Source organism: Citrobacter sp. Igbk 17 (assembly GCF_028069775.1).
Classification (GTDB): domain Bacteria; phylum Pseudomonadota; class Gammaproteobacteria; order Enterobacterales; family Enterobacteriaceae; genus Citrobacter.
In genome coordinates this window covers 1-57,671 of the sequence record NZ_JANEWI010000003.1, presented here as the reverse complement: position 1 = coordinate 57,671, position 57,671 = coordinate 1, and the positions used below count along the sequence as shown (strand labels likewise).

At 52.1% G+C, this 57,671-nt stretch carries 49 protein-coding genes (1 of these 49 running past the window's edge); 34 read left to right on the top strand and 15 right to left on the bottom strand.

The window, feature by feature from the left end; all coding sequences use genetic code 11:
* The 4 genes from NNO08_RS02535 to queF form a co-directional block, all read right to left on the bottom strand.
* Positions 1 to 1,233, bottom strand: partial view of an L-serine ammonia-lyase gene (locus tag NNO08_RS02535; RefSeq protein WP_271441049.1) — the 5' portion only. Its footprint begins 135 nt before the window's first position; the window shows 1,233 of its 1,368 coding nt (coding positions 1-1,233); the start codon lies at positions 1,231 to 1,233; its stop codon lies off the left edge, out of view.
* Between the two features lie 53 nt (positions 1,234 to 1,286).
* Positions 1,287 to 2,576, bottom strand: coding sequence for an HAAAP family serine/threonine permease (locus NNO08_RS02530; protein ID WP_003034073.1), 1,290 nt, complete (start codon positions 2,574 to 2,576; stop codon positions 1,287 to 1,289).
* Between the two features lie 560 nt (positions 2,577 to 3,136).
* Positions 3,137 to 4,501: a nucleotide 5'-monophosphate nucleosidase PpnN gene (gene ppnN / locus NNO08_RS02525; protein ID WP_005130941.1), complete on the bottom strand. Its 1,365-nt coding sequence runs from the start codon at positions 4,499 to 4,501 to the stop codon at positions 3,137 to 3,139.
* A gap of 113 nt (positions 4,502 to 4,614) precedes the next feature.
* Entirely contained in the window at positions 4,615 to 5,463 is an 849-nt protein-coding gene (gene queF / locus NNO08_RS02520) for an NADPH-dependent 7-cyano-7-deazaguanine reductase QueF (protein ID WP_271456122.1), read from the bottom strand.
* Between the two features lie 68 nt (positions 5,464 to 5,531).
* On the opposite strand from queF, the gene syd reads away from it, so the two are divergent.
* From syd to NNO08_RS02480, 8 genes are all read left to right on the top strand, one after another.
* Positions 5,532 to 6,077: a SecY-interacting protein gene (gene syd / locus NNO08_RS02515; RefSeq protein WP_271441047.1), complete on the top strand. Its 546-nt coding sequence runs from the start codon at positions 5,532 to 5,534 to the stop codon at positions 6,075 to 6,077.
* Between the two features lie 634 nt (positions 6,078 to 6,711).
* The gene (locus NNO08_RS02510; RefSeq protein WP_149692202.1) at positions 6,712 to 7,041 is read left to right on the top strand and encodes a YqcC family protein; all 330 of its coding nucleotides are present in this window, start codon (positions 6,712 to 6,714) and stop codon (positions 7,039 to 7,041) included.
* Positions 7,041 to 7,823, top strand: a complete 783-nt coding sequence (gene truC, locus NNO08_RS02505; RefSeq protein WP_271441046.1) for a tRNA pseudouridine(65) synthase TruC — start codon at positions 7,041 to 7,043, stop codon at positions 7,821 to 7,823. Before NNO08_RS02510 ends, truC begins: the two co-directional genes overlap by 1 nt.
* Before the next feature lie 19 nt (positions 7,824 to 7,842).
* Positions 7,843 to 8,292: a flavodoxin gene (locus NNO08_RS02500; protein WP_271449522.1), complete on the top strand. Its 450-nt coding sequence runs from the start codon at positions 7,843 to 7,845 to the stop codon at positions 8,290 to 8,292.
* Between the two features lie 342 nt (positions 8,293 to 8,634).
* Positions 8,635 to 9,987 (top strand): galactarate/glucarate/glycerate transporter GudP, encoded by a 1,353-nt coding sequence (gene gudP / locus NNO08_RS02495; RefSeq protein WP_271441044.1) that lies wholly within the window; start codon positions 8,635 to 8,637, stop codon positions 9,985 to 9,987.
* A 2-nt stretch (positions 9,988 to 9,989) separates the two neighbouring features.
* Entirely contained in the window at positions 9,990 to 11,330 is a 1,341-nt protein-coding gene (locus tag NNO08_RS02490) for an enolase C-terminal domain-like protein (RefSeq protein ID WP_271456121.1), read from the top strand.
* A 20-nt stretch (positions 11,331 to 11,350) separates the two neighbouring features.
* Complete coding sequence (gene gudD / locus NNO08_RS02485; protein WP_202037889.1) at positions 11,351 to 12,691, top strand: glucarate dehydratase; 1,341 nt, start codon at positions 11,351 to 11,353, stop codon at positions 12,689 to 12,691.
* Between the two features lie 78 nt (positions 12,692 to 12,769).
* Entirely contained in the window at positions 12,770 to 13,912 is a 1,143-nt protein-coding gene (locus tag NNO08_RS02480) for a glycerate kinase (protein ID WP_271449523.1), read from the top strand.
* Positions 13,913 to 14,551: 639 nt separating this feature from the next.
* On the opposite strand, the gene barA is transcribed toward NNO08_RS02480, so the two are convergent.
* Complete coding sequence (gene barA, locus NNO08_RS02475) at positions 14,552 to 17,308, bottom strand: two-component sensor histidine kinase BarA (protein ID WP_271455640.1); 2,757 nt, start codon at positions 17,306 to 17,308, stop codon at positions 14,552 to 14,554.
* Between the two features lie 57 nt (positions 17,309 to 17,365).
* Between barA and rlmD the strand changes: the two genes are divergently transcribed.
* The 5 genes from rlmD (at position 17,366) to eno (ending at position 25,109) form a co-directional block, all read left to right on the top strand.
* Positions 17,366 to 18,664 (top strand): 23S rRNA (uracil(1939)-C(5))-methyltransferase RlmD, encoded by a 1,299-nt coding sequence (gene rlmD / locus NNO08_RS02470; RefSeq protein ID WP_271456120.1) that lies wholly within the window; start codon positions 17,366 to 17,368, stop codon positions 18,662 to 18,664.
* A 100-nt stretch (positions 18,665 to 18,764) separates the two neighbouring features.
* Complete coding sequence (gene relA, locus NNO08_RS02465; protein ID WP_137382740.1) at positions 18,765 to 20,999, top strand: GTP diphosphokinase; 2,235 nt, start codon at positions 18,765 to 18,767, stop codon at positions 20,997 to 20,999.
* 71 nt (positions 21,000 to 21,070) lie between these two features.
* Entirely contained in the window at positions 21,071 to 21,862 is a 792-nt protein-coding gene (gene mazG, locus NNO08_RS02460) for a nucleoside triphosphate pyrophosphohydrolase (protein WP_271441039.1), read from the top strand.
* Positions 21,863 to 22,086: 224 nt separating this feature from the next.
* On the top strand, positions 22,087 to 23,724 hold the full coding sequence (pyrG, locus tag NNO08_RS02455) for a glutamine hydrolyzing CTP synthase (protein ID WP_005130912.1): 1,638 nt from the start codon (positions 22,087 to 22,089) through the stop codon (positions 23,722 to 23,724).
* Between the two features lie 86 nt (positions 23,725 to 23,810).
* Positions 23,811 to 25,109, top strand: a complete 1,299-nt coding sequence (gene eno, locus NNO08_RS02450) for a phosphopyruvate hydratase (RefSeq protein WP_202037895.1) — start codon at positions 23,811 to 23,813, stop codon at positions 25,107 to 25,109.
* A 69-nt stretch (positions 25,110 to 25,178) separates the two neighbouring features.
* Here eno and NNO08_RS02445 read toward each other — a convergent pair whose 3' ends face one another.
* Entirely contained in the window at positions 25,179 to 26,288 is a 1,110-nt protein-coding gene (locus tag NNO08_RS02445; protein ID WP_271456119.1) for an SDR family oxidoreductase, read from the bottom strand.
* A gap of 429 nt (positions 26,289 to 26,717) precedes the next feature.
* Here NNO08_RS02445 and queE point away from each other — a divergent pair, with 429 nt between their 5' ends.
* The gene (gene queE, locus NNO08_RS02440; RefSeq protein ID WP_040232204.1) at positions 26,718 to 27,389 is read left to right on the top strand and encodes a 7-carboxy-7-deazaguanine synthase QueE; all 672 of its coding nucleotides are present in this window, start codon (positions 26,718 to 26,720) and stop codon (positions 27,387 to 27,389) included.
* A 97-nt stretch (positions 27,390 to 27,486) separates the two neighbouring features.
* Here the strand turns inward: queE and queD are convergent, their stop codons facing one another.
* The gene (gene queD / locus NNO08_RS02435) at positions 27,487 to 27,849 is read right to left on the bottom strand and encodes a 6-carboxytetrahydropterin synthase QueD (RefSeq protein ID WP_041686189.1); all 363 of its coding nucleotides are present in this window, start codon (positions 27,847 to 27,849) and stop codon (positions 27,487 to 27,489) included.
* A 304-nt stretch (positions 27,850 to 28,153) separates the two neighbouring features.
* Here queD and cysJ point away from each other — a divergent pair, with 304 nt between their 5' ends.
* The 3 genes from cysJ to cysH all read left to right on the top strand — a co-directional run bounded on the left by cysJ (position 28,154) and on the right by cysH (position 32,501).
* Positions 28,154 to 29,953: an NADPH-dependent assimilatory sulfite reductase flavoprotein subunit gene (gene cysJ, locus NNO08_RS02430; protein WP_271456118.1), complete on the top strand. Its 1,800-nt coding sequence runs from the start codon at positions 28,154 to 28,156 to the stop codon at positions 29,951 to 29,953.
* Positions 29,953 to 31,665, top strand: a complete 1,713-nt coding sequence (gene cysI, locus NNO08_RS02425) for an assimilatory sulfite reductase (NADPH) hemoprotein subunit (protein WP_271456117.1) — start codon at positions 29,953 to 29,955, stop codon at positions 31,663 to 31,665. Before cysJ ends, cysI begins: the two co-directional genes overlap by 1 nt.
* 101 nt (positions 31,666 to 31,766) lie before the next feature.
* On the top strand, positions 31,767 to 32,501 hold the full coding sequence (cysH, locus tag NNO08_RS02420) for a phosphoadenosine phosphosulfate reductase (RefSeq protein ID WP_271456116.1): 735 nt from the start codon (positions 31,767 to 31,769) through the stop codon (positions 32,499 to 32,501).
* Between the two features lie 45 nt (positions 32,502 to 32,546).
* Here cysH and NNO08_RS02415 read toward each other — a convergent pair whose 3' ends face one another.
* On the bottom strand, positions 32,547 to 33,590 hold the full coding sequence (locus NNO08_RS02415) for an aminopeptidase (protein WP_271456115.1): 1,044 nt from the start codon (positions 33,588 to 33,590) through the stop codon (positions 32,547 to 32,549).
* Positions 33,591 to 33,844: 254 nt separating this feature from the next.
* Here NNO08_RS02415 and cysD point away from each other — a divergent pair, with 254 nt between their 5' ends.
* The 12 genes from cysD (at position 33,845) to rpoS (ending at position 43,719) form a co-directional block, all read left to right on the top strand.
* The gene (gene cysD, locus NNO08_RS02410; RefSeq protein ID WP_137382749.1) at positions 33,845 to 34,753 is read left to right on the top strand and encodes a sulfate adenylyltransferase subunit CysD; all 909 of its coding nucleotides are present in this window, start codon (positions 33,845 to 33,847) and stop codon (positions 34,751 to 34,753) included.
* 9 nt (positions 34,754 to 34,762) lie between these two features.
* A complete protein-coding gene (gene cysN, locus NNO08_RS02405; RefSeq protein WP_271456114.1) occupies positions 34,763 to 36,190 on the top strand; it encodes a sulfate adenylyltransferase subunit CysN in 1,428 nt (475 codons plus the stop codon).
* Entirely contained in the window at positions 36,190 to 36,795 is a 606-nt protein-coding gene (gene cysC / locus NNO08_RS02400; RefSeq protein WP_271442473.1) for an adenylyl-sulfate kinase, read from the top strand. Before cysN ends, cysC begins: the two co-directional genes overlap by 1 nt.
* Positions 36,796 to 36,862: 67 nt before the next feature.
* On the top strand, positions 36,863 to 37,186 hold the full coding sequence (locus tag NNO08_RS02395) for a DUF3561 family protein (protein ID WP_271442474.1): 324 nt from the start codon (positions 36,863 to 36,865) through the stop codon (positions 37,184 to 37,186).
* Positions 37,187 to 37,401: 215 nt separating this feature from the next.
* Complete coding sequence (ftsB, locus tag NNO08_RS02390; RefSeq protein WP_003034163.1) at positions 37,402 to 37,713, top strand: cell division protein FtsB; 312 nt, start codon at positions 37,402 to 37,404, stop codon at positions 37,711 to 37,713.
* Between the two features lie 18 nt (positions 37,714 to 37,731).
* A complete protein-coding gene (gene ispD / locus NNO08_RS02385; protein ID WP_271442475.1) occupies positions 37,732 to 38,445 on the top strand; it encodes a 2-C-methyl-D-erythritol 4-phosphate cytidylyltransferase in 714 nt (237 codons plus the stop codon).
* A 63-nt stretch (positions 38,446 to 38,508) separates the two neighbouring features.
* Positions 38,509 to 38,988: a 2-C-methyl-D-erythritol 2,4-cyclodiphosphate synthase gene (gene ispF / locus NNO08_RS02380; RefSeq protein WP_005130881.1), complete on the top strand. Its 480-nt coding sequence runs from the start codon at positions 38,509 to 38,511 to the stop codon at positions 38,986 to 38,988.
* Positions 38,985 to 40,034 carry a tRNA pseudouridine(13) synthase TruD gene (gene truD, locus NNO08_RS02375; protein ID WP_271456113.1) on the top strand — a complete coding sequence of 350 codons (1,050 nt, stop codon included), beginning with the start codon at positions 38,985 to 38,987 and terminating at the stop codon, positions 40,032 to 40,034. The genes ispF and truD overlap by 4 nt, the downstream gene beginning before the upstream one ends.
* Entirely contained in the window at positions 40,015 to 40,776 is a 762-nt protein-coding gene (gene surE, locus NNO08_RS02370) for a 5'/3'-nucleotidase SurE (protein ID WP_202037906.1), read from the top strand. The genes truD and surE overlap by 20 nt, the downstream gene beginning before the upstream one ends.
* On the top strand, positions 40,770 to 41,396 hold the full coding sequence (locus tag NNO08_RS02365) for a protein-L-isoaspartate(D-aspartate) O-methyltransferase (RefSeq protein ID WP_061068474.1): 627 nt from the start codon (positions 40,770 to 40,772) through the stop codon (positions 41,394 to 41,396). The genes surE and NNO08_RS02365 overlap by 7 nt, the downstream gene beginning before the upstream one ends.
* Before the next feature lie 186 nt (positions 41,397 to 41,582).
* Complete coding sequence (gene nlpD / locus NNO08_RS02360; RefSeq protein WP_249357549.1) at positions 41,583 to 42,665, top strand: murein hydrolase activator NlpD; 1,083 nt, start codon at positions 41,583 to 41,585, stop codon at positions 42,663 to 42,665.
* Positions 42,666 to 42,726: 61 nt separating this feature from the next.
* The gene (rpoS, locus tag NNO08_RS02355; protein ID WP_000081498.1) at positions 42,727 to 43,719 is read left to right on the top strand and encodes an RNA polymerase sigma factor RpoS; all 993 of its coding nucleotides are present in this window, start codon (positions 42,727 to 42,729) and stop codon (positions 43,717 to 43,719) included.
* Between the two features lie 96 nt (positions 43,720 to 43,815).
* Here rpoS and NNO08_RS02350 read toward each other — a convergent pair whose 3' ends face one another.
* Positions 43,816 to 44,220: a MarR family winged helix-turn-helix transcriptional regulator gene (locus NNO08_RS02350; protein WP_271442477.1), complete on the bottom strand. Its 405-nt coding sequence runs from the start codon at positions 44,218 to 44,220 to the stop codon at positions 43,816 to 43,818.
* A gap of 159 nt (positions 44,221 to 44,379) precedes the next feature.
* Here NNO08_RS02350 and NNO08_RS02345 point away from each other — a divergent pair, with 159 nt between their 5' ends.
* The 4 genes from NNO08_RS02345 (at position 44,380) to NNO08_RS02330 (ending at position 47,139) form a co-directional block, all read left to right on the top strand.
* Positions 44,380 to 44,973, top strand: a complete 594-nt coding sequence (locus tag NNO08_RS02345; RefSeq protein WP_271456112.1) for a non-oxidative hydroxyarylic acid decarboxylases subunit B — start codon at positions 44,380 to 44,382, stop codon at positions 44,971 to 44,973.
* Entirely contained in the window at positions 44,973 to 46,400 is a 1,428-nt protein-coding gene (locus NNO08_RS02340; protein ID WP_271449533.1) for a non-oxidative hydroxyarylic acid decarboxylases subunit C, read from the top strand. Before NNO08_RS02345 ends, NNO08_RS02340 begins: the two co-directional genes overlap by 1 nt.
* Positions 46,401 to 46,410: 10 nt before the next feature.
* Positions 46,411 to 46,647 carry a non-oxidative hydroxyarylic acid decarboxylases subunit D gene (locus tag NNO08_RS02335; protein WP_271456111.1) on the top strand — a complete coding sequence of 79 codons (237 nt, stop codon included), beginning with the start codon at positions 46,411 to 46,413 and terminating at the stop codon, positions 46,645 to 46,647.
* A gap of 339 nt (positions 46,648 to 46,986) precedes the next feature.
* Positions 46,987 to 47,139, top strand: a complete 153-nt coding sequence (locus NNO08_RS02330; RefSeq protein WP_043017378.1) for a Hok/Gef family protein — start codon at positions 46,987 to 46,989, stop codon at positions 47,137 to 47,139.
* Positions 47,140 to 47,259: 120 nt separating this feature from the next.
* On the opposite strand, the gene mutS is transcribed toward NNO08_RS02330, so the two are convergent.
* From mutS to NNO08_RS02315, 3 genes are all read right to left on the bottom strand, one after another.
* Positions 47,260 to 49,827, bottom strand: a complete 2,568-nt coding sequence (gene mutS, locus NNO08_RS02325) for a DNA mismatch repair protein MutS (protein ID WP_271456110.1) — start codon at positions 49,825 to 49,827, stop codon at positions 47,260 to 47,262.
* A 206-nt stretch (positions 49,828 to 50,033) separates the two neighbouring features.
* Positions 50,034 to 50,552 carry a hypothetical protein gene (locus NNO08_RS02320; protein WP_271456109.1) on the bottom strand — a complete coding sequence of 173 codons (519 nt, stop codon included), beginning with the start codon at positions 50,550 to 50,552 and terminating at the stop codon, positions 50,034 to 50,036.
* Positions 50,552 to 51,355 (bottom strand): winged helix-turn-helix domain-containing protein, encoded by an 804-nt coding sequence (locus NNO08_RS02315; RefSeq protein WP_271449535.1) that lies wholly within the window; start codon positions 51,353 to 51,355, stop codon positions 50,552 to 50,554. The genes NNO08_RS02320 and NNO08_RS02315 overlap by 1 nt, the downstream gene beginning before the upstream one ends.
* Before the next feature lie 435 nt (positions 51,356 to 51,790).
* On the opposite strand from NNO08_RS02315, the gene NNO08_RS02310 reads away from it, so the two are divergent.
* The gene (locus NNO08_RS02310) at positions 51,791 to 52,396 is read left to right on the top strand and encodes a helix-turn-helix domain-containing protein (protein WP_271449536.1); all 606 of its coding nucleotides are present in this window, start codon (positions 51,791 to 51,793) and stop codon (positions 52,394 to 52,396) included.
* Between the two features lie 41 nt (positions 52,397 to 52,437).
* On the opposite strand, the gene NNO08_RS02305 is transcribed toward NNO08_RS02310, so the two are convergent.
* From NNO08_RS02305 to NNO08_RS02295, 3 genes are all read right to left on the bottom strand, one after another.
* Positions 52,438 to 53,811: an HlyD family type I secretion periplasmic adaptor subunit gene (locus NNO08_RS02305; RefSeq protein WP_271456108.1), complete on the bottom strand. Its 1,374-nt coding sequence runs from the start codon at positions 53,809 to 53,811 to the stop codon at positions 52,438 to 52,440.
* Positions 53,798 to 55,990, bottom strand: a complete 2,193-nt coding sequence (locus NNO08_RS02300) for a type I secretion system permease/ATPase (protein ID WP_271456107.1) — start codon at positions 55,988 to 55,990, stop codon at positions 53,798 to 53,800. Before NNO08_RS02300 ends, NNO08_RS02305 begins: the two co-directional genes overlap by 14 nt.
* An 88-nt stretch (positions 55,991 to 56,078) precedes the next feature.
* Positions 56,079 to 57,422, bottom strand: coding sequence for a TolC family outer membrane protein (locus NNO08_RS02295; RefSeq protein ID WP_271442799.1), 1,344 nt, complete (start codon positions 57,420 to 57,422; stop codon positions 56,079 to 56,081).
* Positions 57,423 to 57,671: the final 249 nt, after the last annotated feature.

The window sequence follows — 57,671 nt, the reverse complement described above, 5'->3', positions numbered from 1 at the left end:
CAGTGCCATACGAGCAGCGTTCACCGCTTTCACCGAGGCAATGGCGTTACGCTCAATGCACGGAACCTGAACTTGTCCGGCAACCGGGTCGCAGGTCAGACCCAGGTTGTGTTCCATACCGATTTCTGCGGCGATACATACCTGCGTCGGGCTACCGCCCAGCAGTTCTGCCAGACCCGCTGCCGCCATAGAACACGCTACACCGACTTCACCCTGACAGCCGACTTCAGCACCCGAAATTGAGGCATTCATCTTGTACAGGGAACCGATAGCGCTCGCGACCAGCATATAGCGTGCCAGTGAGTTAGCGTTCACTTCGCGGATAAACTTGTCATAGTACGCCAGCACCGCAGGAACAATCCCGCATGCGCCGTTCGTCGGGGCGGTAACGACACGTCCACCGGCAGCGTTCTCTTCGTTCACGGCCAGCGCAAACATGTTGATCCAATCTACAACTGCCATCGGGTCAGTCGTGGTTTTGTCACTGCTAACCAGCATACGACGCAGTGCTGCCGCACGACGCGGAACGCGCAGTTTGCCCGGCAGAACACCTTCGGTGGTGATACCGCGTTCAATTCCACTACGCATCACTTCCCAGACGTTTGCAAAGTGCTGTTCCAGCTCTTCTTTGCTGTGCAGAGCTAGCTCGTTCTGCATCATCAGGCCGGAAAGTGACAGGCCGGTTTCCTGACAGTGTCGTTGCAAATCGGCTGCGGATTTATACGGATACGGCACGCTTACCGGATTGTTATTCGGCAAACCAAAGTGTTCTTCATCAACGATAAATCCACCGCCGATGGAATAGTACGTCTGGCTGTAAATGGCTTTTTCGCCCGCCAGCGCGGTAATGCGCATCCCGTTTTCGTGCAGGGACAGATTGTCCGTATGGAAATTCATGCACTTATCAACCGGGAATTCGACCTCATGTTGACCGTCTGCCAGCAACAAGCGTCCATGGGTATTCACATCCTGGATAAAGGACGGGATAGCATCAATGTCTACGGTATCCGGCAGATTACCCGCCAGGCCCATAATAATCGCGATGTCGGTATGGTGACCTTTCCCGGTCAGGGACAGAGAGCCATAGACATCAACCACTACGCGGGTTACGTCAGTGAGAATTCCGCGTGCAATCAGGTCATCCGTGAATTGTTTGCCTGCTTTCATCGGGCCAACAGTATGGGAGCTGGAAGGGCCAATGCCGATTTTGAAAATATCGAATACGCTAATCATGAGGCGTCCATTGTGTATCGAGGTGCGCCGCCCCGAAGAGCGGCGCAGGGGAATTAACTGAACAGAGAGTAGAAAATAGCGGAGATAGCGATCAGGCCCATAATCACAACGAACACGTTGCTGATATGGCCGCTGTATTTACGCATTGCCGGTACTTTCTGAATCGCATACATCGGCATCAGGAACAGAATCATCGCGATGATCGGGCCACCCAGGGTCTCAATCATGCCGAGGATGCTCGGGTTCAGCGTCGCCACAATCCAGGTGGTTACCAGCATGAACAGTGCAGTGATTTTGTTCAGTTTATTGATTTCGATGGACTTGCCTTTGCCACGCAGAGACTTAATTACCATACCGTTGAAACCTTCACGCGCACCCAGGTAGTGGCCGAGGAAGGACTTGGTGATAGCAATAATCGCGATGATCGGTGCCATCCAGGCAATAATCGGTGCGTTAAAGTGGTTCGCCAGGTAAGACAGGATAGAGATGTTCTGCTCTTTAGCTGCAGCCAGATCCGCCGGAGTCAGGCTGAATACGCAGCTGAAGACGAAGAACATAACGGTCAGTACCATCATGATGTGAGCGAATGCCAGAATCTTGGAGCATTTCTTCTCTGCTTCATCACCGTACTCTTCACGCTTCGCCACGGCGAAGGAGGAGATGATCGGGGAGTGGTTGAAGGAGAACACCATTACCGGAATTGCCAGCCACAGGGTCAGCAGCAGGCCGTTGCCGGTGGTTGCCGCAGAGTCAAAAGACATGGTTTCCAGAATCGCACCGCTCCACTGAGGGATCAGGTACAGTGCCAGCAGCATCAGTGCCGCAACAAACGGGAATACCAGGATGCTCATCGCCTTCACGATCATCTGCTCACCGAAGCGCACGATGGTCATCATGCCGACAATCAGAATCAGAGAGAGGATTGCACGCGGCGGCGGCGTAATCGCCAACTGGTGAGTCAGGAAGCTTTCAACGGTGTTGGTGATTGCAACGCTGTAAACCAGCAGAATGGGGTAGATAGCGAAGAAGTAGAGCAGAGTAATCAGTTTACCTGCGCCAACGCCAAAGTGCTCTTCTACAACTTCAGTGATGTCTTCACCCGGATTTTTACCGGACAACACGAAGCGGGTCAGACCACGGTGAGCAAAGAAGGTCATTGGGAAGGCAAGAATGGCCATGATGATCAGCGGGATCATACCGCCAACGCCTGCGTTAATTGGCAGGAATAATACACCCGCGCCAATCGCCGTGCCGTAAAGGCCCAGCATCCACATGGTGTCTGTCTTGCGCCATGCGCTGCGGGTCTGGCCCGTAACGATAGTGCTGGTTTGAGTGTTTTCCATCTGTTTCTCCTGGAGGAAGCTTAAAAAGTCGGGTTTGGGTTCAATCCAATGAAAAAATACCCGACTGTAAAACGAAATTCGTTTAGCGATTTTTATATAATTTTTCGCCGTAATAATTTTCGGGCGGAAAGATACATTTAAGTAATGAATGTATCAGTGATCGCGATCTCAAATGCAATAATCCACCTTTTATGTGGATAAATTTGGACCATTAATCTGTTAAAAAATAGTCAAAGCGAATTTACGGGCGTGAAGGCTAACATTAACGACATATGGCATGAAAGACAGGGCGCGAAGATACGAGGGTTGCGCTATAAAAACTGTTATTTTTAGTGAATTCTGACGACTAATTATAATTTGCGGTGATAAATCACGGTTTCCTTTGGAAGGTAATCGTTTGCGTTTCGGAGCTTGTCAGACGAAGGATAATTGATGTTTATGTTATTGCGTGAGCTATGTGACTGGTATCACTAAAAAAGCCGGTTGGCTGATGCGCCAAATCCGGCTTTGATATGGACAAAACTGTCACCGAGGTAGCATCAGCTACCCGGTGTTGAAGGTTATGCGCAGATTTCGTAGCAAGGGATATACGCAGTGCCCGGCAACTTCATACGATGTTGTGCAACAAAGCCCTGCAGGAGATCGTCCATGCGGCGCATCATCTCAGGGTCGCCGTGGATTTTGTACGGGCCAAATTCTTCAATGGCGCGAATGCCGACTTCTTTCACGTTCCCCGCGACAATACCGGAGAATGCGCGACGCAGGTCTGCAGCCAGCACTTCAACAGGCTGGTCTGGATACAGTTTCAGATTCGCCATGTTTTCGTGGGACGGTTCGAACGGCATCTGCAAATCAGGCGCGATACGAATTGACCAGTTAAAGCTGTAGGCATCACCGGTGTCCCTGCGGTTCTCTTTCACCAGCGGCATCGCTTTTTTCATTAGACGAGCGACTTCCGCTGCATCGTCAATGATAATTCGATAGTGACGGCGCGCCTCTTCTCCCAGCGTGTGCACGATAAACTCATCCAGTACGCGGAAGTAATCTGCGCTCTCTTTTGGCCCGGTCAGGATCAATGGCAGAACCTGATCTTTGTTCGCCGGATTCATCAGGATACCCAGTAGGTACAGCAGCTCTTCAGCCGTTCCTACGCCGCCGGGGAAGATGATAATGCCGTGAGCGATACGGACGAACGCTTCCAGACGTTTTTCAATGTCCGGCATGATGATGAGTTCGTTAACCAGCGGGTTTGGTGGTTCCGCAGCGATAATTGACGGCTCGGTCATACCGATAAAGCGGCTGTCTTTGTAGCGCTGCTGAGCGTGGCCGACCGCGGCACCTTTCATTGGTGCTTCCATCGCGCCCGGACCACACCCGGTGCAGATGTTCAGTTCACGCAGGCCTAACTGAGTGCCCACGCGGCGCGCATACAAGTACTCGTTCTCGTTGATTGAGTGACCGCCCCAGCAGACGACCATGTTCGGCGCTTCACCGACGTGAAGTGCCCGGGCATTACGCAGAATGGAGAACACCAGGTTGGTGATGTGAACCGAGCTTTCGAGATCCAGATGCTGAAAACGACCCGCGTTATGGATCTGGCCATTGACGAAAAGAATGTCGCGCAGGACGGCAAACAGGTTGGCCTGCAGCGCGCGAATGATGCGCCCATCGACAAACGCGTCTTCAGGTGGGTTGATCAGTTCCAGCTTCACACCGCGTTCACGGCGCAGCACGTTAATGTCGAAACTTTCGAAACGAGACAGCAGCTCTTTGCTGTTGTCGGTCAAACTGCCGGAGTTCAGAACGGCAAGCGAACAGTTACGAAACAGTTGATACAGGTCGCTGCTGGCCGTGCGTTTAAGCATATCGACTTCCAGCTGCGACAACATGTCCATTGAGCCAAGCGGGCTAATATGTGTAATCAAGTAAACTCCTTACGGGACGAGAGATATCATCCTCTACTGATTACAATAGCCCTGGCTTATGACCTTTCACAACCTTGCGCGCGGAATCCGACACGCAAAATTGAGAAAAAAGATTACTGACGCACCAGTCTGCCTGTTGCGGGGGTGAAATCTGTGTTGGTGCGCCATGGGTTGATATCGAGGCCGCCGCGTCGCGTGTAGCGTGCATATACGCTCAGTTTCTCCGGCTGACAGAAACGCAGAAGGTCATTGAAAATACGTTCCACACACTGCTCGTGAAATTCATTATGGTGGCGGAAGGAGACCAGATAGCGCAGCAACTTTTCCCTGTCGATTTTGCGTCCACGATACTGAATTTGTATGGAACCCCAGTCAGGCTGATGGGTGATCAGACAGTTGGATTTCAGCAGATGGCTGACCAGCGTCTCTTCTACTGCTTTGTCGCCGCTCACGGCGTTTTCCAGATAGTCGGTGCTGAACTGGTAGTTATCAATGACGATATCCTGATTGTCGATACAGGTGCCATTGAAGTGGGCTATCGGCTGCCCTTCTTGTTCGTCAAGACGATAGATCGCCACGCTGACATCACCCTGCGCGCAGGCGCGTAGATCGTGTTCCAGAGTTTGGCGGACGTGTTCCCATGAGTCAAAACGCGTCTGATTAAAACTGTTCAGATACAGCTTAAAACTTTTTGATTCAATCAGATTAACGCTGGTGTAATCCAGCTCTACATGGCCGACCGCAACCTGCGGTAAGCCGTTGGCATTCAGCCATGACAGTTCATACAGCGTCCAGATATCCGCGCCGTGAAAAGGCAGATTATCGGCTTTTAGATCCAGCGGGTCGCGGTTCAGGCTGCGCGGAACACCCTGCAGCAGGCTGGCGTCGTAAATATCTCGGTAATCCGTTGATTTTCCGAGAGTCAGGCCGTCAAGCGCCCGATGATTTTCATAAGAAGACATGTTTCACCGTCATAAACCAGATACACTATGCGACAAGTGTATCCTGGCTTTTGTGAAGAGAGAAATCAGTGGACGAATTGACCGCACAGGCGTTGACAGCCTTTACGACGCGTTATTGCGATGCATGGCATGAAAAAAACAGCAGCTGGCCGCTGAGTGAAGAGCTGTATGGCGTACCGTCTCCGTGCATCATCTCCTCCACGAACGATGCGGTGTACTGGCAACCGCAGCCTTTTGTAGGCGAGCCGAATGTAAACGCGGTTGAACGTGCCTTTGATATTGTGGTACAACCCGCTGTTCATGCGTTTTATACCACCCAGTTTGCCGGGGACATGCACGCACAATTTGCGGACGAAAAACTTACTCTTCTGCAAACCTGGTCTGAAGATGACTTCAGACGCGTACAGGAAAACCTGATCGGCCACCTGGTTACGCAAAAACGCCTTAAGCTCTCTCCTACGCTTTTTATTGCCACACTGGACAATGAACTTGATGTTATTTCAGTGTGCAACTTGTCTGGGGAAGTCTGCAAGGAAACGCTGGGAACCCGTAAACGAACGGTTCTGGCGGCCTCACTTGCGGAATTTCTTACTCAACTTAAGCCTGTTCTGTAATCCAGTTTGCCCTAGGGCGTGTGAGAGATCTCTTACAAACCCTGTAGGAGATTGCCAGGTGATCAGTAAAGACTTCATTGGCCGATATAATATTAAATATTTATAATTCAATCGGTTAATGTTTTATTGTCAACTTTCATACGAAAATAATCATTAGGGTATGTCTGTAAGTGTCTTGTAAGACAATGCGAAACAGGCGATTCTATCTCCGTCGACAAGGAGTCGCACAACGAAGTGAACATCAGGATGATGACACTTCGGCAGGACACACCAGGACGGTGCTGCAAGGACAGGTTTCAGGATGAAGCAAAGAGGAAAACGCGGGAAGCGTTAAAGGACACCTCCAGGATGGAGAATGAGAGCCGGTCAGGATGTTCGGCGGGTCAGGATGGCCAGGGACACTTCAGGATGAAGTTTTCACATCGGGGCGGTGTGAGCAGGATGCAAATGTTCAGGATGAACGAGGTCGCAAGACCACAGGAAAAGTTGTCACGGATGAGCAGGGAGCACCAAAAGTAGCTGGAATGCTGCGAAACGAACCGGGAGCACTGTTTTTACAGTGCTCCCTTTTTTTTATTTCCCTTCTACTAGTGCTATTCTTCGCGCCAGATTTTTCATCATTGGGGTTAATTTCATGACGACTCATGACCGTGTGCGCGAGCAGTTGCATGCGCTTGAAGCACTGCTGCGTGAACATAATCACTGGCGGATGGATGAGCCAGAAGCGCATCTGTTTTCCAGCACGCAGCCTTTTTGTATGGATACCATGGAGCCAGTTGAATGGCTGCAGTGGGTGTTGATTCCCCGTATGCATGCGCTGCTTGATAATGCGCAGCCACTTCCGGAAGCGTTCGCTATTGCGCCATATTATGAAATGGCGCTGGCAGCCGATCATCCGCAGCGCGATGTGATCCTGATTGCATTGCAGGACCTGGATGCGCTATTTACCCGTGATGACGCCTGATGCTGGAAATTCTCTATCAAGATCAATGGCTGGTTGCAGTCAACAAACCTTCGGGCTGGCTGGTTCATCGTAGCTGGCTCGACCGCGATGAGAAAGTGGTGGTAATGCAAACCGTGCGTGACCAGATTGGCCAGCACGTTTTTACCGCCCACCGACTCGACAGACCAACATCCGGTGTGCTGTTGATGGGGCTGTCCAGCGAGGCCGGACGACGGCTGGCACAGCAATTTGAGCAGCATCAAATCCAAAAACGCTACCATGCCATTGTGCGCGGCTGGCTGATGGACGACGCCGTGCTGGATTATCCGTTGGTGGAAGAGCTGGACAAGATTGCCGATAAATTTGCCCGTGACGACAAAGGCCCACAGCCTGCGGTAACCCACTATCGCGGGCTGGCTACGGTAGAAATGCCCGTGGCAACCGGTCGCTATCCAACCACCCGTTACGGGCTGGTGGAGCTGGATCCTAAAACTGGCCGTAAACATCAGCTCAGACGTCACCTGGCGCATTTGCGTCATCCGATTATTGGCGATAGTAAGCACGGTGATTTGCGACAAAACCGCAGCGCCGCAGAGCATTTTGGCTGCCAGCGCCTGATGCTGCATGCCAGCCAGCTTGAACTTACGCACCCCTTCACCGGTGAACCACTGGTTATTCGTGCCGGGTTGGATAACGTCTGGATGCAAGCGCTATCACAGTTTGGCTGGTGTGGGCTTCTCCCTGAGAATGAAAGGGTTGAGTTCAGCGGGTTGTCAGGTCAGGATGAGCAGACAGATTCTTAAGTCCTTGGAGATAAAGGTTATGGCGGAAATTGGTATTTTTGTCGGCACAATGTATGGAAACGCGCTGCTGGTTGCCGAAGAGGCCGAAGCTATCCTCGCAAATCAGGGGCATAAAGCCACGGTTTATGAAGATCCTGAACTGGCTGACTGGGAAAAATACAAAGACAAGTACATCCTGGTCGTAACGTCGACGACGGGACAAGGTGATCTGCCGGACAGCATCGTGCCGCTGTTTCAGGGAATTAAAGACCAACTGGGTTACCAGCCTGACGTTCACTACGGCATTATTGCGCTCGGTGACAGTTCATATGCCAATTTCTGCGGCGGCGGTAAGCAGTTTGATGCGCTTTTGCAAGAACAGAGCGCCCAGCGAGTGGGTGAGATGTTGCTGATTGATGCCGGTGAACATCCGGAACCGGAAAGCGAATCTAATCCCTGGGTAGAAAGCTGGGGAACCTTGCTTAAATAACCTCTCGCCCGCACGGGCATGCAACCCCCATTTGATCCGTAGGCCGGGTCAGGCGAAGCCGCCACCCGGCAATAAAACCCCAATTACGTGAACTAACTTCCACTGCTTTGGGCTTATGCCCCAAACAACTTCTCACTGCCTCTCTAATGTTGTGTTCCTGCACGGTGAGGGAAAGAGGCACTCCTTCATATACTTTTCCCGTCAGTTCCCGGAAAGGCAGCGAGTCAGAATAAAACGGCCCCGAGCTGTACCAAAACTGCCACACACTAACCTCTCATTCTGATCACCCTACAGGTGCTGTACAGAATGAACTGGCGAAAGCCAAGATTCAGGAGTGCAACAATGAGTTCATTAAGTCAGGCGGCGAGCAGCGCGGAAAAACGCACTAACGCTCGCTACTGGATAGTGGTGATGTTGTTTATCGTCACATCCTTCAACTACGGCGATCGCGCCACTTTATCCATTGCCGGTTCAGAAATGGCCAAAGACATTGGTCTGGATGCGGTCGGGATGGGGTATGTATTTTCTGCTTTTTCATGGGCCTATGTTATCGGCCAGATCCCCGGCGGCTGGTTGCTTGACCGCTTTGGTTCAAAGCGCGTTTATTTCTGGTCCATCTTTATCTGGTCCATGTTTACCTTGCTGCAAGGCTTCGTCGATATCTTTAGCGGCTTCGGAATCATCGTCGCACTGTTTACCTTGCGTTTCCTCGTGGGCTTAGCTGAGTCACCCTCGTTCCCTGGCAACAGTCGCATTGTTGCGGCCTGGTTCCCGGCGCAGGAGAGGGGGACCGCGGTGGCAATTTTTAACTCCGCGCAATACTTCGCCACTGTTATCTTCGCGCCAATCATGGGTTGGCTGACCCACGAAGTGGGCTGGTCACACGTATTCTTCTTTATGGGTGGACTCGGGATCATCATCAGCTTTGTCTGGCTGAAAGTGATTCACGAACCGAACCAGCATCCGGGTGTAAACCAAAAAGAACTGGACTACATTGCCGAAGGTGGCGCACTGATCAACATGGATCAGGCAGCAGCTAAAGCTAAAGTTCCGTTCAGCGTGAAATGGGGACAAATCAAGCAGTTGTTGGGTTCCCGCATGATGATCGGTATCTACATCGGCCAGTACTGTATTAACGCGCTGACCTACTTCTTTATCACCTGGTTCCCGGTCTATCTGGTACAGGCGCGCGGTATGTCGATTCTGAAAGCGGGATTTGTGGCGTCGGTCCCGGCTATTTGCGGATTCGCAGGTGGCGTGCTCGGCGGCATTATTTCCGACTGGCTGATGCGTCGCACCGGTTCGCTAAATATCGCCCGTAAAACGCCAATCGTGTTGGGTATGTTGCTGTCAATGGTGATGGTGTTCTGTAACTACGTCAACGTTGAATGGATGATTATCGGCTTTATGGCGCTGGCCTTCTTCGGTAAAGGTATTGGTGCACTGGGCTGGGCGGTAATGGCGGACACGGCTCCTAAAGAGATTAGCGGCCTGAGCGGCGGTCTGTTCAACATGTTCGGTAATATCTCCGGCATCGTGACACCGATTGCTATCGGCTACATTGTGGGCACGACGGGGTCGTTTAATGGTGCCTTGATTTACGTTGGAGTGCATGCGCTGATTGCCGTGGTGAGTTATCTGGTGCTGGTTGGCGATATTAAACGTATCGAACTGAAACCTGTCGCAGGACAATGATGATGACAACACAATCGAGTCCCGTTATTACCGACATGAAAGTCATTCCGGTGGCTGGTCATGACAGCATGCTGCTCAATATTGGTGGCGCGCATAACGCCTGGTTTACCCGCAATATCGTGGTCCTTACTGATAACGCCGGACACACCGGTGTGGGTGAAGCGCCGGGCGGAGAAGTGATCTATCAAACGCTGGTGGACGCTATTCCGCAGGTGTTAGGCCAGGAAGTGGCCCGCCTGAATAAGGTGGTCCAGCAGGTGCATAAAGGCAATCAGGCTGCTGACTTTGATACCTTCGGCAATGGCGCCTGGACATTTGAGCTGCGCGTCAATGCGGTGGCGGCGCTGGAAGCCGCGCTGCTGGATCTGCTGGGCAAAGCGCTGAATGTACCGGTCTGCGAGCTGTTAGGTCCGGGTAAGCAGCGTGATGCAGTGACCGTGCTCGGTTATCTGTTCTATGTAGGCGATCGCACCAAAACCGATCTGCCGTATCTGGAAAGTACGCCGGGTAAACATGAGTGGTATCACTTACGTCACCAGCAAGCGATGACCAGCGATGCGGTGGTGCGTCTGGCGCAGGCGTCACAGGATCGTTATGGCTTTAAAGATTTCAAACTGAAGGGCGGTGTGTTGCCGGGTGAGCAAGAAATTGAAACCGCCCGTGCGCTGAAAGCATGCTTCCCGGAGGCACGTATTACGGTAGACCCTAACGGTGCCTGGCTACTGGATGAAGCGATCGCCTTGTGCAAAGGGCTAAATGATGTTCTGACCTACGCCGAAGATCCGTGCGGCGCTGAACAGGGATTTTCCGGGCGTGAAGTGATGACTGAGTTCCGCCGCGCGACCGGTTTGCCGGTGGCGACCAACATGATTGCTACCAACTGGCGCGAAATGGGCCACGCGGTAATGCTGAATGCTGTCGATATTCCGCTGGCCGATCCGCACTTCTGGACGCTTTCTGGTGCAGTGCGCGTGGCACAGTTGTGCGATGACTGGGGCCTGACCTGGGGATGCCATTCCAATAACCACTTTGATATTTCGCTGGCAATGTTTACTCACGTCGGTGCGGCAGCGCCGGGCAATCCGACAGCCATCGACACGCACTGGATTTGGCAGGAGGGCGATTGCCGTCTGACGAAGAATCCGCTGGAAATAAAGAACGGAAAAATTGCGGTTCCAGATGCACCCGGTCTGGGTGTGGAACTGGACTGGGATCAGGTACAGAAAGCGCATGAAGCCTATAAGGCATTGCCCGGCGGTGCGCGTAATGATGCAGCACCGATGCAGTATCTGATCCCCGGATGGACTTTTGACCGTAAACGTCCCGTTTTCGGCCGTCACTGATTTTGAATAAGGACACGATAATGAGCGCACAATTTTCTACCCCAGTAGTGACCGCTATGCAGGTGATCCCGGTTGCGGGCCACGACAGCATGCTGATGAACCTGAGCGGCGCACATGCCCCGTTCTTCACGCGTAATATTGTGATTATCAAAGATAATTCCGGTCATACCGGGGTGGGCGAAATTCCCGGCGGCGAGAAAATTCGTCAGACTCTGGAAGATGCGATTCCGCTGGTGGTGGGCAAAACGTTAGGTGAATACAAAAACGTACTGAATACGGTACGCAATACCTTTGCCGATCGGGATGCCGGTGGGCGTGGTTTGCAGACCTTCGATTTACGTACCACTATTCATGTGGTTACCGGGATCGAAGCGGCAATGTTGGATCTGTTAGGCCAGCACCTGGGGGTGAATGTCGCGTCTCTGTTAGGTGATGGTCAGCAGCGTAGCGAAGTGGAAATGTTGGGGTATCTGTTCTTCGTCGGCAACCGTAAAGCGACGCCGCTGCCGTATCAGAGTCAGCCGGATGAGAAGTGCGACTGGTATCGCCTGCGCCATGAAGAGGCCATGACCCCGGATGCGGTAGTGCGCCTGGCTGAAGCAGCGTATGAGAAATATGGTTTTAACGACTTTAAACTGAAAGGTGGCGTGCTGGCAGGGGAAGAGGAGGCGGAATCTATCGTCGCGTTGGCGAAGCGTTTCCCACAGGCCCGCGTAACGCTCGATCCCAACGGCGCCTGGTCGTTGAATGAAGCGATCAAGATCGGTAAGTATCTGAAAGGATCACTGGCTTATGCTGAAGATCCATGCGGCGCGGAGCAGGGGTTCTCTGGGCGTGAAGTGATGGCGGAATTCCGCCGCGCTACTGGCCTGCCGACGGCGACCAATATGATCGCTACCGACTGGCGTCAGATGGGGCACACGCTGTCGTTGCAGTCTGTGGATATTCCGCTGGCTGACCCGCATTTCTGGACTATGCAGGGCTCTGTTCGCGTGGCGCAGATGTGTCATGAGTTTGGCCTTACCTGGGGCTCACACTCTAACAACCACTTTGATATTTCGCTGGCGATGTTCACTCATGTCGCGGCAGCGGCGCCGGGTAAAATTACGGCCATTGATACCCACTGGATCTGGCAGGAAGGTAACCAACGCCTGACCAAAGAGCCGTTCGACATTAAAGGCGGCATGGTACAGGTGCCAGCGAAGCCGGGTCTGGGTGTAGAACTGGATATGGACCAGGTGATGAAAGCACACGAGCTGTACCAGCAGCACGGCCTGGGGGCGCGTGATGACGCGATGGGAATGCAGTACCTGATCCCGAACTGGACCTTTGATAATAAACGCCCATGCATGGTGCGCTAAGCGTTATGCCGGTTCTGACAGGAACCGGCACATCTCCAGGTGTATGATTAACAGAATCAACATGCGTAAGGACGGCTTATGAAAATAGTAATTGCACCGGATTCTTATAAAGAGAGTTTGAGTGCGCTTGAGGTGGCAACTGCCATTGAGCAGGGTTTTCGTGAGATCTGGCCTGATGCGGATTACGTAAAGATACCGGTTGCTGATGGTGGTGAAGGAACGGTCGAGGCGATGGTTGCCGCTACGGCGGGCCACCTTGTGCATGTTGATGTTACGGGTCCCCTGGGAAGTAAGGTACGGGCATTTTATGGGTTATCGGGAGATGAGCGCTCAGCGTTTATCGAGATGGCGGCCGCCAGTGGGTTAGAGCGGGTTCCGGCAGGGTTGCGCGACCCGCTGAAAACCACATCATGGGGGACCGGAGAGTTGATTCGCCATGCGCTGAATGCGGGTGTAGAACATATCATCATTGGGATTGGCGGTAGCGCGACTAATGATGGTGGTGCCGGTATGGTGCAGGCTCTGGGCGCCAAATTGCTGGATGCGCAGAATAACCAGATTGCACAAGGCGGGATCGGCCTGGAATCGCTCACCAGGATAGATATTTCAGCGTTAGATAAGCGCCTTGCTACCTGTCGTATTGAAGTGGCCTGCGATGTCACGAATCCGCTGACCGGTAAAGAGGGCGCTTCTGCAGTATTTGGTCCGCAAAAAGGGGCAACGCCGGAGATGATTACCCGTCTGGATAATGCGCTCACGCACTATGCACAACTGATCGCCCGCGATCTGGACGTTAACGTGCTGGAGCTGGCCGGTGGTGGCGCAGCCGGAGGCATGGGGGCTGCACTGTATGCGTTTTGTGGTGCGCAGCTACGCCGTGGTATCGAGATCGTGACGGATGCGTTACACCTTGATGACTGCGTTGCGGATGCAGATTTAGTTGTGACCGGGGAAGGGCGTATTGACAGTCAGACGATCCATGGCAAAGTCCCGGTTGGCGTAGCGAACGTTGCAAAGCGATATAATAAGCCAGTCATTGGTATTGCAGGCAGCCTGACGCCAGATGTTGGTGTGGTACATGAGCATGGAATTGATGCCGTTTTTAGCGTGATTTATACCATTTGCACGCTGGATGAGGCGCTGGATAATGCGAGTGAAAATGTGCGGATGACAGCACGAAACGTGGCCGCAACGCTTAAAGCAGGGCAGCAATTACGCTGAGTTGTTGGCCGGAAAAGGCGCTGACGCCGCCTCCGGCGATGTGCCCGATGCGCGGCGCTTATCGGATCTGTGGTAAACAGCAAAGCCTGTAGGCCGGAAAAGGCGGTTACGCCGCCTCCGGCGATGTGCCCGATGTGCGGCGCTTATCGGGCCTACGGTAAACAGCAAAACCTGTAGGCCGGAAAAGGCGGTTACGCCGCCTCCGGCGATGTGCCCGATGGCGCGACGCTTATCGGGCCTGTGGTATACAGCGAAACCTGTAGGCCGGAAAAGACGCTGATGCCGCCTCCGGCGATGTGCCCGATGTGCGGCGCTTATCGGGCCTACGGTAAACAGCAAAACCTGTAGGCCGGAAAAGACGCTGATGCCGCCTCCGGCGATGTGCCCGATGTGCGGCGCTTATCGGGCCTACGGTAAACAGCAAAACCTGTAGGCCGGAAAAGGCGGTTACGCCGCCTCCAGCGATGTGCCCGATGGCGCGACGCTTATCGGGCCTGTGATAAACAGCGAAACCTGTAGGCCGGATAAGGCGTTTACGCCGCATCCGGCGATGTGCCTGATGCGCGACGCTTATAGGAACTGTGGTAAACAGCAAAACCTGTAGGCTGGAAAAGGCGTTTACGCCGCCTCCGGCGAATATCACCCCAATATCCGTTTTGCTTCCCGCGCGACGTTGTCCATCTCATCAAGAAGCTCTAAAAACTCTGGTTCAAGCTCTTCTTCTTTGGTCCCGCTACGTAACTGCTGTTCAATAAGCTGGCACAGGTTTTTCATGCGGGGAACCCCGCTGTAACCGCAGCTGCCGTGTAGTTTATGAATCAAATCCACCAACCCTTCAGGGTTTTCACCCACCAGTTGCTCTTCAATTCTGTTACGGACTTCAGGCAAGAAATCGATCAGCATTTGCAGCATATCCCGCGCCAGATCGTTTTTACCGGCAGCCTGTCTCAACGCCAGTTGCCAGTCGAGGGTCGTATTCGGGTTGACCACGGGTTCAGGGGGGGCCGCTACGATAGTCCGGGCTGATGTGCCGGCACCGGGCTTATAGCGCAACAGTAAACTGTGCAATTTATCTTCTTCAATCGGCTTAGCTAGGTAGTCATTCATTCCGGCGCTGAGTAACTTCTCTTTTTGTCCTGCCATGGCATGTGCCGTTACCGCAATAACCGGTGTCTGCTGCTGGTGTGGAAGCTGATGGATCAGTTCGCAGGCACGAATACCGTCCATGTCCGGCATCTGGATATCCATCAGGATCAGATCAAATTGCATTTGTTTGGCTCTGTCCACCGCCTGATGCCCGCTATCGCACAGCTCGACGTGCTGCACTTTATCTTCAAGTAATGCGCCGATAAGCTTCAGGTTCGCCGGGTTGTCGTCCACCGCCATCACGGTCATCGCAATCTTGCTTTCATCTAACACCTGGAGCTCTGACCCTTGGTTCAGGTGGCAATACTCGGTTAATGCAGGTAGCAATCGGGTTGAGGTGAGCGGTTTTAGCAGACATGCCGCCGCGCCGCCTTGCTTTAATTTTTCAGCGTTAATCTGCGCATGGCAAGGCAGCGCCAGCAACAGGAAATCGGTCATCGCGGCTGCGCTTGCCAGCCGTTCATGCTGCATGGTGAGCGGCTCGCGTAATGTGACGGGTACACCAAGTAGCAGGATATCGTAGTGTTCTGCCGGTAATGCAGAGAATGAAGGGCTGTAAATCACCTCCAGTGGCGTTTCACTCAAGATATCCAACGTACATTGCGCGGCGGTAGCATTTGGTTCAACGTAAGCCAGTCGTTTACCTGCCAGACAGCGGGTGGTTGAGCGATCGCTCAGAACATTAGGATTGAGATCAAGACTGATATGGAACCAGAAGGTGGAACCGCGATTTGGTTGGCTATGGAACGAGATATCCCCGCCCATTTCATTGACCAGTTTTTGCGTGATCACAAGGCCAAGTCCGGTACCACCGTGACGGCGCGAAATGCTGGCATCAGCCTGACGAAAAGCCTGGAACAGACGTGACTGATCGCGTTCTGGAATGCCAATGCCGGTATCGCGGATTTGAACTTCAATCTGGACTTTGGTGTTACTGAGCGCGCGTTTTTCAACCAGAATGTCGATATTGCCGCTCTCGGTAAATTTGATGGCATTGCCGACCAGGTTGGTAATGACCTGTTGCAAGCGCAGCGGGTCGCCAATCACATTGTCCGGAACGTCATTTTTAATATTCAGTGTTAGCTCCAGCCCTTTGTCATGGGAGGAGTGTGCTAACAGCGTTACGACGTCATCCAGTGTACTGCGCAGCGGGAAAGGTATGCTTTCCAGAATCAGTTTACCCGCTTCCAGTTTAGAGAAGTCGAGCACATCATTGATGATAGCGAGCAGGTTGTTGGCAGAGCGTTCAATCGTATTCAGGTGATCGCGCTGAGTGGTATTTAACTCGGTTTTTAGTGTCAGACGTGTAAAGCCAATGACACCGTTTAGCGGTGTACGTAGCTCGTGAGACATGTTCGCCAGGAACTCTGATTTAATACGTGCAGCTTCCTGAGCGCGTTTCTTTGCCAGGTCCAGCTCAACGTTTTGGATCTCCATCTGCTCCAGCGTTTCGCGCAGATCTGACGTCGCCTGATCGATATTGTGCTGCATCTCTTCATGGTAGGCGGCGAGAGACATCGCCATCGAGTTGATGCCATTCTTCAGCATATCCAGCTCGCCCAACATGAAACCTTCCACGCGGCTATCGAGCTGACCTCTACGTATTCGGTCTACGGTATTCACCATGTTGCGAATTGGGCCGGTCACGTCACGCATCAGACGCCAGCCGAAAATTAACGCAATACCAATACAAAACAGCATCATGACGCTGGAGATAAAGATCTCTTTGTACTGCTGTAATCGCACGGACTTGAGGTCCAGCTCAAGCGCCACATACCCCAGCATATTTTTGGTGTTCTTCGCATCGCTAACGGCAGATTCATCCGGTGAATAGCTTTCCGATATAATAGGGGTACGCAGGATCATGATATCCCCGTGCCGGGTTACGCTCAGCTTTCGTGGAAACGGCGATCCGGTAGCCAATTGCATCTCTGACGGATCAAGATGAAAGTTGGAGGTGACGAACAGTCGGTTATTTTCGTCATAGACGGAAATTGCCCGCACAATATCGGAATGGCGACGATGCAACACGCTGATAAGCTGGCCGATGGATTCCCGGTTCTGCAAGTTCATGCCGTATTCGCTGGATACCGCGAGTGGCTCAATGATGCTGGCACCAGCATCTTCCAGTTGACGCTGCAAGTCGTTATAGCGATGCACAACAAAAAAGATACTGAGCAGCAAACCTATCAGGACGGTCGGGGCCAGGATCAGAATCATCATGCGTGCGCGCAGGCTGTAGTTGGTCATGGAGTTCCGTTATGGGACAATTAGGGTCACACTGTTAAATAGAGAAATATCTCGTCGATGGCGCAATTCTACTCTGCAAAACGACGCGTGACGACGCGTCAGATCATAACCGTTACCGTCAATGACCTTGATTCTTTTGGTCAGGGCGTTGCTCGTCATAACGGGAAAGCCCTGTTTATACCGGAATTGCTGCCCCAGGAAAGCGCAGAAGTGGTGATTACTGAAGATAAAAAACAGTTTGCCCGTGCGCAAGTCAAACGTCGCTTAAACGACAGTTCGGAACGCGAAGTGCCACGTTGCCCACATTTTGGGGTCTGTGGTGGCTGTCAACAGCAGCACGCCAGCATCCCTTTGCAGCAGCGTAGCAAAAGTGCGGCGTTGTCGCGTTTAATGAAATGTGAGGTGACGGACGTTATCGCCGATACCCCGTGGGGTTATCGGCGCCGCGCGCGTTTAAGTCTGAACTATCGCGCGAAAGAGCAGCAATTGCAGATGGGGTTTCGCAAGTCCGGCTCCAGCGACATTATCGATGTGAAGCAATGCCCTATTTTGGTGCCCCAACTTGAGGCGCTGCTGCCTGAAATTCGGGCATGCCTGCAGAGTCTGCAGGGGCTGCGTCACTTGGGGCATGTCGAATTGGTGCAGGCTGGAAGTGGAACCCTGATGATTTTGCGCCACACTGCGCCACTGAATACCGCAGATAAAGAAAAACTGGAATGCTTTTCGCATTCTCAGGGACTGTCTTTGTTTCTGGCTCCGCAAAGCGAGATACTGGAATCAAATTCAGAAGAATCGCCCTGGTATGATTCAAATGGACTACGTTTAACCTTCAGCCCGCGTGATTTTATCCAGGTCAATGAAGGGGTAAACCAGAAAATGGTTTCCTGTGCGCTGGAATGGCTGGATGTGCAGCCAGAGGACCGTGTGCTCGATTTGTTCTGTGGTATGGGGAATTTTACGTTGCCGTTGGCCGTACGAGCAGCGAGCGTTGTGGGTGTTGAAGGTGTCCCTGCGCTGGTGGAAAAAGGCCGGGAAAATGCGCGGAATAACGGACTACACAATGTGACATTCTTTCATGAAAACCTTGAAGAAGATGTCACCAAACAACCATGGGCAAAAAACGGATTTGACAAAGTCTTGCTCGATCCCGCGCGTGCGGGGGCTGCCGGTGTGATGCAACATATTATAAAATTAAACCCTGGCCGCGTTGTTTATGTATCCTGTAATCCTGCTACGCTGGCTCGTGACAGCGAAGCGTTACTCAATGCAGGATATACCGTTCAGCGACTGGCGATGCTCGATATGTTCCCGCACACTGGACATCTGGAATCGATGGTCCTGTTTGAGCGTTTGTAATGAATTTTATACCCATTGGATTTCGGGTTGTAACGCAGCGTGAAAGACAATGGGTACGGCTTGTCGACTTCGACAGGCCAGGCCCCTTAAGGAGAGGACGATGGTTGCGGTAAGAAGTGCACATATAAATAAAGCTGGTGAGTTTGATCCTAAGAAATGGATCGCGAGTCTGGGGATCTCCAGCCAGCAGTCGTGTGAACGCTTAGCCGAAACCTGGGCGTATTGCCTGCAGCAGACACAGGGGCATCCGGATGCGGATCTGCTGCTGTGGCGTGGCGTCGAAATGGTGGAAATACTCTCCATGCTGAGTATGGATATCGACACGCTGCGCGCGGCGATGCTGTTCCCTCTGGCGGATGCCAATGTGGTGAGTGAAGACATCCTGCGCGAGAGCGTAGGCACGTCAATCGTTAATCTTATCCATGGTGTGCGTGATATGGCGGCAATACGCCAGCTAAAAGCCACGCATACCGACTCCGTCTCTTCCGAGCAGGTTGATAACGTTCGTCGCATGCTGCTGGCAATGGTCGACGACTTCCGCTGTGTGGTCATCAAGCTGGCAGAACGTATTGCTCATCTGCGAGAAGTGAAAGACGCGCCGGAAGATGAGCGCGTGCTGGCGGCAAAAGAGTGCACCAATATTTATGCCCCGCTGGCTAACCGATTAGGCATCGGGCAATTAAAATGGGAGCTGGAAGATTACTGCTTCCGCTACCTGCACCCAGCCGAATACAAACGCATTGCTAAATTACTGCATGAACGTCGTATCGACAGAGAACACTATATCGACGAGTTTGTTGGGCATCTGCGTTCAGAGATGAAAACCGAAGGTGTAAAAGCCGAGGTGTACGGGCGTCCGAAGCATATTTACAGCATCTGGCGCAAAATGCAGAAGAAGCAGTTGGCTTTTGACGAACTGTTCGATGTGCGCGCGGTGCGTATCGTGGCTGAGCGTTTACAGGATTGCTATGCCGCACTGGGGATCGTGCACACTCACTATCGCCATCTGCCTGATGAGTTCGATGACTACGTTGCCAATCCGAAGCCTAACGGTTACCAGTCAATCCATACGGTTGTGCTGGGGCCAGGCGGTAAAACCATTGAAATCCAGATCCGTACCAAACAGATGCACGAAGATGCCGAGCTGGGCGTTGCCGCGCACTGGAAGTACAAAGAAGGTACCGCTTCAGGCGCTGCGCGTTCTGGTCATGAAGATCGCATCGCGTGGCTGCGTAAACTGATAGCCTGGCAGGAAGAGATGGCTGATTCCGGTGAAATGCTGGATGAAGTGCGTAGCCAGGTCTTTGACGACAGAGTTTACGTCTTTACGCCAAAAGGCGATGTCGTTGACTTGCCGGCGGGTTCAACGCCGCTCGATTTTGCTTATCACATCCACAGTGATGTGGGGCATCGTTGCATTGGCGCGAAAATTGGCGGTCGCATCGTACCGTTTACCTATCAGCTGCAGATGGGCGATCAAATTGAAATTATCACCCAGAAACAGCCAAACCCAAGCCGTGACTGGCTAAACCCTAACCTGGGCTACGTGACGACCAGCAGGGGGCGCTCTAAGATCCATGCCTGGTTCCGTAAACAGGACCGGGACAAGAATATCCTGGCTGGTCGTCAGATCCTCGATGATGAACTGGCGCACCTGGGTATTAGCCTGAAAGAGGCTGAAAAACACCTGCTTCCGCGTTACAGCTTTAATGAGCTGGAAGAGCTGCTGGCGGCGATCGGCGGCGGTGACATCCGCCTCAACCAGATGGTCAACTTCCTGCAAGCGCAGTTTAATAAACCAAGCGCTGCTGAACAGGATGCCGCTGCACTGAAACAACTTCAGCAGAAAACGCAGGCCCCGCAGACTCGCCGAAAAGACGATGGCCGTGTGGTGGTCGAAGGGGTTGGAAACCTGATGCACCATATCGCGCGCTGCTGCCAGCCTATCCCTGGCGATGAGATTGTCGGGTTTATCACCCAGGGACGTGGTATTTCCGTGCACCGGGCTGATTGTGAACAACTGACAGAACTGCGCTCACATGCCCCAGAACGTATCGTTGATGCGGTTTGGGGTGAAAGCTACTCGGCAGGGTACTCGCTGGTTGTCCGTGTGCAGGCAAATGATCGGAGCGGCTTATTACGTGATATCACGACGATTCTTGCTAACGAGAAAGTAAACGTGCTGGGGGTTGCCAGCCGTAGTGATACCAAACAACAGTTGGCTACTATTGATATGACCATTGAAATCTACAACCTGCAGGTGCTCGGACGCGTGCTCGGCAAACTGAACCAGGTGCCGGATGTGATCGACGCGCGTCGCTTGCACGGTAATTAATTATTTTGTAGGCCGGATGTCGGCTGCCGCCTTATTCGGCCTACAGTTCTTCAAATCTCCAGGATTTTCACATGAATCAAATCGACCGACTGCTCGGTATTATGCAGCGCCTGCGCGACCCGGAAAACGGCTGTCCGTGGGACAAAGAGCAGACTTTCACCACGATTGCCCCTTACACCCTCGAAGAAACCTATGAAGTACTTGATGCCATTGCGCGCGAAGACTTCGACGATCTGCGTGGTGAACTGGGCGATCTGTTGTTCCAGGTGGTGTTTTACGCACAAATGGCGCAGGAAGAAGGGCGCTTCGATTTTAACGATATCTGCGCTGCGATTAGCGATAAGCTCGAACGTCGGCATCCGCATGTATTTGCCGATGTTTCTGCCAGTACTAGTCGCGAAGTGCTGACCCGCTGGGAACAGATCAAAACCGAAGAACGTGCCGGGAAGGCACAACATTCCGCGCTGGACGATATTCCCCGTAGTTTACCGGCGCTAATGCGCGCCCAGAAAATCCAGAAACGCTGCTCCAATGTTGGCTTTGACTGGAAGACTTTAGGACCGGTTGTCGACAAAGTTTATGAAGAGATTGACGAAGTCATGTTCGAGGCGAAGCAGGCTGTCGTTGACCAGGCTAAACTGGAGGAGGAAATGGGCGACCTGCTGTTTGCCACGGTCAATATGGCCCGTCATTTAGGGACAAAAGCAGAGACGGCATTGCAGAAAGCGAATGAAAAATTCGAGCGCCGTTTTCGTGAGGTTGAGCGAATTGTGGCAGCCCGCGGTCTGGAAATGACTGGTGTTGATCTGGAAACAATGGAAGAAGTCTGGCAACAGGTAAAACGGCAGGAAATTGATCTCTAAGGGATTTCGTCGGTCAAGGACGATTTGTGTGATTTTTTAAATAACAAGCGATTGATTTACGTCAAAAACATTTACCCCAAAGGGGCTATTTTCTCACTCCCGATGTTAATGTGAGCCTGGTGAAGAGGAGGAATAATGAAAGTTTGTGGCGCTCGTCATGTTCGGGTATACTACTTTCCCGTCTTGGTAATTCCATCGTTTCACCCTAACTTCTCAGGTCCAGCATGACAACGAACTATATTTTTGTGACCGGCGGGGTCGTATCCTCTCTGGGAAAAGGCATTGCCGCAGCCTCCCTCGCAGCCATTCTTGAAGCCCGTGGCCTCAATGTGACCATGATGAAACTGGATCCGTACATCAACGTCGATCCAGGTACTATGAGCCCTATCCAACACGGGGAAGTGTTCGTTACCGAAGACGGCGCTGAAACCGACCTGGACCTGGGTCACTATGAGCGTTTCATCCGCACCAAAATGAGCCGCCGTAACAACTTCACCACCGGTCGTATCTACTCCGACGTTCTGCGTAAAGAACGCCGTGGTGACTATCTGGGTGCGACCGTTCAGGTCATTCCGCACATCACGAATGCCATTAAAGAGCGCGTTCTGGAAGGCGGTGAAGGTCATGATGTTGTTCTGGTCGAAATCGGCGGAACCGTTGGGGATATCGAATCTCTGCCGTTCCTTGAAGCGATTCGCCAGATGGCTGTAGAAATTGGCCGTGAGCACACGCTGTTTATGCATCTGACGCTGGTTCCGTATATGGCGGCGGCAGGTGAAGTCAAAACCAAACCGACTCAGCACTCTGTAAAAGAGCTGCTTTCTATCGGTATTCAGCCAGATATCCTGATTTGCCGCTCCGATCGCGCAGTTCCGGCTAATGAACGTGCAAAAATTGCATTGTTCTGTAACGTTCCGGAAAAAGCGGTGATTTCTCTGAAAGATGTCGATTCCATCTATAAAATTCCGGGCCTGTTGAAATCTCAGGGCCTTGACGATTATATTTGTAAACGATTCAGCTTGAACTGTCCGGAAGCGAATCTGTCAGAATGGGAACAGGTTATCTACGAAGAAGCGAATCCGGCAGGCGAAGTGACTATCGGTATGGTCGGCAAGTACATTGAACTGCCGGATGCCTATAAGTCAGTTATCGAAGCGCTGAAGCACGGTGGCTTGAAGAATCGTGTCACCGTCAACATCAAGCTGATTGATTCGCAGGATGTTGAAACGCGTGGTGTTGAGATCCTGAAAGGTCTTGATGCCATCCTCATCCCAGGCGGCTTCGGCTACCGTGGTGTTGAAGGGAAAATCGCGACAGCGCGCTTTGCGCGTGAAAACAATATTCCTTATCTGGGCATTTGCCTGGGTATGCAGGTTGCGTTGATTGAGTTTGCTCGTAACGTCGTGGGAATGGACAACGCCAACTCCACAGAATTTGTGCCAGACTGTAAGTACCCAGTGGTGGCCCTGATTACTGAATGGCGTGATGAAGACGGCAACGTTGAAGTCCGTACCGAGAAGAGCGATCTGGGTGGCACAATGCGTCTTGGTGCGCAACAGTGTCAGCTGAGCGATGAGAGTCTGGTTCGTCAACTGTACGGTACGCCGACAATTGTTGAACGTCATCGCCACCGCTACGAAGTCAACAATATGCTGTTGAAACAGATTGAAGCTGCGGGTCTGCGTGTTGCAGGCCGTTCCGGTGATGATCAGTTGGTCGAGATCATTGAGGTACCGAATCATCCGTGGTTCGTGGCCTGTCAGTTCCACCCGGAATTTACTTCCACGCCACGTGATGGGCACCCGCTGTTCGCCGGCTTTGTGAAAGCCGCCAGTGAACATCAGAAGCGTCAGGCGAAGTAAGAAGTAAAAAGTTAGAACGGCAATGCACCCATCAGGGTGCATTGTTTGTCTGGAGTTTTAGTTTAACTTGTACTGAGGAAAACCTAATGTCCAAAATCGTTAAAATCATCGGTCGTGAAATCATCGACTCCCGTGGTAACCCGACTGTTGAAGCCGAAGTACACCTGGAAGGTGGTTTCGTTGGTATGGCAGCAGCTCCGTCAGGTGCTTCTACTGGTTCCCGCGAAGCACTGGAACTGCGCGATGGCGACAAATCCCGTTTCATGGGTAAAGGCGTACTGAAAGCTGTTGCAGCTGTAAACGGCCCGATTGCTCAGGCTCTGCTGGGTAAAGATGCTAAAGATCAGGCTGGCATCGACAAGATCATGATCGATCTGGACGGTACTGAAAACAAATCCAACTTCGGTGCAAACGCCATCCTGGCTGTGTCCCTGGCGAACGCCAAAGCAGCAGCTGCTGCTAAAGGCCTGCCGCTGTATGCACACATCGCTGAACTGAACGGTACTCCGGGCAAATACTCCATGCCGGTTCCGATGATGAACATCATCAACGGTGGTGAGCACGCTGACAACAACGTCGACATCCAGGAATTTATGATTCAGCCGGTTGGCGCTAAATCCCTGAAAGAAGCCGTTCGTATGGGTTCCGAAGTGTTCCACAACCTGGCTAAAGTTCTGAAAGCTAAAGGTATGAACACTGCAGTTGGTGACGAAGGTGGCTACGCGCCGAACCTGGGTTCCAACGCTGAAGCTCTGGCTGTAATCGCTGAAGCGGTTAAAGCAGCAGGCTACGAGCTGGGCAAAGACATCACTCTGGCGATGGACTGTGCAGCGTCTGAATTCTACAAAGACGGTAAATACGTTCTGGCTGGCGAAGGCAACAAAGCGTTCACCTCCGAAGAATTCACTCACTTCCTGGAAGAACTGACCAAACAGTACCCGATCGTATCCATCGAAGATGGTCTGGACGAGTCTGACTGGGACGGTTTCGCATACCAGACAAAAGTACTGGGCGACAAAATCCAGCTGGTTGGTGACGATCTGTTCGTAACCAACACCAAGATCCTGAAAGAAGGCATCGAAAAAGGCATCGTTAACTCCATCCTGATCAAATTCAACCAGATCGGTTCTCTGACCGAAACTCTGGCTGCGATCAAAATGGCGAAAGACGCTGGCTACACTGCTGTCATCTCTCACCGTTCTGGCGAAACTGAAGATGCTACCATCGCTGACCTGGCTGTTGGTACCGCTGCAGGCCAGATCAAAACGGGTTCTATGAGCCGTTCTGACCGTGTTGCTAAGTACAACCAGCTGATTCGTATCGAAGAAGCTCTGGGTGAACACGCTCCGTACAACGGTCGTAAAGAGATCAAAGGTCAGGCGTAATCCTGTTCTTTCTCTGATTTAAAAATGCCAGCCTTCGGGCTGGCATTTTTTTGCCTGCACAATCGCAACCTATTTAAAGTCCACCGCCATTTGCTGTGGAATAGTCAGCCCACGTGTCGTCTGCACACAGCGCTCAATGTAATCGGTAAAACGCGGCGGCTTCGGCATCCCCATGCTGAGCAGCTTATCATTGCTGAATCGCACGTTCAGCGTTGCGAACGCGCCGTAAAGACGCATGGCTTTAAGCATCAGTCGTTCGTTGCAGGGGCCAAAAATATTCTTCAGTTCACGGCGCATTTGGACCAGCGTTTCATAGCTGACCTGTGCGTATTTATTGCCGACGGGAGCTTGTTCCAGCGCAGATGCCATCGCGCTATCAATATCTGCAAACCTCACGCTATTTTCTTCTCCTGCTGAGATGTGCACTACTTCACCGCGAGCGAGCGGACTGCTCAGTAACATCAGCAATGCATCGGCGCAGTAATCAACCGGGATCACGTCAATACGGTCTTCCATCGAACACATAAATTTTTGTAGCATCAGACCCATGCTGAATACCCAGAAAATACTGCTGGAGGGTTGGCAGCCATGATGAGTGTGGCCAACAACGATAGAAGGCCGCGCGATAACCAGTGGTAATGTTGGGCATTCCTGTTGCATCAGACGCTCTATCGTGGATTTAGAGTGCGTATACTCAACCAGATGCTCAGCACGTTCGCGAAATTCTGCACTTTCTGCCACCAGTGAATCGGGTTCTGGGGAGCATGACATCGCTGTACCAACGTGAAGAAAGCGCTGCAGGCTGCTGACATTGGCCATTCTCCGGGCGAACTTCAGCGTTCCTTCGACATTTACTTTCCAGATAAGCGGGTTGTTGCCAAAAGAGGCGACGGCGGCGCAGTTGATGACATGAGTAACCTGGTCCAGACGCGGGTCGTGAAGAAACGCTTCGGGTTCTACCAAATCACCCAACAGGATATTCCGCGGGCTAAGTGCGGCCAACTTTTCTTCTGCAATATTAAATTTGCGCAGATTTTCCTTTATCCGTTCCAGCGCAGATACATCATTATCGGCACGAACTAAAAGCAGCAGATTAAATCCATTTGTCTGATTCAGAATGTTTTCTAAAACGGCTCCGCCCAAAAAACCGGTTGCGCCAGTAATTAATAGTGTATTCATGAATGCAGTCTCATTAGGGGTGGTTGACTGGATTCTAGGCGCGGATAATTAAACGGAGATTAAATGGAAAATTAGCGTAAGGTTAGGTTTCTTAAGCCTATTTTAATATAAAAAATACCGCGGATCGAATTTGACTATGCATGATACTAATAAATTCATAATTTCATGTATCCGTTTGTACATGCTTGAAATATTTTACTTTTAAAATATGTATACTATTTTTATAAGGTTATTATCAAAAATATTTTGTTACATCAAAACGCTGCCTGAACAGCTATGAAATTAAATCACAGCTATTCGATCATTGCAGACGCAAACACGAGATCATGTTTCATGATTTTTTAACTCAGGGGACAGCGCAGCCGGGGGCAAGACCTGAGCGTGCAAATCTGCAATAATACGCGTTCATAACCCAAAACAGAGATGACTATGCAGTACCCGATTAACGAGATGTTCCAGACCCTGCAAGGTGAGGGTTACTTTACCGGCGTCCCCGCCATTTTTATTCGTTTACAGGGATGCCCGGTTGGCTGTGCCTGGTGCGATACCAAACACACCTGGGATAAGCTTGAGGATCGGGAAGTCTCCTTATATAGCATCCTGGCCAAGACGAAAGAGAGTGATAAATGGGGCGCGGCGAGCAGTGAAGATCTGCTGGCTGTTATTCAGCGTCAGGGTTATACCGCCCGACACGTGGTGATCACCGGTGGTGAACCCTGCATTCACGATCTAATGCCACTCACTGACTTACTGGAAAAAAACGGCTTTAGCTGCCAGATTGAGACCAGCGGGACACACGAAGTTCGCTGTACGCCGAATACCTGGGTGACGGTATCGCCGAAGGTGAATATGCGTGGCGGCTATGACGTACTGTCACAGGCGCTGGAACGAGCCAATGAAATCAAGCATCCGGTGGGTCGCGTTCGCGATATTGAAGCGCTGGATGAACTGCTGGCCACGTTGAGCGATGATAAACCACGCATTATTGCGTTGCAGCCAATCAGTCAGAAAGAAGATGCTACGCGTTTGTGTATTGATACCTGTATTGCGCGTAACTGGCGTTTGTCGATGCAAACGCATAAATACCTGAATATTGCCTGATGAGTTTTGCCGGGTACGCATCGCTTGCCCGGCCTACGCTTGTAAATAAGGTAGGCCGGGATCAGACGCGATGCGTCGCCATCCGGCAAGGTCGGGATCACTCTCCGCGATAAACGCAACCTGCTGTGCAGGTCTCTTTTACCATCACTGCGCTCAGCAGAGGAACAACCGGTTTTACCTGTTCCCAAATCCAGCGAGACAATACTTCGCTGGTTGGGTTTTCAAGGCCCGGTATATCGTTCAGGTAGTAGTGATCAAGCCTGTCGTAAGTCGGCTTGAACGCCGCTTTTAACTCGGCGAAATCCATGATCCAACCGGTATGTGGATCGACTTCACCGGTAATTTCAAGACGCACCATAAATGAGTGACCATGCAGACGGCCACACTTGTGTCCTTCCGGTACGTGCGGCAGGCGGTGAGCGGCTTCGAAGGTGAAATCTTTAAACAAGGTGGTGGACATTATTTACTCTCAAGAATGCAAAAAACGCCGTAGGGTAACGTAAAGAGCAAATTTTATCATTATTTAAAAGGGCGCTGAGCATCAGAACGATTCATTCATGATGTTAATATTTGATAATTAGCTATATATCAAATGCTTATATAATCTGTTTTGCTGTTAATAACGATAACTAAAACAGGTTAGTTCATTTGGTTATTTGTTATTTCTATCCCTTCTTTAGTTGTTACTATCACCGCCGTTAACCTTATCTTCAGTTTGGGTTTTATTGCTGAAATCCGCTTTGCTTACTGGAACATGACAACGCATGACGACACAGGCCCCACCTTCCGCTTTGCTCCCGCTAAACCCGGAGCAACTGGCACGCCTTCAGGCGGCCACGACTGATTTCACTCCCACACAGCTTGCGTGGGTGTCTGGCTATTTCTGGGGCGTGCTGAATCAGCAGCCGGGAACGAATGCTGCAGCGCCTGCGCCTGTCGCTGAAATGCCAGGAATTACACTCATCTCGGCTTCGCAAACCGGTAATGCACGTCGCGTGGCGGAAGCCTTACGCGACGATCTTATCGCTGCGCAGCTCAATGTCACCCTGATCAATGCTGGCGATTATAAATTCAAACAAATTGCCAATGAAAAATTGCTGGTCGTGGTGGCATCGACTCAGGGAGAAGGTGAACCGGCGGAAGAAGCCGTTGCGTTGCATAAGTACTTGTTTTCTAAAAAAGCGCCGAAGCTTGAAAACACGGCTTTTGCCGTATTTGGCCTTGGCGATACGTCTTACGAATTTTTCTGCCAGTCAGGTAAAGACTTTGATACGAAACTGGCAGAGTTGGGTGGTGAACGCTTGCTGGATCGCGTTGACGCTGATGTCGAGTATCAATCGGCGGCGGCAGAATGGCGTGCCCGCCTGGTTGATTTACTGAAGGCGCGTGCGCCTGTTGCACCGTCTGCACAGGCTGCTGCGAGTGGTGCGGTTAACGAGGTGCACACCAGTCCTTACACCAAAGAAGCACCGTTGAGTGCAACACTTTCGGTTAACCAGAAAATTACCGGGCGCGACTCTGAAAAAGATGTACGCCATATCGAAATTGATCTGGGTGATTCTGGCCTGCGCTATCAGCCAGGCGACGCATTGGGTGTCTGGTATCAGAACGATCCGGCCCTGGTCAAAGAAATTGTGGAACTGCTGTGGCTGAAAGGTACTGAGCCGGTCACCGTTGATGGCAAAACGCTGCCGCTCGCTGACGCGCTGGAGTGGCATTTCGAATTGACCGTCAACACGGCCAATATCGTGGAAAACTATGCCACCCTGACGCGCAGCGAAACGCTGTTGCCGTTGGTAGGCGATAAAGCGCAATTACAGCATTACGCTACAACCACCCCCATTGTCGATATGTTGCGTTTCTCCCCGGCACAACTCGATGCCGACGCGTTAATTGGCTTGCTGCGTCCGCTGACGCCACGTTTGTACTCCATTGCTTCATCCCAGGCTGAAGTGGAAAGCGAAGTACATATCACCGTTGGTGCCGTGCGTTTTGACGTTGAAGGCCGCGCGCGTGCAGGTGGTGCCTCCAGCTTCCTTGCCGATCGCGTGGAAGAAGAGGGTGAAGTGCGTGTGTTTATTGAGCATAACGACAACTTCCGCCTGCCGGAAAATCCGCAAACACCGGTCATTATGATCGGGCCTGGAACAGGGATTGCGCCGTTCCGCGCCTTTATGCAGCAACGTGCCGCAGACGGTGCAGAAGGGAAAAACTGGCTGTTCTTTGGCAATCCGCACTTTACTGAAGATTTCCTGTATCAGGTGGAATGGCAGCGTTACGTCAAAGAAGGTGTACTCAGCCGTATCGACCTTGCCTGGTCCCGTGATCAAAAAGATAAAGTCTACGTACAAGATAAACTGCGCCAACAGGGTGCAGAGCTGTGGCGCTGGATTAATGACGGTGCGCACATTTATGTCTGCGGCGACGCCAATCGCATGGCGAAAGACGTTGAGCAGGCTTTGCTGGAAGTGATTGCCGAATTCGGTGCTATGGATATCGAAGCGGCGGATGAATTTTTGAGTGAGCTGCGCGTTGAGCGCCGTTATCAGCGAGATGTCTACTAATGAGCGAAAAACATCCAGGACCACTGGTGGTCGAAGGTAAGCTGTCCGACGCTGAACGAATGAAGTTGGAGAGCAATTATCTGCGCGGCACCATTGCCGAAGATTTAAATGACGGCCTCACCGGCGGATTCAAAGGTGATAACTTTCTGCTGATCCGTTTTCACGGTATGTACCAGCAGGATGACCGCGATATTCGCGCCGAACGTGCCGAACAGAAGCTGGAGCCGCGTCATGCGATGCTGCTGCGCTGCCGCCTGCCGGGGGGAGTCATCACCACCAAACAGTGGCAGGCGATCGATAAGTTTGCCCATGACAACACCATTTACGGCAGCATCCGTCTGACCAACCGCCAGACGTTTCAGTTTCACGGTATTCTGAAGAAGAACGTGAAACCGGTGCACCAGATGCTGCATTCAGTGGGGCTGGACGCGCTGGCGACCGCCAACGATATGAACCGTAACGTGCTGTGCACTTCCAACCCGTATGAGTCTGAGTTGCATGCTGAAGCGTACGAGTGGGCGAAAAAAATCTCTGAACACTTGCTGCCCCGTACTCGCGCTTATGCTGAGATCTGGCTGGATCAGGAAAAAGTCGCGACGACGGATGAAGAGCCGATCCTCGGTCAGACCTATCTGCCGCGTAAGTTTAAAACGACGGTGGTGATCCCGCCGCAGAACGACATTGATCTGCACGCTAACGATATGAACTTCGTAGCGATTGCCGAAAACGGCAAGCTGGTGGGCTTTAACTTGCTGGTTGGCGGTGGACTGTCTATTGAGCACGGTAACAAGAAAACCTATGCGCGCACTGCAAGTGAGTTTGGTTACCTGCCGCTGGAACACACCATAGCGGTGGCAGAAGCGGTGGTGACCACGCAGCGTGACTGGGGTAACCGTACCGATCGTAAAAACGCGAAAACCAAATACACGCTGGAGCGGGTAGGTGTCGAGACGTTTAAAGAAGAAGTTGAACGTCGTGCGGGGATCAAATTCGAGCCGATTCGTCCGTATGAGTTTACCGGTCGAGGCGACAGGATTGGTTGGGTGAAAGGGATCGACAATAAATGGCACCTGACGCTGTTTATTGAAAACGGCCGTATTCTGGATTACCCGGGGCGCCCGCTGAAAACCGGCTTGCTGGAGATCGCGAAGATCCACAAAGGCGAGTTCCGTATCACGGCCAACCAGAACCTGATCATTGCCGGTGTCCCGGAAAGTGATAAGGCGAAGATTGAGAAGATTGCGCAGAAAAGCGGCCTGATGAATGCGGTGACCCCACAGCGTGAAAACTCAATGGCCTGCGTATCGTTCCCGACCTGTCCGCTGGCAATGGCCGAGGCAGAACGTTTCCTGCCTACGTTTATCGACAACATTGATACGTTGATGGCGAAGCATGATTTAAGTGATGAAAATATTGTCATGCGAGTCACGGGCTGCCCGAACGGCTGTGGTCGTGCCATGCTGGCGGAAGTGGGGCTGGTGGGTAAAGCGCCTGGGCGCTATAACCTGCATCTGGGCGGAAACCGTATCGGGACTCGTATCCCACGGATGTTCAAAGAAAATATCACAGAGCCGGAAATTCTGGCTTCGCTGGATGAACTGATTGGGCGCTGGGCGAAAGAGCGCGAAGCGGGTGAAGGCTTCGGTGATTTTACAGTGCGTGCGGGCATTATTCGCCCGGTGCTCGATCCTGCGCGTGATTTCTGGGAATAACCCGAATTGCCGAATGGCGGCATAAATGCCTTATCAGGCCTACGTAGACTGTAGGCCTGATAAGCGAAGCGCCATCAGGCAAGACATACAGCGAGGAACTTATGTCCAGACTCGATCTAAACGGCTTAAACGCACTGCCAAAAGTTGAGCGTGTTATGGCACTGGCAGAAACCAACAGCCAACTGGAAAAGCTGAGCGCGGAAGAACGCGTGGCGTGGGCGCTGGAAAATCTGCCCGGCGAATATGTCCTTTCATCAAGTTTTGGTATTCAGGCGGCGGTCAGCCTGCATCTGGTGAACCAGATTCGCCCGGATATCCCGGTGATCCTCACCGACACTGGCTATTTATTTCCGGAAACCTACCAGTTTATTGATGAGTTAACGGATAAACTCAAACTCAACCTGCAGGTCTACCGAGCGAAAGAGAGCGCGGCCTGGCAGGAAGCGCGCTACGGCAAGCTGTGGGAGCAGGGCGTTGAAGGCATTGAGAAATACAATGACATCAACAAAGTCGAACCCATGAACCGGGCGCTGAAAGAACTGAATGCACAAACCTGGTTTGCGGGTCTGCGCCGCGAGCAGTCCGGTAGCCGTGCACATCTACCGGTATTGGCTATTCAGCGCGGCGTATTTAAAGTGCTGCCGATTATCGACTGGGACAACCGTACGGTATACCAGTATCTGCAAAAACACGGTCTGAAATATCATCCGCTGTGGGAGCAAGGCTACCTGTCAGTCGGTGATACCCACACGACGCGTAAATGGGAGCCAGGCATGGCAGAAGAAGAGACGCGCTTCTTCGGGCTGAAACGCGAATGTGGGCTGCACGAAGGGTAACAGGAAAGTGGCCCGGTAAGATTTACATCCTACCGGACCACTTCTTCAGGGTTTACCCGCTTTTGCCAGTTCTTTCACCAGCGGCAGCATGATGCGTACTACGTCGCGGCTGCGATGTTCAATCCGGCCTGGAAGCGCTTTATCGATATGCTGCTGGTTGTCCAGACGCACGTCGTGCCAGCTGTTACCGGCGGGGAAAGAGGCAGTTTTGGCGCGTTGCTGATAGCCGTCTTTTTTACCCAGGCTCCAGTTGGTTGCTTCTACCGAGAGCACGGCGATTCCCGCTTTGTCGAAGACCTCGGCATCGTTACAACATCCGGTTCCTTTCGGATAGTCTTTGTTCAGGCCCGGGTTGGTACTGGCGACGATACCGCGGCTGTGTGCAATTGCCAGCGCCCGGTCGCGCGTCAGTTTTCGTACGGCTTCCGGGGTTCTTTTCCCACTATTAAAGTAGAGCTTATCCCCGACGATCAGGTTATCGAGGTTGATAACCAGCAGCGTATTTTTCTTTTCTGCCGCACTCATGCGTTTAAGGATATTTTCTGCACCCAGTTTGCCTTCTTCCTCACCGCTGGTGGCGATAAACCGAATGCCGTACTGTGTCGGCACATTTTTTAGTTTTTCAGCCAACTCCAGCATGACGCCCAAACCTGCGGCGTTATCGTCGATGCCCTGCAAGGTTAATCCGCCCAGATTAGCATCGGAATCGGCATCGCTCTGCGCAGCGTAAGTGTCGAGATGCGCCATGATAATAATCTGCTGCGGCGCTTTGCCTTCATGCGCTGCAATGACGGTACTGCCCGTAACGTTATGCCAGTTCTTACGGTTGTCTTTGGCGGTATAAATATAACGGCTATTAAACGTCCGAATATCACTGCGATAGCCCATCTGCTGAAATTGCTGACGTAAATAATCAGCAGAGAGCATTTCTGCCGGAGAGCCCGTCACGCGGCCAGGGAAGAATGTTGCGATATATCGGGCCTGAGTATTTGCCATATCTCCGGGCTTCGAAGAGGTTGCCTGTGCGGGAAGGATAAAGCACGCGCCGAGCGCCAGGGCGGTAGTCAGGTGGCGCAATGCGGAAAACATAGTGAGTCCTTAAATACCAAGCAGAAATTTTCAGCCGTTAGTATGAAACCGTGATCGAGGTAAAACAATTTCATTTGCTCCTAAATGCCCGAAATCCGGCGGCTTAAGCACTTTTTGATATTTGCTTTTCCAGATCGTTATTCCTTTGAGGAACTACTCATTCCAATTCGTAATTTCATTCGCTCTCTTGCCCTCCCTATAGTCAGGTTATCTGAACTTCGTTAGCAAAATAACGGCAATACATAGGAACGGTTATGGATCAAAAACGACTTACCCACCTGCGGCAACTGGAAGCGGAGAGCATCCATATCATTCGTGAGGTGGCCGCCGAGTTTTCGAATCCGGTGATGATGTATTCCATCGGCAAGGATTCCAGCGTAATGCTGCATCTGGCGCGCAAAGCGTTTTATCCTGGTTCACTGCCGTTTCCTCTGCTGCACGTTGATACCGGCTGGAAATTCAGCGAGATGTATGAGTTTCGTGACCGCACGGCAAAAGCCTACGGCTGCGAACTGCTGGTGCATAAAAACCCGGAAGGGGTGGCGATGGGGATAAATCCATTTGTCCACGGTAGCGCCAAGCATACCGACATTATGAAAACCGAGGGGTTGAAGCAGGCGCTGAACAAATACGGTTTTGACGCAGCATTCGGCGGCGCACGCCGTGATGAAGAGAAATCGCGCGCGAAAGAGCGTATCTATTCCTTCCGCGATCGTTTTCATCGCTGGGACCCGAAAAACCAGCGTCCGGAGCTGTGGCATAACTACAACGGCCAGATTAACAAAGGCGAAAGCATTCGCGTATTCCCGCTCTCTAACTGGACGGAACAGGATATCTGGCAGTACATCTGGCTGGAAAACATCGACATTGTTCCGCTGTACCTCGCCGCAGAGCGTCCGGTGCTTGAGCGCGACGGCATGTTGATGATGATTGATGACGACAGAATCGATCTGCAGCCTGGTGAGGTTATCAAAAAACGGATGGTGCGTTTCCGTACTCTCGGCTGCTGGCCACTCACTGGCGCAGTGGAGTCTAACGCGCAGACGCTACCGGAAATCATCGAAGAGATGCTGGTCTCAACCACCAGTGAACGTCAGGGCCGCGTGATTGACCGCGACCAGGCGGGCTCCATGGAGCTGAAGAAACGTCAGGGGTATTTCTAAGGAGCCGCCATGAACACGACACTTGCACAACAAATTGCTAATGAAGGCGGCGTTGAAGCCTGGATGATCGCCCAACAACACAAAAGCCTGCTGCGTTTTTTAACCTGCGGTAGCGTGGATGATGGGAAAAGTACCCTGATTGGGCGTCTGTTGCATGATACCCGACAGATCTACGAAGATCAGCTCTCATCGCTGCACAATGATAGTAAACGTCATGGTACGCAGGGCGAGAAGCTCGATCTGGCGCTGTTGGTTGATGGCTTGCAGGCCGAGCGCGAACAGGGCATCACTATTGACGTGGCCTACCGTTATTTTTCCACCGAAAAACGCAAATTTATCATTGCGGATACTCCCGGCCATGAGCAGTACACCCGCAATATGGCAACCGGTGCGTCGACCTGCGATCTGGCAATCCTGCTGATCGATGCACGTAAAGGCGTGTTGGATCAGACCCGCCGTCATAGCTTTATTTCTACGCTGTTGGGAATAAAACATCTGATCGTTGCGATCAACAAAATGGACCTTGTGGATTTTAGCGAAGAGACATTTAACCGCATTCGTGAAGATTATCTGACCTTTGCAGAGCAGTTGCCGGGCAACCTGGATATCCGTTTTGTACCGCTTTCAGCACTGGAAGGTGACAACGTGGCGTCGCAAAGTTTCAGCATGCCGTGGTACAGCGGTCCGACGCTGCTGGAAGTGCTTGAAACCGTTGAAATCCAGCGTGTTGTCGATACGCAGCCGATGCGATTCCCGGTGCAGTATGTGAACCGCCCAAATCTTGATTTTCGTGGTTATGCCGGAACACTGGCCTCCGGTAGCGTGAGGGTAGGACAACGCGTCAAAGTGTTACCGTCTGGCGTTGAGTCGAGCGTCGCCCGGATTGTCACGTTTGATGGCGATTTGCAGGAAGCGCATGCAGGTGAAGCCATTACCCTTGTGCTAAAAGATGAGATCGATATCAGTCGTGGTGACCTGCTGCTTGATGCCCAGGAAACGCTGCCGGCGGTGCAAAGCGCTGCCGTTGATGTGGTGTGGATGGCGGAGCAGGCACTGTCGCCAGGGCAGAGCTATGACATCAAAGTGGCGGGCAAGAAGACGCGTGCGCGTGTTGATAGTGTGGAGTATCAGGTTGATATCAATAACCTGACCCAGCGTGAAGTCGAAGCCTTACCGCTGAACGGTATTGGCCTGGTGAGATTGACGTTTGATGAACCGCTGGTGCTGGATACCTATCAGCATAATCCGGTCACGGGCGGCCTGATTATCATTGACCGTCTGACGAACGTCACCGTTGGGGCAGGACTGGTACGCGAGCCGATCGTCCTGGAGCCGGCCACGGCATCCCAGTTCAGTGCGTTTGAACTGGAGCTCAATGCGCTGGTGCGTCGTCACTTCCCACACTGGGGTGCGCGCGATCTGCTGGGAGGAAAATAATGGCGCTGCATGACGAAAACGTCGTCTGGCATGCCCATCCTGTTACGCCACAACAGCGGGAGCAACACCACGGCCATCGTGGTGTTGTGCTGTGGTTTACCGGACTCTCTGGTTCGGGTAAATCCACGGTAGCGGGAGCGCTGGAAGAAGCGCTGCACAAGCAGGGGGTTAGTACTTATCTGCTGGATGGCGATAACGTGCGCCACGGTCTGTGCAGCGATCTCGGATTTAGCGATGCCGATCGCAAGGAGAATATTCGCCGGGTTGGGGAAGTGGCTAACCTGATGGTGGATGCGGGGCTGGTGGTACTGACGGCCTTTATTTCCCCTCATCGTGCTGAACGACAGATGGTTCGCGAACGTGTGGGTCATGGGCGTTTTATAGAGGTGTTTGTCGATACACCGCTGGCAACCTGTGAATCACGTGATCCAAAAGGACTATATAAAAAAGCGCGGGCGGGTGAGTTGCGCAATTTTACTGGAATTGACTCGGTATACGAAGCGCCTGAATCGCCAGAGATTCATCTGAATGGTGAACAATTAGTAACAAATTTGGTCTCTCAATTATTAGACCTGCTGAGGCAGGAAGATATTATCAGATCCTGAGACACCACCGGACTCCTCGCGATTTTAAAACAGGTACGCCCGGTCAGTCATGGTCACAGGATTAGATATGCGCAACAGCCATAACATTACTATCACAGAGTCAGAGACTTTCGCCGCCGACGACGAAACCACCTGGTCACTACCGGGTGCCGTTGTCGGTTTTGCGGCGTGGTTGCTGGCGCTGGGGTTCCCGTGCCTGATGTATGGCCCTAATACGCTGTTTTTCTTCCTTTATACCTGGCCTTTTTTCCTCGCGTTGCTGCCCGTCGCCATTGTGGCGGGTATTGCCCTGCATTCGCTTTTGAAGGGACGGCTGCTGCTAAGCGTTACGTTTACCCTGCTGGTGGTTGGGTCGATGTTTGGCGCATTGTTCCTGTGGCTGCTGGGCTAGGTTCTCTTCCCTTTTTCCATGGTGAGTGGTGCTGCATACCGGCAGCTCTAATTCAAACCGTAACCAACAATGAGATTATGTTCTCCTTACACGGGGTATACGTAACAACGGGCAAATGTGGTACATTTGCCCGCGTTGTCGCGGCATTCCCGCCCGTAGACGTAAAATCGTCGGCGGAAGTTATGGGATGTTAATGCCGTTTTTCAGGGGGCAGGATGGGTAAACTAACGCTGCTGTTGCTGGCTTTATTGGTCTGGCTACAGTATTCGCTGTGGTTCGGTAAGAACGGCATACATGACTATAGTCGCGTCAACGATGATGTTGCTGCGCAGCAAGCTACAAACGCGAAACTTAAAGCGCGTAACGATCAGCTCTTTGCTGAAATTGATGATCTCAATGGCGGTCAGGAAGCTATCGAGGAACGCGCACGCAACGAACTCAGCATGACTAAGCCGGGCGAAACGTTTTATCGCCTGGTCCCTGACGCGTCTAAACGCGCACAGACCGCAGGGCAAAACAATCGATAAACCAGCCAAGGATTTAACATGGCAGCCACTTTATTGGACGTTTGCGCCGTGGTACCGGCTGCCGGATTTGGCCGCCGAATGCAGACGGAGTGTCCTAAGCAGTACCTCTCAATTGGCAATAAAACCATTCTTGAACACTCGGTTGATGCGCTACTGGCGCATCCCCGGGTGACGCGTGTCGTCATCGCGATCAGTCCCGGCGACAGCCGCTTTGCCCAACTTCCACTTGCAGCGCATCCGCAAATTACCGTGGTGGATGGCGGCGATGAGCGTGCCGATTCTGTTCTTGCCGGTTTGCAAGCCGCTGGAGACGCTCAGTGGGTACTGGTGCATGATGCCGCGCGGCCATGTCTGCATCAGGATGATTTAGCCCGCTTACTGGCAATAAGTGAAACCAGCCGTATCGGCGGTATCCTGGCGGCCCCCGTACGCGACACCATGAAACGTGCGGAGCCTGGTAAGACCGAGATTGCTCATACGGTCGAACGTACCGATTTATGGCATGCGTTGACACCGCAGTATTTCCCACGCGAGCTGTTGCACGATTGCCTGACTCGAGCGTTAAACGAAGGCGCAACCATTACGGATGAGGCTTCGGCACTGGAATATTGCGGCTTTCATCCGCTGCTGGTTGAGGGACGCGCTGACAACATTAAAGTCACCCGTCCGGAAGATCTGGCGCTGGCGGAATTTTATCTGACCCGAACAACCCCTACACAGCATCATTCATGATGTACCGAGGCGGCCAACATAAAGGCGGCTTGAAGGATGATGTGTCTATCAGGAGAATGCATAATGCGAATTGGACACGGTTTTGACGTACATGCCTTTGGAGGCGTTGGCCCAATTATCATTGGTGGTGTGCGCATCCCGTATGAAAAAGGACTGCTGGCACATTCTGATGGCGATGTGGCGTTACATGCGCTAACCGATGCCCTGCTGGGTGCAGCGGCGTTGGGTGATATTGGTAAACTCTTCCCGGATACCGATGCCGCGTTCAAAGGTGCCGATAGCCGCGAGTTATTGCGTGAGGCCTGGCGGCGTATTCAGGCTAAAGGTTATACGCTTGGTAATGTGGATGTCACTATTATTGCCCAGGCACCGAAGATGCTGCCGCACATTCCGCAAATGCGGGTGTTTATTGCCGAGGATCTCGGCTGCCATATGGATGATGTTAACGTGAAAGCGACCACCACGGAAAAACTCGGTTTTACCGGGCGTGGGGAAGGGATTGCCTGTGAAGCGGTGGCGTTACTCATTAAGGCAACGAAATGACTGCGTTTGAAAATCTGACCTATCTCCATGGTAAACCACTCGGCCACGGAGTTCTGAAAGCAAATCCGGAAGACTTTGTCGTCGTCGAAGATTTAGGCTTCGAACCGGATGGCGAAGGCGAGCACGTTCTGGTGCGTATTCTGAAAAACGGTTGTAACACCCGTTTTGTGGCTGACGCGCTGGCCAAATTCCTTAAAATCCACACCCGCGAAGTAAGCTTTGCCGGACAGAAAGATAAGCATGCTGTCACCGAGCAGTGGCTGTGCGCGCGCGTGCCGGGCAATGCAATGCCCGATTTAAGCAAATTTGAGCTTGAAGGCTGTAAAGTGCTGGAGTACGCCCGCCACAAGCGTAAGCTGCGTTTAGGCGCACTGAAAGGCAACGCTTTTACGCTGGTGTTGCGTGAAGTGAGCGAGCGTGATGATGTTGAAGCGCGTTTACAGGCGATTAGCGAGCGCGGCGTCCCGAACTATTTTGGTGCCCAACGCTTTGGTATCGGCGGCAGCAACCTGCAAGGTGCGCTGCGCTGGGCACAAAGCGATGCGCCGGTGCGCGATCGCAATAAACGCAGTTTTTGGTTGTCGGCAGCCCGTAGCGCGTTGTTTAATCAGATAGTCAATGAACGCTTGAAAAAAACAGACTTTAATCAAGTTGTTGACGGCGATGCGCTACAATTGTCGGGACGCGGAAGCTGGTTTGTCGCCACACGGGACGAACAGACCGAATTACAGCGTCGTGTTGATGAAAAAGAATTGATGGTAACAGCGGCACTACCGGGCTGCGGTGAGTGGGGAACTCAGCGCGATGCTCTGGCGTTTGAAGAGGCTGCTATTGCTGACGAAACCGCGCTACAGTCTCTGTTATTGCGCGAGAAAGTTGAGGCATCGCGCCGCGCTATGTTGCTGTATCCACAACAATTAAGCTGGAACTGGTGGGATGACGTAACCGTCGAGTTGCGCTTCTGGCTACCGGCAGGTAGCTTCGCCACCAGTGTTGTAAGGGAACTTATTAACACAATGGGTGATTATGCGTATATTGCTGAGTAACGATGATGGGGTCCACGCACCCGGTATACAAACGCTGGCGAAAGCGCTGCGTGAGTTTGCTGACGTACAGGTGGTTGCCCCGGATCGTAACCGCAGTGGCGCGTCTAACTCGCTGACGCTGGAATCCTCGCTTCGCACTTTCACCTTTGATAATGGCGATATCGCCGTGCAAATGGGGACACCTACCGATTGCGTCTACCTGGGCGTGAACGCGTTAATGCGTCCGCGTCCGGACATTGTCGTTTCCGGGATTAATGCGGGTCCAAACCTGGGGGATGATGTCATCTACTCCGGTACCGTGGCGGCAGCAATGGAAGGTCGTCATCTCGGATTCCCTGCGCTGGCGGTCTCGCTCGATGGGCATAAACACTACGATACCGCTGCGGCGATAACCTGCCGGATTTTACGCGCGTTAAGCCGCGAACCGCTGCGCACCGGACGCATTCTGAATATCAACGTTCCGGATTTACCCCTGGATCAGATCAAAGGTATGCGGGTCACCCGCTGCGGCAGTCGTCATCCGGCGGATCAGGTGATCCCACAGCAGGACCCGCGTGGTAATACGCTGTATTGGATCGGGCCGCCGGGCGAAAAGTGCGATGCCGGTCCGGATACGGATTTTGCTGCCGTTGATGAAGGTTATGTTTCAATCACGCCACTGCATGTTGATTTAACCGCATACGGTGCGCATGAGGTTGTTTCTGACTGGTTAGACAGCGTGGGAGTCGACACGCAATGGTAAGCAGACGCGTACACACTCTCCTTGAACAATTACGTGCGCAGGGCATCAGAGATGAACATGTCCTGGATGCGCTCGCCGCCGTGCCGCGTGAAAAGTTCGTTGATGAGGCGTTTGAACATAAGGCCTGGGATAATATCGCCCTGCCGATTGGCCAGGGGCAGACCATCTCACAGCCCTATATGGTGGCTCGCATGACCGAGCTGCTGGAGCTAACGCCGCAATCCCGGGTACTGGAAATTGGTACTGGCTCTGGCTACCAGACGGCGATCCTGGCGCATCTGGTGCATCACGTGTGCTCTGTTGAGCGCATTAAAGGCTTGCAATGGCAGGCGCGTCGTCGCCTGAAGCAGCTTGATTTACATAATGTTTCGACCCGTCATGGTGATGGATGGCAAGGCTGGCAAGCTCGAGCGCCGTTTGACGCTATCATTGTGACGGCAGCACCGCCTGAGATCCCAACGGCATTGATGATGCAGTTAGATGAAGGCGGCATTCTCGTCTTGCCCGTGGGCGATGAGCACCAGTTTTTGAAACGGGTTCGTCGTCGGGGAGGCGAATTTATTATCGACACCGTGGAGGCCGTACGCTTTGTTCCCTTAGTCAAAGGGGAGTTAGCGTAGCTAACGCTGCTGAATACCTGGAGTTTTCCTGGATATTCTGGAATTAGTAAGCGTATCGTGGTCACGTTTTCCAGTGTCCAGTCCGATGCCTTGCACGGTGATTACGTCACTGGGTATTAACCAAATTTTCCTGGGGGATAAATGAGCGCGGGAAGCCACAAATTTACCGTTCGCCGTATTGCGGCATTGTCACTGGTTTCATTATGGCTGGCAGGTTGTTCAAACACCTCGAATCCACCAGCGCCGGTCAGCTCTGTTGGCGGCAACTCATCATCGAACACCAGCTCCGGTATGCTGATTACGCCTCCACCAAAAATGGGATCAACGGCGACAGTACAACAAACGCCACAGATCCAACCGGTGCAACGCCCGGCGACTCAGCCTACACAGGTTCAGCCGGTTGCAGAACAGCCTGTCCAGATGGAAAACGGGCGGATTGTGTACAATCGTCAGTATGGGAATATTCCGAAAGGTAGCTATACGGGTGGCAGTACCTATACTGTTAAGAAAGGCGACACGCTTTTCTATATTGCCTGGATTACCGGGAACGATTTCCGTGACCTCGCACAACGCAATAACGTTCCGGCCCCGTATGGCCTGAATGTCGGACAAACTCTGCAAGTGGGCAACGCGTCGGGTGCACCGATTACCGGTGGTAATGCCATCACCCAGGCGGATGCAGCACAGCAAGGAGTTGTGACCAACCCTGCACAAAATTCCACCGTTGCTGTTGCTTCGAAACCAACAATTACGTATTCTGAGGATTCAGGTGAACAAAGTGCTAACAAAATGTTGCCGAACAACAAGCCTGCTGGGACCGTCGTCACAGCGCCTGTAACGGCTCCGGCAGTTAGTGCAACCGAATCGACTGCAAGCTCAACTTCTACCAGTTCGCCGATCTCTACCTGGCGCTGGCCGACTGACGGCAAAGTGATCGAAAACTTCGCAGCTACCGAAGGTGGCAATAAAGGGATCGACATTGCAGGCAGCAAAGGACAGGCTATTGTCGCGACCGCAGATGGACGCGTCGTGTATGCCGGTAACGCGCTGCGTGGATACGGTAATCTTATTATCATCAAACACAACGATGATTACCTGAGTGCCTACGCCCATAACGATACAATGCTGGTCCGGGAACAACAGGAAATCAAGGCGGGGCAGAAGATAGCTACCATGGGTAGCACCGGAACCAGTTCTACACGCTTGCATTTTGAAATTCGTTACAAGGGGAAATCCGTAAACCCGCTGCGCTATTTACCGCAGCGATAATTCGGCGGAACCAGGCTTTCACGTGCTAGTTCCGTTAGGGATCACGGGTAGGAGCCACCTTATGAGTCAGAATACGCTGAAAGTTCATGATTTAAATGAAGATGCGGAATTTGATGAGAACGGAGTAGAGGCTTTTGATGAAAAAGCCTTGAGTGAAGAGGAACCCAGTGATAACGACCTGGCTGAAGAAGAGCTGTTATCGCAGGGGGCCACACAGCGTGTGTTGGACGCGACTCAGCTTTACCTTGGTGAGATTGGTTATTCACCACTGTTAACAGCCGAAGAAGAAGTTTATTTTGCGCGTCGCGCACTGCGTGGAGATGTCGCTTCTCGCCGCCGCATGATTGAAAGTAACCTGCGTCTGGTGGTGAAAATTGCTCGTCGTTATGGCAATCGTGGTCTGGCATTGCTGGACCTGATTGAAGAGGGCAATCTGGGGCTTATCCGTGCCGTCGAGAAGTTTGACCCTGAGCGCGGGTTCCGCTTCTCAACATACGCAACCTGGTGGATCCGCCAGACGATCGAACGGGCGATTATGAATCAAACCCGAACGATCCGACTGCCGATTCACATTGTAAAAGAGCTGAACGTCTATCTGCGTACTGCGCGTGAGTTGTCGCATAAACTGGACCACGAACCGAGCGCAGAAGAGATTGCGGAACAACTGGATAAACCGGTTGATGACGTCAGCCGTATGCTCCGACTCAACGAGCGCATTACCTCGGTAGACACCCCGCTGGGTGGCGATTCCGAAAAAGCGTTGCTGGATATTCTGGCCGACGAAAAGGAAAACGGTCCGGAAGACACCACGCAAGACGATGATATGAAACAGAGCATCGTCAAATGGCTGTTCGAACTGAACGCCAAACAGCGTGAGGTGCTGGCACGTCGTTTTGGTTTGCTGGGGTACGAAGCTGCGACACTGGAAGATGTGGGCCGTGAAATTGGCCTGACCCGTGAACGTGTTCGCCAGATTCAGGTTGAAGGTCTGCGTCGTCTGCGTGAAATCCTGCAGACGCAGGGGCTGAATATCGAAGCGCTGTTCCGCGAGTAAGCACAAGTTCTATCAAGAAAGGCCAGTCTCATTGGGACTGGCCTTTTTCTTTAGCGGATATGCAGGCCAGATAAGGCGGAGCCGCTATCCGGGACATTACCCCATCATTTTACGCACCAGATACGTAAACTGCTCGCGTTCTTGCGCGCTAAGCCGCCCGAGAAACTCATTATCTATACCGTCTCCCAGCAGTGTCACATGGGTAAGCAATGTATCACCCTCTGGCGTGAGATAGACAAATCGTCTGCGCTTATCTGTCGGATCGTGCTCGCGTTTTACCAGCCCTCGACTTTCCATCCGGCTCAGCATTTCCGCAAGCGTAGCTTTCGTGCTCACCGCGGCCTCTGTTAAGTCAACCTGCTCGATACCAGGACGTTCAGCAATGGCCCGCATCACTGCGTACTGAGGTTTAGTCAGTTCCGGTAACGCATGCTGCCAGCGAGCCGTATGCTTTTGAAAAAGCTGGCGTAGTAAATGAAACGCGGTATTACGTAACTCCATGGGAACTCCGGGCAAACGATCGGTCTCTATCATAGCGGGTAACGCGCACTTTTTTAACAAGCGCGACTTTAGCTATCTGTGCCAGGTGTCCTTGCCCGGAGTCGGTTGTGGGAGTATGTTAAGCAAAATGTTCGTACACGAACAATATTGAGAGGTTGAATGAGACTCATCGTAGGAATGACCGGGGCAACAGGAGCACCGCTTGGTGTGGCGTTGCTACAGGCGCTGCGGCAAATGCCGGAAGTGGAAACGCATCTGGTGTTATCGAAGTGGGCGAAAACGACCATTGAGCTGGAAACGCCGTACAGCGTTCACGATGTGTCTGCGCTGGCGGACTACTGCCACCATCCGGCGGACCAGGCGGCGAGTATCTCCTCCGGCTCGTTTCGGACCGACGGCATGGTTGTTATCCCCTGTAGCATGAAAACGCTGGCCGGTATTCGGGCTGGGTATGCGGACGGACTGGTGGGGCGTGCTGCTGATGTGGTGCTAAAAGAAGGGCGCAAGCTGGTGCTGGTTCCGCGTGAAATGCCGCTGAGCACCATTCATCTGGAAAATATGCTCGCACTTTCCCGTATGGGCGTCGCAATGGTTCCGCCGATGCCCGCGTTTTATAACCATCCGCAAACGGTCGATGACATTACGCAGCATATTGTTGCTCGCGTTCTCGATCAGTTTGGTCTGGAACACCCAAACGCCCGTCGCTGGCAGGGATTACGGCAGGCGCAGAATTTTTCACAGGAGAATGAGTAATGGCATTTGATGATTTGCGCAGCTTTTTGCAAGCGCTGGACGACCAGGGACAATTGCTGAAAATCAGTGAAGAAGTGAACGCCGAACCGGATTTAGCGGCTGCTGCCAATGCCACCGGACGTATTGGTGACGGCGCGCCTGCGCTGTGGTTTGACAACATTCGTGGATTTACCGATGCCCGAGTGGCGATGAACACTATCGGCTCATGGCAGAACCACGCAATTTCATTGGGTTTACCACCGAATACGCCGGTGAAAAAACAGATCGATGAATTTATTCGCCGCTGGGATAAATTTCCGGTTGCACCAGAACGTCGCGCTAATCCGGCGTGGGCGGAAAACAGCGTCGACGGCGATGATATTAACCTGTTTGATATTCTGCCGCTGTTTCGTCTGAACGATGGCGACGGTGGTTTCTACCTTGATAAAGCCTGCGTGGTTTCACGCGATCCGCTGGATGTCGACAATTTCGGTAAGCAGAACGTCGGTATTTACCGTATGGAAGTAAAAGGCAAGCGTAAGCTGGGCCTGCAACCGGTGCCGATGCACGATATCGCGCTGCACCTGCATAAAGCGGAAGAACGCGGCGAGGATCTGCCAATTGCGATCACCCTTGGCAACGATCCGATCATCACTCTGATGGGGGCGACGCCGCTGAAGTACGATCAGTCTGAATACGAAATGGCGGGGGCGCTGCGTGAAAGCCCGTACCCGATCGCCACCGCGCCGCTCACTGGTTTTGACGTACCGTGGGGGTCTGAAGTGATCCTTGAAGGGGTCATCGAAAGTCGCAAGCGTGAAATAGAAGGGCCATTTGGTGAATTTACCGGTCACTACTCTGGCGGGCGCAACATGACCGTGGTGCGCATTGATAAAGTATCCTACCGTACGAAGCCGATTTTTGAATCACTCTATCTCGGCATGCCGTGGACGGAGATCGATTACCTGATGGGCCCGGCGACTTGTGTGCCGTTGTACCAGCAACTGAAAGCAGAATTCCCTGAAGTGCAGGCGGTTAACGCCATGTATACCCACGGTTTGCTGGCGATTATCTCCACCAAAAAACGCTACGGCGGCTTTGCCCGTGCTGTGGGGTTGCGGGCGATGACGACGCCGCATGGCCTGGGCTATGTGAAGATGGTGATTATGGTTGATGAGGATGTTGATCCGTTCAACTTACCGCAGGTGATGTGGGCGCTGTCGTCGAAGGTTAACCCGGCGGGCGATCTGGTGCAGTTGCCGAATATGTCAGTACTGGAACTGGACCCAGGCTCCAGCCCGGCAGGTATCACTGACAAGCTGATTATTGATGCCACTACTCCGGTTGCCCCGGATAACCGTGGCCATTACAGCCAGCCGGTATGTGATTTACCTGAGACTCAAGCCTGGGCTGAAAAGCTGACCGCCATGTTGGCCAACCGTAAATAAGGAGATGCAGATGATTTGTCCACGTTGTGCTGATGAACACATAGAATTGATGGCGGTCTCGCCGGTGAAAGGTGTCTGGACGGTATATCAGTGTCAGCATTGTCTGTACACCTGGCGTGATACCGAACCGCTACGTCGTACCTGCCGTGAGCACTACCCGCAGGCGTTTCGCATGACGCAGAAGGATATTGATGACGCACCGATGGTGCCGAGTATCCCACCGCTGTTGGCGGAAGATAAGCGCTAATCAACATTGCCGGGTGCGGCTTCGCCTTACCCAGCCTACATTTAGCGGTATTTGTAGGCCCGACAAGCAAAACGTCATCGGGCAGAACATACCAATATTAAGCCTCGGAATATCCGGGGCTTGTTATTTTGCGAGCAGGCTCGTAGCAAATGGCTTAATTTGTTCGAGGAGATGACACCTGGAATAGAATGGCGGCGGGTGCTTGAGGCTTTCTGAGCTTTGAGCATTTGCAAGGTCCCGGAAAGACAAAAGCCCCAGGAGATAGTTCTATCAACCTGAGGCTAGCGTACAAACCTAGACCATTTGGATGTTAGTCTCTTCTTTGCAGGGAGGCAAGACATGCTGACAAAATATGCCCTGGTGGCAATTGTAGTGCTGTGTTTCACGGTGCTGGGATTTACGTTAATGGTACGAGATTCGCTGTGCGAGTTAAGTATCAAAGAGCGTAATATGGAGTTTAAAGCTGTTCTCGCTTACGAACCGAAGAAGTAGCAACAACGCGGGGGAAACCCCGCGTCTTGATGGCCTGGTTTTGTCCTCTCGCACCCATTCCCGAAGTGCGCGCCAGTTGTTGCAGGCCCGATAAGCAAAGCGTCATCGGGCATTACAACGTTACGCCAGACTCTTCAACCGATAGATCCACTCCAGCGCCTGGCGCGGTGTCAGCGAATCCGGGTCAATATTCTCCAGTGCTTCAACGGCTGGCGATGTCTCTTCCGGGGTACTGAGCAGTGACATTTGCGTGCCATCAACCTGCGTTGCCGCTGCGTTTGGCGTGATGCTTTCCAGCTCGCGCAGTTTTTGCCGTGCGCGTTTGATAACCTCTTTCGGAACGCCAGCCAGTGCCGCGACCGCCAGACCATAGCTCTTACTTGCCGCGCCATCCTGTACGCTGTGCATAAAGGCGATGGTATCGCCATGCTCTAACGCATCCAGATGTACGTTCGCTACGCCTTCCATTTTTTCCGGTAACTGAGTCAGCTCGAAGTAGTGGGTAGCAAACAACGTGAGTGCTTTGATTTTATTCGCCAGATTTTCAGCACAAGCCCAGGCCAGAGATAAACCGTCATAGGTAGAGGTCCCGCGTCCAATTTCATCCATTAGCACCAGGCTGTTCTCAGTGGCGTTATGCAGAATATTGGCCGTTTCGGTCATTTCTACCATGAAGGTTGAACGACCGGAGGCGAGGTCATCCGCCGCGCCCACGCGGGTAAAGATACGGTCGATTGGACCTATTTCTACCTTTTGTGCCGGCACATAGCTGCCGATGTAGGCCAGCAATGCAATCAGCGCGGTCTGGCGCATATAGGTGCTTTTACCACCCATATTTGGCCCGGTGATAATCAGCATCCGCCGCTGCGGGGAAAGGCTAAGTGGGTTGGCGATAAACGGCTCGCTCAACACTTGTTCCACCACCGGATGGCGACCCTCGGTAATACGGATACCGGGCTTATCGCTGAATGTCGGGCAGGTGTAGTTCAGGGTATACGCGCGTTCGGCCAGGTTGACCAGCACGTCCAGCTCTGCCAGTGCGCTGGCGCTCTGCTGTAAATCCGCCAGATGCGGCAACAGCATGTCGAACAGCTCGTCATACAGCTGTTTTTCCAGTGCCAGCGCTTTACCTTTTGAGGTCAGAACTTTGTCTTCGTACTCTTTCAGCTCAGGAATAATGTAGCGTTCGGCATTTTTCAGCGTCTGACGGCGCACATAGTTAATCGGTGCCAGGTGGCTCTGCCCACGACTGATCTGAATGTAGTAACCGTGGACGGCGTTAAATCCAACTTTCAATGTGTCCAGGCCGGTGCGCTCGCGCTCGCGGATCTCCAGTCTGTCCAGATAATCAGTTGCGCCATCAGCCAGCGCTCGCCATTCGTCCAGCTCTTCGTTATAGCCCGGTGCGATAACGCCACCATCGCGTACCAGCACTGGCGGGGCATCAACCACGGCACGCTCCAGCAGTTCACGCAGTTCCGTGAACTCGCCCATTTTTTCGCGCAGCATCTGTACGGGGGCGCTGTTTACGTTTTCCAGTTGAGCGCGCAGTTCCGGTAATTGCTGGAAGGCGTGACGCATACGCGCCAGATCGCGTGGACGCGCGGTACGCAGTGCCAGACGTGCCAGAATACGTTCCAGATCGCCCACCTGGCGTAACACTGGCTGTAACTCACTGGTGGAATCCTGCAGTGCACCGATCGTCTGTTGGCGCTCGATCAGTATCTGCGTATCGCGGACTGGCATATGCAGCCAGCGTTTGAGCATACGGCTACCCATCGGCGTCACGGTGCAATCGAGCACCGATGCCAGCGTATTTTCTACGCCACCGGCCAGGTTCTGGGTAATTTCCAGATTGCGGCGTGTGGCGGCATCCATAATGATGCTGTCCTGCTGGCGTTCCATGGTGATGGAGCGAATATGCGGCAGTGAGGTGCGCTGGGTATCTTTTACATATTGCAGCAGGCAGCCGGCAGCACATAATCCACGCGGCGCGTTTTCTACACCAAAGCCGATCAGATCCCGTGTACCAAACTGCAGGTTTAACTGCTGGCGGGCGGTATCAATTTCAAATTCCCACAGTGGACGGCGACGCAGGCCACGACGGCCCTCAATCAGCGACGTTTCTGCGAAATCCTCGGCATACAGCAATTCGGCAGGGTTGGTGCGCTGCAGTTCCGCAGCCATCGTCTCACGGTCTGCGGGTTCACTGACGCGAAAACGCCCGGAGCTGATGTCCAGTGTGGCGTAGCCAAAGCCTTTACTGTCCTGCCAGACAGCGGCCAGCAGGTTGTCCTGACGTTCCTGTAACAGTGCTTCATCGCTGATGGTACCCGGCGTGACGATGCGTACCACTTTGCGTTCAACCGGCCCTTTGCTGGTCGCCGGATCGCCAATCTGCTCACAAATAGCGACAGATTCCCCCTGATTGACCAGCTTAGCGAGGTAGTTTTCCACCGCATGATGAGGAATGCCCGCCATCGGGATTGGCTCGCCCGCAGACGCGCCGCGTTTGGTCAGCGAGATATCGAGCAGTTGCGACGCACGTTTCGCGTCGTCATAAAACAGTTCGTAAAAGTCGCCCATGCGGTAAAACAGTAATATTTCCGGATGCTGGGCTTTCAGCTTGAGATACTGCTGCATCATGGGGGTATGGTTGGAGAAGTCCGTATCAAGTGACTCTTTCATATCGCCTTTGCTCTTTTTTTAATCTTTTTGGGTACCGGGGAAGTCTCATGTGAGCCCCTGGAAACTCACATAAACCCACAAATTTGTCATTCGAAAGCCGCCTAAAAGGCAGTAACGGCGAGCGTTGGCTCAGACTGAATGCTGTATCTTATCACCGACAACCACTGAGATTCATCCGTCGGTTGTACCGCCAGAATGCCTGGCGATTACTCATTTTCCGGCAGCGCATAATTCTGGCAGTACAGGTAGGGGATCCCTTCTTTGGTAATCAGATAGGTATCTCTGTTCAGTGCGAAAAGATCGACATTCGAGACGCTGGTGTTGGTCAGAAAGAAATCGGGCAGGATCTGCTGGATTAAACTGGCGGGAGCCGTTTCACGGTTTGATACATGAATTTTCTGTGAGACCCATACCGGGCTGGTGCCGTAACTGGAGTGTGTAAAGAGCACCATGCGTTGTACAGTCTGTTCATTATTAGCGGCGTCACTAATAATGCCATCAATATTCACAATACCTTTAGTATCACCGCTTTTGATATCAATGATCCCCTTAAATGAGGCGGTATTACGCACGATATCAATGGCTGCCCGGCAGGAAAGATTATGCAGGTGATTATGATTATTGCCGAGCCGCCAGATGCTGGCAATCGCAATTACGCAAAGGCAAAGCATCAGGATTATACCCGTCTGGATACGGATGCGGGGAGTGCGAGGAAGTAAATTCATTAGCTATCATACCGTGGGTAATAGACAGACTGACACGCGTTTTCTTGTTCGCCTTTCATCGGCGAGCGGCACAATAGCACCGACAATTTTTTTGATTCCGGATAGGTCGTGATATAGATAAATTTATTGGCCTGACACAACGCAGGATTTTTGTCGATAAACGCAGTATGCCGGGAGAAATTGCTGGCATCGTTATTAAAATAATACTGACAGTCAGTTGATACTTGTGGCGCAGCAATATAACCGGAAAAATAATCATCACTGCTTTTCCACGGGAATACGATCAGAACGCAGATTATCAGTGTCAGCACCATCATTATCGTTTCAGTGGTCGTTACCCGTGGTTTACGTGGTGTCCCCGCCAGCAACGCCTCTATACCCGCTTCTGGGGTTAAGTCAGACTCAGGTGCTACCGGTATGTCAATGGCTAAAGGGACACTCTCCGGTGTTGCAATCTCCAGGATTTCAAACTCTTCGTTAATAATCAGTCCCTTGCGGGGTATCGTTGTGATGAACGTTTGCTCCAGTTCCAGTTGCAGCAGGCTTTTGCGTAAAGACAGGATGCTCTGATAAAAGGCATTGAAGCTGACCTGGCGATGATTGCTACCCCAGCCAAACTCCAGCAATTCGTTCTGTGAGACAACCTTTCCGCGATGTTGAATAAGTAATAAAAGACATAGTGATGCCGAGTGTTTAAGTTTTATCTGCTGCTCGGGATGGTCTACCCGCGTCAGACACTGTGTGCCTGGCGTGAAGATTATTTTATTTTCAATTAGATAACTGACATTGCCAGTCTCAGACATAATGCCTCAGCTCTTGATGATGCACCCAGTGGTCAGTGGGTTATGATAACACTTTGTCCAAAAAAGACGCCAGAACCGCGCAGTGTTTCAATTTGATAGCATAATATAACAACAATAGTAACTTTTTAATGAAAATAAAGAGCATATAAATCAATGGATTGTGTCTTTTTGGCTATTATGCAAAGAGCAAAAAGACGAAATTGTGATGACAAAGGTGATAAGCCTTAATTCTTTCTGGACAGCGCAATATACTGCTCGACACCACCACGCGAGAACAAAGTCAGTGCCGTTAGCGCGTCAAAAGCACCAGGGAATGCTGGTGGTAGAGGTAGATGGGGATAAATGTCAGCTTGTATTAAAGCTGACATTTATTTTGTCCGTTAAGTCAATTCCACCATTATTTTGATGAAGCAATCACTTGCTTTAGAGAGTCCCATGTTCCAGAACGAAATAGACAAATCTGTAGTGCTGATTGGTGATGAAATAAAGAAATCGGATAACGCCTGGCTGTCCTTACGTAAAAAACGTCAGCGCATAGATCTGAAAGTCGATGGAAATATCTTGTTTCTGGAGAAAGGGACGGTCTCTGTATATCGAGTCGAAAATGACTTAGTGACGGTAAGTATTTCTGCGCCAGCGATCCTTGGGCTACCGCAAATGCGTACGGAGGTCGCTGGGCACTATTTACGCTGCGACACCGATTGTGAAATGTGGGCCATGAGCGTACAGAACGCCGATCTTTTATTTACCGCTAAAAATCTCTGGAAGCAGGCGTTTGATATCCTGGCGCACCATCTGCAACGCTATTTCCAGCGTGAAACATTGCAATCGCACAGAACCATTCGTGAGCTGATTATTGAACACGTCAAATATATTTGGGCGATGGAGCCCGCGGTACGTGAGAAAACATCCGTATATACCTTTATTTTGACCCGCAATCATATCTCGCGCAGTGCTATTCATAAGGTATTACAGGAGCTGGTGAATGACGGAAAAATCACGCTCAATCGGGGTAAACTGTCTGCTTATACCGCGGCATAAACATAAGCGCCCCTGATTTAACGCAAGGGGCGCGCAAGTGATTAACGTTCTCTGAGCGCCTCTGCACGCGCACGAATGATCGGTTTCAGCAGATAGCTAAGAATGGTTTTTTTACCGGTGAGGATATCGACGCTTGCCACCATGCCGGGAATGACAAGCATCGGATGCTCTTTTGTACCCAGGTAGTTTTTGTCAGTTTGCAGACGAACAATATAGAAACTCCGTCCCTGCTTATCGGTAATGGTGTCCGGACTTATCTGCACCACTTCACCGCGCAGCCCGCCATAGATGGTGTAATCGTAAGCGGTAAATTTCACCATCGCGTGCTGACCTGGATGCAGGAAGGCGATATCGCGCGGCTGTATTTTTGCCTCAATTAACAGCTTGTCATCCAGTGGCACGATTTCCACCAGATCGCTGCCCGGCTGAATGACGCCGCCGATAGTATTGACCATCACCTGCTGGACGATACCGCGTACCGGTGAAGTAACCATGGTGCGATTCACCCTGTCTTCCAGTGCTTTGACGCTGGCCTGGGCTTTGCTCAGGTTGGTGCGGGCTTCGTTCAGTTGAGCCAGCGCATCACTCTGGAAGCGGCCACGGCTTTCACCGATTTTGTTCTCAATCTCTTTAATTTCTGAGGCGGCTTTAGGCAGCGACAGGCTGACGGAATTGAGCTGTCCGGCGGTTTCCACTTCAGTACGATGTAAACGCAGCAGTTCGACTTTTGAAATGGCACCAGAGGCAAGTAACGGTTCTGACATTTTGATTTCCTGGCGTATTAATCCCAGGCTGTGCTTGAACTGATCTTCCTTTGATTCATAATCGCGCAGTTCTTGTTTTTTCTGCACCAGTTGCTCTTCAAGCGCCGAAATTTCGTTGTGAAATTGTGCCCGGCGGCTGTTATACAGTTCGGTTTCACCGCGGGCGACGTCCGGGGCTTTGCTGGCAATCTCTTCTGAGATTACAAAGTCACGGTTTTCAACCTCTGCGCTCAGGCGTTCTACCTTTGCGCGCAGGCCGAGTTTATCCGCTTCCGTTTCGCCGACGTTTGAAGCAAAACGTGTGTCGTCAAGGTGCAGTAATGGGGCTCCGGCGTTGACGATTTGCCCTTCGTGTACGTACAGCTCGGTAACAATCCCACCTTCCAGGTTCTGTATTTTTTGCAGTTTTGACGAGGGGATTGCTTTGCCTTCACCGCGTGTCACTTCATCAATCTTCGCAAAACCTGCCCATACGAAGGACAGGACTACCAGCGCAAGGATCACCCACAGTGTCAGGCGAATTACTCGTGGAGCATCATCGATAATGGCGTGACTCACTTCATTGATACTGTCGGTTTGATTTTCATCACGGCCGTGAAAATAGTGCTGCATGAAGCGGCGAGCACGCGCCAGGAAATCAGCGAGACGCATTAATCTGCCCCTTTTTCAACGCATCCATCACCACCGCTTTCGGGCCATCTGCGATGATGCGTCCTTTATCAACAATAATCAGGCGGTCAACCAGCGACAACATGGAGGCGCGGTGGGTGACCAGTAATAGCGTTTTACCTGCGATGCAGGGGACCAGCGCGTGTTTGATCTTCTCTTCGCTGGTGTTATCCATCGAGCTGGTGGGTTCATCCAGTAGCAGTAGAGGCGGATCCAGCAGCAGCGCACGTGCGAGTGCCACCGCCTGCCGTTGTCCGCCTGAAAGCTGAGAACCGCGCTCGCCAACCTGCAGGTTGTAGCCGTCAGGATGCAGGCGAGCGAAATCGTCGACACCTGCCAGTTCCGCCGCGCGTAACATAGTTTCGTCATCGACATAGCGTGCGCCGCACAGCAGATTGTCGCGCAGGGTGCCATTGAACAACTGGATGTCCTGAGGGACGTAGCCGATGCTGTGGCGGAGATCGTTGACATCCAACTGGCGGGAATCGATACCGTCGATCAAAATGTTACCGGCGCAGGGCTGGTACAGATTGACGATCAACTTGCTGAGCGAGCTTTTACCGGAGCCGCTACGGCCGATGATACCGATGCGTTCGCCGGGCTGAATGGTGAGATTAATTTTGTGCAGTGACAGGTTTTTTTGTTCTGGATAGCTAAAATCCACGTCGCGGAATTCAATGCTGCCCTGCAACTGTTCGCGCTTGAGCGGGTTCTCATCCGCACGGCGCTCCTGCGTCAGTGACATCATCTTATCGGTATTCTTGATGGTGAGTTTTGCCTGCTGGTAACGGGCAATAAGACCGGTTAATTGGCCCAGCGGCATTAATGCGCGGCCATTCAGCATGTAGCAGGCGATCAGGCCACCCATACTCAGCTTGCCGCCGATAATCATATACACACCAACAATGATCATCACCACGCCCGAAATCTGCTGGAACCAGCCGGTGAGATTGCTGGCCAGGCTGGATAAGGTTTTCACCCGCAGTTCCAGACGGCTCAGGCTACCCAGTGTTTGTTCCCACTGGAACTGGCGCTCGCTTTGGGCATTATTCACTTTAATGGCATCCAGGCTGCTGAGCGTTTCAATTAACAGTGCCTGACGCTCGCTGGCGAGGCTCATGGTTTTAGCCACCGCTGCATTGACGGGTTTTTGCAGTGCCCAACTGCACAGCAGGGCTATCGGTAGCGTCAGGAGCGGGATCCAGGCCAGAGAGCCGCCAATAATGCCTATAACGATCAGCAGCAGCAGGGTGAAGGGCAGGTCGATAATCGTCGTCAGGGTCAGCGATGAGAGGAAATCACGCAGCGACTGAAACTCATGAATATTCTGCGCAAAGCTACCCACGCGCTGTGGACGCTCTTTCATCTCCATGCCGATAATGCGCTCAAACAGGGTCGAGGAGATAATGAGATCGCTTTTTTTGCCCGCAATATCAAGACAGATACCGCGTAGCATTTTTAAAATCAGATCAAAAACAAAGGCAAGGCAAATGCCCACAGCCAGTACCCACAGTGTCACCGTCGCCTGGTTCGGCACCACGCGGTCGTAGACGTTCATGGTAAAGAGTGGTGTGCCGAGTGCGATCAGGTTGATTAACAGGCTGGCCAGCACGGCATCCATATACAGAAAACGTGACAGCTTCAGCGTGTCTTTAAACCAGGACTTGGTGCGTGGCAAAAAGGCTTCTGCCTGCAAATCGAACTCATGGCGCGGATGGGCAAAAATAACCTTTCCGGCATAGCTTTGTTCAAGCGTGGCTAAATCGACACGGATTTCACCACCTTCGCTTTCGCTGGGCATAAAACGAGCGCTGCCGTCTTCATTCCATGCCAGCAATACGCCAGTTCCGCCAGAGCGCAGTAACAGCACGGCAGGCAGAGACATCTGCGGAATTTTATCAAGCGCGCGCGTCACCACCCGCGCTTTTAAACCGGCTCTTGCCGCAGCGCGAGGAAATATATTCAGCGTGAGTTGATCGTTTTCTAATGGCAGACCGCTGCTTAACGTTGAACGACTGGCTGATTTACCGTGCAGAGAACACAAAATAAGTAGGCTATCTAATAACGGGTCGTCATGATGGCTACGGGGATCGTGATGTTGAGAATTGCTACTGTCAGAATTCTCTGGGACTTCATTGAATAATTCAGCTTGTGCACTCATTTTCGCAACCATTCTGACCTGCACGTTTTAATAATAGCAAGCTAATAATAAGCGTGCAGGTCAGGGATTTATTGGGTATTAATAATTATTAATGAAGTTCAGGCAGGTTATTTTCTTCTGCAGAATCTACCGGTTGACCTGATGGCGGTGGTGCAATTTTTAGAATACCCATTAATTCACCTGTACGTTCGCTAATACGATAACCGCTGGTGACTGCCAGATAGCGTAATTCGACAAGGCGGCGTTTTGAGGAAAAAACTTCATTTTCGCTATCAAGTAAATCCAGTAGTGTACGTTCGCCTAGACTGAATTGATCCTGATAGGCGGTACGTACTTTTACGCTACGGTCGGCATATTCTTCGGCAGAAGGAAGCTGGGCGCGCGCGTTTTGTAATGCTGTCCACGCCAGGCGCAGTTCCTGATTCATCTGGCGCAACGTGTTGTTACGCACATCCTGAGCCTGCTTATGCAGATAAGCGCGGGAGTCCATCGTGGCTTTGTCGCTACCGCCCTGGTACAGGTTGTAATGCAGTTTGACCATCGCTTCCCACTCTTCGGTATGTGCGCGAGTGGTGTCGGTGTTATTGCTGATCCCACGGGAAAGCTCAACGTCAACGCGTGGGTAGAAGGTTGATTTTGAGGCTTCGTACTGTTGATGTGCGGCCTCAATATCCGCATTGGCAGACTTCAGCAATGGGCTATTCTTCTCCATTCGACTTTTGGCGTCCGCAAGTGAGGTTGGCAGCTCAGCGTCGATACTCGCTGGCTGGCTGAGTCCTTGCGGCTCCATGCCGGTCACGCTGATAAAGGTGGTTTTTGCATCTTCGAGGTTGGTTTGCTCGGTCAGTAAGTTGTTACGCGCCTGCGCCAGACGTGCTTCGGCCTGCATGAAGTCTCCTGAACGGCCAACGCCCTGATCGGTACGCAGTTTTATCTGGTCATAGATGCGTTCATGGTTAGCCAAATCATCTTCAGCCAGACGGACAAACTCCTCGCGCTGCAACACATCAAAATAGGCCTGAATCACCGTATATGCGGTACTTTCGCTGGTATTCATAACGCTCCAGGCGCGTGAGTCCACGGTCGCTTTTTGTCGGGCGACTTCGCTGGAGGTGGCAAAACCATTAAACACATTTTGCTCAAGGCTCAACGTCGCCTCGTTGGGGGACTGCGTCAAACCGTTGGTGCTGCCTGCGGCACGCGTTGTCGCATCATCAATATTTTTGCGTCCGGCTTCAGCATTTAAATTCAGCGACGGTAAATATCCACCTTTTGCCGCACGTAGTTCTTGTTCGGAAGAATAACGGCTGTTTATCGCCGCATTGACTTCAGGGTGGTTAGCTAATGCTTCTTTAACGGTATTGTGTAAATCTTCTGCATTAACTGAATTTATTGAAAACCATGAAAGCAGAAAAACAAAAAACTTCTTCATGACATGAATGCCTTATATCTCACGGTTATGACTTCCCGTTGTCGTTGCTATCATCCGTTTTTACAAACACGTTATATTAATTAACAAATATGAATTATCTTAATTGCTTACAGCGGACAGCTATTCAACGACATGTTTTGTCACATCGTGTTTTATTTTTGGTTATTTTTTATTATATTTATTGGCCAGTCAAGTCTCATGTAAATGCACTTTATAAAATGTGTTTTTTTCTACATTGGGATATTAATG

What these genes read in the sequence shown, in the direction of transcription:
- NNO08_RS02530 (WP_003034073.1), bottom strand. Translation starts at nt 2,576, where the DNA reads ATGGAAAACACTCAAACCAGCACTATCGTTACGGGCCAGACCCGCAGC.
- queF (WP_271456122.1), bottom strand. Translation starts at nt 5,463, where the DNA reads ATGTCTTCTTATGAAAATCATCGGGCGCTTGACGGCCTGACTCTCGGA.
- NNO08_RS02510 (WP_149692202.1), top strand. Translation starts at nt 6,712, where the DNA reads ATGACGACTCATGACCGTGTGCGCGAGCAGTTGCATGCGCTTGAAGCA.
- truC (WP_271441046.1), top strand. Translation starts at nt 7,041, where the DNA reads ATGCTGGAAATTCTCTATCAAGATCAATGGCTGGTTGCAGTCAACAAA.
- NNO08_RS02500 (WP_271449522.1), top strand. Translation starts at nt 7,843, where the DNA reads ATGGCGGAAATTGGTATTTTTGTCGGCACAATGTATGGAAACGCGCTG.
- gudP (WP_271441044.1), top strand. Translation starts at nt 8,635, where the DNA reads ATGAGTTCATTAAGTCAGGCGGCGAGCAGCGCGGAAAAACGCACTAAC.
- NNO08_RS02490 (WP_271456121.1), top strand. Translation starts at nt 9,990, where the DNA reads ATGACAACACAATCGAGTCCCGTTATTACCGACATGAAAGTCATTCCG.
- gudD (WP_202037889.1), top strand. Translation starts at nt 11,351, where the DNA reads ATGAGCGCACAATTTTCTACCCCAGTAGTGACCGCTATGCAGGTGATC.
- NNO08_RS02480 (WP_271449523.1), top strand. Translation starts at nt 12,770, where the DNA reads ATGAAAATAGTAATTGCACCGGATTCTTATAAAGAGAGTTTGAGTGCG.
- barA (WP_271455640.1), bottom strand. Translation starts at nt 17,308, where the DNA reads ATGACCAACTACAGCCTGCGCGCACGCATGATGATTCTGATCCTGGCC.
- rlmD (WP_271456120.1), top strand. Translation starts at nt 17,366, where the DNA reads ATGGCGCAATTCTACTCTGCAAAACGACGCGTGACGACGCGTCAGATC.
- relA (WP_137382740.1), top strand. Translation starts at nt 18,765, where the DNA reads ATGGTTGCGGTAAGAAGTGCACATATAAATAAAGCTGGTGAGTTTGAT.
- mazG (WP_271441039.1), top strand. Translation starts at nt 21,071, where the DNA reads ATGAATCAAATCGACCGACTGCTCGGTATTATGCAGCGCCTGCGCGAC.
- pyrG (WP_005130912.1), top strand. Translation starts at nt 22,087, where the DNA reads ATGACAACGAACTATATTTTTGTGACCGGCGGGGTCGTATCCTCTCTG.
- eno (WP_202037895.1), top strand. Translation starts at nt 23,811, where the DNA reads ATGTCCAAAATCGTTAAAATCATCGGTCGTGAAATCATCGACTCCCGT.
- NNO08_RS02445 (WP_271456119.1), bottom strand. Translation starts at nt 26,288, where the DNA reads ATGAATACACTATTAATTACTGGCGCAACCGGTTTTTTGGGCGGAGCC.
- queE (WP_040232204.1), top strand. Translation starts at nt 26,718, where the DNA reads ATGCAGTACCCGATTAACGAGATGTTCCAGACCCTGCAAGGTGAGGGT.
- queD (WP_041686189.1), bottom strand. Translation starts at nt 27,849, where the DNA reads ATGTCCACCACCTTGTTTAAAGATTTCACCTTCGAAGCCGCTCACCGC.
- cysJ (WP_271456118.1), top strand. Translation starts at nt 28,154, where the DNA reads ATGACGACACAGGCCCCACCTTCCGCTTTGCTCCCGCTAAACCCGGAG.
- cysI (WP_271456117.1), top strand. Translation starts at nt 29,953, where the DNA reads ATGAGCGAAAAACATCCAGGACCACTGGTGGTCGAAGGTAAGCTGTCC.
- cysH (WP_271456116.1), top strand. Translation starts at nt 31,767, where the DNA reads ATGTCCAGACTCGATCTAAACGGCTTAAACGCACTGCCAAAAGTTGAG.
- NNO08_RS02415 (WP_271456115.1), bottom strand. Translation starts at nt 33,590, where the DNA reads ATGTTTTCCGCATTGCGCCACCTGACTACCGCCCTGGCGCTCGGCGCG.
- cysD (WP_137382749.1), top strand. Translation starts at nt 33,845, where the DNA reads ATGGATCAAAAACGACTTACCCACCTGCGGCAACTGGAAGCGGAGAGC.
- cysN (WP_271456114.1), top strand. Translation starts at nt 34,763, where the DNA reads ATGAACACGACACTTGCACAACAAATTGCTAATGAAGGCGGCGTTGAA.
- cysC (WP_271442473.1), top strand. Translation starts at nt 36,190, where the DNA reads ATGGCGCTGCATGACGAAAACGTCGTCTGGCATGCCCATCCTGTTACG.
- NNO08_RS02395 (WP_271442474.1), top strand. Translation starts at nt 36,863, where the DNA reads ATGCGCAACAGCCATAACATTACTATCACAGAGTCAGAGACTTTCGCC.
- ftsB (WP_003034163.1), top strand. Translation starts at nt 37,402, where the DNA reads ATGGGTAAACTAACGCTGCTGTTGCTGGCTTTATTGGTCTGGCTACAG.
- ispD (WP_271442475.1), top strand. Translation starts at nt 37,732, where the DNA reads ATGGCAGCCACTTTATTGGACGTTTGCGCCGTGGTACCGGCTGCCGGA.
- ispF (WP_005130881.1), top strand. Translation starts at nt 38,509, where the DNA reads ATGCGAATTGGACACGGTTTTGACGTACATGCCTTTGGAGGCGTTGGC.
- truD (WP_271456113.1), top strand. Translation starts at nt 38,985, where the DNA reads ATGACTGCGTTTGAAAATCTGACCTATCTCCATGGTAAACCACTCGGC.
- surE (WP_202037906.1), top strand. Translation starts at nt 40,015, where the DNA reads ATGCGTATATTGCTGAGTAACGATGATGGGGTCCACGCACCCGGTATA.
- NNO08_RS02365 (WP_061068474.1), top strand. Translation starts at nt 40,770, where the DNA reads ATGGTAAGCAGACGCGTACACACTCTCCTTGAACAATTACGTGCGCAG.
- rpoS (WP_000081498.1), top strand. Translation starts at nt 42,727, where the DNA reads ATGAGTCAGAATACGCTGAAAGTTCATGATTTAAATGAAGATGCGGAA.
- NNO08_RS02350 (WP_271442477.1), bottom strand. Translation starts at nt 44,220, where the DNA reads ATGGAGTTACGTAATACCGCGTTTCATTTACTACGCCAGCTTTTTCAA.
- NNO08_RS02345 (WP_271456112.1), top strand. Translation starts at nt 44,380, where the DNA reads ATGAGACTCATCGTAGGAATGACCGGGGCAACAGGAGCACCGCTTGGT.
- NNO08_RS02340 (WP_271449533.1), top strand. Translation starts at nt 44,973, where the DNA reads ATGGCATTTGATGATTTGCGCAGCTTTTTGCAAGCGCTGGACGACCAG.
- NNO08_RS02335 (WP_271456111.1), top strand. Translation starts at nt 46,411, where the DNA reads ATGATTTGTCCACGTTGTGCTGATGAACACATAGAATTGATGGCGGTC.
- NNO08_RS02330 (WP_043017378.1), top strand. Translation starts at nt 46,987, where the DNA reads ATGCTGACAAAATATGCCCTGGTGGCAATTGTAGTGCTGTGTTTCACG.
- mutS (WP_271456110.1), bottom strand. Translation starts at nt 49,827, where the DNA reads ATGAAAGAGTCACTTGATACGGACTTCTCCAACCATACCCCCATGATG.
- NNO08_RS02320 (WP_271456109.1), bottom strand. Translation starts at nt 50,552, where the DNA reads ATGAATTTACTTCCTCGCACTCCCCGCATCCGTATCCAGACGGGTATA.
- NNO08_RS02315 (WP_271449535.1), bottom strand. Translation starts at nt 51,355, where the DNA reads ATGTCTGAGACTGGCAATGTCAGTTATCTAATTGAAAATAAAATAATC.
- NNO08_RS02310 (WP_271449536.1), top strand. Translation starts at nt 51,791, where the DNA reads ATGTTCCAGAACGAAATAGACAAATCTGTAGTGCTGATTGGTGATGAA.
- NNO08_RS02305 (WP_271456108.1), bottom strand. Translation starts at nt 53,811, where the DNA reads ATGCGTCTCGCTGATTTCCTGGCGCGTGCTCGCCGCTTCATGCAGCAC.
- NNO08_RS02300 (WP_271456107.1), bottom strand. Translation starts at nt 55,990, where the DNA reads ATGAGTGCACAAGCTGAATTATTCAATGAAGTCCCAGAGAATTCTGAC.
- NNO08_RS02295 (WP_271442799.1), bottom strand. Translation starts at nt 57,422, where the DNA reads ATGAAGAAGTTTTTTGTTTTTCTGCTTTCATGGTTTTCAATAAATTCA.